The 55,690-nt window shown below is 63.8% G+C and carries 56 protein-coding genes, 1 tRNA gene and 1 pseudogene (2 of these 58 running past the window's edge); 29 read left to right on the top strand and 29 right to left on the bottom strand.

The genetic code is table 11. The annotated features are described in order from the left end of the window. Nucleotides 1-18, top strand: partial view of an MOSC domain-containing protein gene (locus EB231_RS06045; RefSeq protein WP_172348026.1) — the 3' portion only. It extends 732 nt beyond the left edge of the window; only the last 18 of its 750 coding nucleotides appear in the window; its start codon lies beyond the left edge, outside the window; it ends in the stop codon at nt 16-18. Here EB231_RS06045 and EB231_RS06040 read toward each other — a convergent pair whose 3' ends face one another. The 3 genes from EB231_RS06040 to EB231_RS06030 form a co-directional block, all read right to left on the bottom strand. Then, nucleotides 19-1,281 carry an SAM-dependent methyltransferase gene (locus EB231_RS06040; protein WP_172348025.1) on the bottom strand — a complete coding sequence of 421 codons (1,263 nt, stop codon included), beginning with the start codon at nt 1,279-1,281 and terminating at the stop codon, nt 19-21. A gap of 374 nt (nt 1,282-1,655) precedes the next feature. Then, nucleotides 1,656-3,134: a TadE/TadG family type IV pilus assembly protein gene (locus EB231_RS06035; protein ID WP_172348024.1), complete on the bottom strand. Its 1,479-nt coding sequence runs from the start codon at nt 3,132-3,134 to the stop codon at nt 1,656-1,658. A gap of 376 nt (nt 3,135-3,510) precedes the next feature. Next, the gene (locus tag EB231_RS06030; RefSeq protein ID WP_172348023.1) at nt 3,511-4,380 is read right to left on the bottom strand and encodes a transglutaminase-like domain-containing protein; all 870 of its coding nucleotides are present in this window, start codon (nt 4,378-4,380) and stop codon (nt 3,511-3,513) included. Nucleotides 4,381-4,546: 166 nt separating this feature from the next. Here EB231_RS06030 and EB231_RS06025 point away from each other — a divergent pair, with 166 nt between their 5' ends. Beyond that, nucleotides 4,547-5,212 carry an HAD-IA family hydrolase gene (locus tag EB231_RS06025; protein ID WP_172348022.1) on the top strand — a complete coding sequence of 222 codons (666 nt, stop codon included), beginning with the start codon at nt 4,547-4,549 and terminating at the stop codon, nt 5,210-5,212. A 154-nt stretch (nt 5,213-5,366) separates the two neighbouring features. Here EB231_RS06025 and EB231_RS06020 read toward each other — a convergent pair whose 3' ends face one another. Continuing rightward, nucleotides 5,367-5,588, bottom strand: a complete 222-nt coding sequence (locus EB231_RS06020) for a DUF1674 domain-containing protein (RefSeq protein ID WP_056575042.1) — start codon at nt 5,586-5,588, stop codon at nt 5,367-5,369. 105 nt (nt 5,589-5,693) lie between these two features. Between EB231_RS06020 and htpX the strand changes: the two genes are divergently transcribed. From htpX to purH, 4 genes are all read left to right on the top strand, one after another. Then, nucleotides 5,694-6,716, top strand: a complete 1,023-nt coding sequence (gene htpX, locus EB231_RS06015) for a zinc metalloprotease HtpX (protein WP_172348021.1) — start codon at nt 5,694-5,696, stop codon at nt 6,714-6,716. Beyond that, the gene (locus tag EB231_RS06010) at nt 6,713-8,101 is read left to right on the top strand and encodes an RsmB/NOP family class I SAM-dependent RNA methyltransferase (protein WP_172348020.1); all 1,389 of its coding nucleotides are present in this window, start codon (nt 6,713-6,715) and stop codon (nt 8,099-8,101) included. Before htpX ends, EB231_RS06010 begins: the two co-directional genes overlap by 4 nt. Nucleotides 8,102-8,249: 148 nt before the next feature. Beyond that, nucleotides 8,250-9,974 (top strand): heparinase II/III family protein, encoded by a 1,725-nt coding sequence (locus tag EB231_RS06005; protein WP_172348019.1) that lies wholly within the window; start codon nt 8,250-8,252, stop codon nt 9,972-9,974. Between the two features lie 123 nt (nt 9,975-10,097). Next, on the top strand, nt 10,098-11,714 hold the full coding sequence (gene purH / locus EB231_RS06000; RefSeq protein WP_172348018.1) for a bifunctional phosphoribosylaminoimidazolecarboxamide formyltransferase/IMP cyclohydrolase: 1,617 nt from the start codon (nt 10,098-10,100) through the stop codon (nt 11,712-11,714). Between the two features lie 123 nt (nt 11,715-11,837). Here purH and EB231_RS05995 read toward each other — a convergent pair whose 3' ends face one another. Together EB231_RS05995 and EB231_RS05990 are read right to left on the bottom strand one after the other, a co-directional pair. Continuing rightward, nucleotides 11,838-13,214: an MFS transporter gene (locus tag EB231_RS05995; protein ID WP_172348017.1), complete on the bottom strand. Its 1,377-nt coding sequence runs from the start codon at nt 13,212-13,214 to the stop codon at nt 11,838-11,840. Nucleotides 13,215-13,489: 275 nt separating this feature from the next. Beyond that, on the bottom strand, nt 13,490-18,280 hold the full coding sequence (locus tag EB231_RS05990) for an NAD-glutamate dehydrogenase (protein ID WP_172348016.1): 4,791 nt from the start codon (nt 18,278-18,280) through the stop codon (nt 13,490-13,492). Nucleotides 18,281-18,415: 135 nt separating this feature from the next. Between EB231_RS05990 and EB231_RS05985 the strand changes: the two genes are divergently transcribed. Together EB231_RS05985 and EB231_RS05980 are read left to right on the top strand one after the other, a co-directional pair. After that, entirely contained in the window at nt 18,416-18,979 is a 564-nt protein-coding gene (locus EB231_RS05985; RefSeq protein WP_172348015.1) for a peroxidase-related enzyme, read from the top strand. Between the two features lie 124 nt (nt 18,980-19,103). Beyond that, a complete protein-coding gene (locus EB231_RS05980; RefSeq protein ID WP_056575027.1) occupies nt 19,104-19,430 on the top strand; it encodes a YciI family protein in 327 nt (108 codons plus the stop codon). A gap of 9 nt (nt 19,431-19,439) precedes the next feature. Here EB231_RS05980 and EB231_RS05975 read toward each other — a convergent pair whose 3' ends face one another. Further along, nucleotides 19,440-20,054, bottom strand: coding sequence for a LysE family translocator (locus EB231_RS05975; protein ID WP_172348014.1), 615 nt, complete (start codon nt 20,052-20,054; stop codon nt 19,440-19,442). A 399-nt stretch (nt 20,055-20,453) separates the two neighbouring features. Here EB231_RS05975 and EB231_RS05970 point away from each other — a divergent pair, with 399 nt between their 5' ends. Then, nucleotides 20,454-21,080 carry a DUF1062 domain-containing protein gene (locus tag EB231_RS05970; protein WP_172348013.1) on the top strand — a complete coding sequence of 209 codons (627 nt, stop codon included), beginning with the start codon at nt 20,454-20,456 and terminating at the stop codon, nt 21,078-21,080. A 59-nt stretch (nt 21,081-21,139) separates the two neighbouring features. Here the strand turns inward: EB231_RS05970 and typA are convergent, their stop codons facing one another. Then, nucleotides 21,140-22,969 (bottom strand): translational GTPase TypA, encoded by a 1,830-nt coding sequence (gene typA, locus EB231_RS05965; RefSeq protein WP_056575012.1) that lies wholly within the window; start codon nt 22,967-22,969, stop codon nt 21,140-21,142. 197 nt (nt 22,970-23,166) lie between these two features. On the opposite strand from typA, the gene EB231_RS05960 reads away from it, so the two are divergent. Continuing rightward, nucleotides 23,167-23,448: a hypothetical protein gene (locus EB231_RS05960; RefSeq protein ID WP_172348012.1), complete on the top strand. Its 282-nt coding sequence runs from the start codon at nt 23,167-23,169 to the stop codon at nt 23,446-23,448. A gap of 113 nt (nt 23,449-23,561) precedes the next feature. On the opposite strand, the gene EB231_RS05955 is transcribed toward EB231_RS05960, so the two are convergent. Further along, nucleotides 23,562-24,845, bottom strand: a complete 1,284-nt coding sequence (locus tag EB231_RS05955; protein ID WP_172348011.1) for an MFS transporter — start codon at nt 24,843-24,845, stop codon at nt 23,562-23,564. 73 nt (nt 24,846-24,918) lie between these two features. On the opposite strand from EB231_RS05955, the gene EB231_RS05950 reads away from it, so the two are divergent. Together EB231_RS05950 and EB231_RS05945 are read left to right on the top strand one after the other, a co-directional pair. Then, nucleotides 24,919-25,536 carry a TetR/AcrR family transcriptional regulator gene (locus tag EB231_RS05950; RefSeq protein ID WP_172348010.1) on the top strand — a complete coding sequence of 206 codons (618 nt, stop codon included), beginning with the start codon at nt 24,919-24,921 and terminating at the stop codon, nt 25,534-25,536. A gap of 44 nt (nt 25,537-25,580) precedes the next feature. Then, nucleotides 25,581-26,174: a hypothetical protein gene (locus EB231_RS05945; RefSeq protein WP_172348009.1), complete on the top strand. Its 594-nt coding sequence runs from the start codon at nt 25,581-25,583 to the stop codon at nt 26,172-26,174. Nucleotides 26,175-26,438: 264 nt separating this feature from the next. Here EB231_RS05945 and ppa read toward each other — a convergent pair whose 3' ends face one another. The 6 genes from ppa to EB231_RS05915 all read right to left on the bottom strand — a co-directional run bounded on the left by ppa (nt 26,439) and on the right by EB231_RS05915 (nt 30,857). Next, on the bottom strand, nt 26,439-26,972 hold the full coding sequence (ppa, locus tag EB231_RS05940; RefSeq protein ID WP_056575002.1) for an inorganic diphosphatase: 534 nt from the start codon (nt 26,970-26,972) through the stop codon (nt 26,439-26,441). Nucleotides 26,973-27,173: 201 nt separating this feature from the next. Further along, complete coding sequence (locus EB231_RS05935) at nt 27,174-27,680, bottom strand: GNAT family N-acetyltransferase (RefSeq protein WP_172348008.1); 507 nt, start codon at nt 27,678-27,680, stop codon at nt 27,174-27,176. A 151-nt stretch (nt 27,681-27,831) separates the two neighbouring features. Beyond that, nucleotides 27,832-28,470 carry a TPM domain-containing protein gene (locus tag EB231_RS05930; RefSeq protein WP_172348007.1) on the bottom strand — a complete coding sequence of 213 codons (639 nt, stop codon included), beginning with the start codon at nt 28,468-28,470 and terminating at the stop codon, nt 27,832-27,834. Between the two features lie 4 nt (nt 28,471-28,474). Beyond that, a complete protein-coding gene (locus EB231_RS05925) occupies nt 28,475-29,368 on the bottom strand; it encodes a TPM domain-containing protein (RefSeq protein WP_172348006.1) in 894 nt (297 codons plus the stop codon). 4 nt (nt 29,369-29,372) lie between these two features. After that, nucleotides 29,373-30,149 (bottom strand): TPM domain-containing protein, encoded by a 777-nt coding sequence (locus EB231_RS05920; protein ID WP_172352824.1) that lies wholly within the window; start codon nt 30,147-30,149, stop codon nt 29,373-29,375. A 69-nt stretch (nt 30,150-30,218) separates the two neighbouring features. After that, the gene (locus EB231_RS05915) at nt 30,219-30,857 is read right to left on the bottom strand and encodes a LemA family protein (protein ID WP_172348005.1); all 639 of its coding nucleotides are present in this window, start codon (nt 30,855-30,857) and stop codon (nt 30,219-30,221) included. 162 nt (nt 30,858-31,019) lie between these two features. Here EB231_RS05915 and EB231_RS05910 point away from each other — a divergent pair, with 162 nt between their 5' ends. The 6 genes from EB231_RS05910 (at nt 31,020) to EB231_RS05885 (ending at nt 36,343) form a co-directional block, all read left to right on the top strand. Continuing rightward, nucleotides 31,020-31,271, top strand: coding sequence for a hypothetical protein (locus tag EB231_RS05910; RefSeq protein WP_172348004.1), 252 nt, complete (start codon nt 31,020-31,022; stop codon nt 31,269-31,271). A 12-nt stretch (nt 31,272-31,283) separates the two neighbouring features. After that, nucleotides 31,284-32,168 carry a pyridoxal kinase PdxY gene (gene pdxY, locus EB231_RS05905; protein WP_172348003.1) on the top strand — a complete coding sequence of 295 codons (885 nt, stop codon included), beginning with the start codon at nt 31,284-31,286 and terminating at the stop codon, nt 32,166-32,168. Continuing rightward, nucleotides 32,165-32,977, top strand: a complete 813-nt coding sequence (locus tag EB231_RS05900) for a DUF429 domain-containing protein (RefSeq protein WP_172348002.1) — start codon at nt 32,165-32,167, stop codon at nt 32,975-32,977. Before pdxY ends, EB231_RS05900 begins: the two co-directional genes overlap by 4 nt. A 145-nt stretch (nt 32,978-33,122) precedes the next feature. Beyond that, the gene (locus EB231_RS05895) at nt 33,123-33,767 is read left to right on the top strand and encodes a carbonic anhydrase (protein WP_140775970.1); all 645 of its coding nucleotides are present in this window, start codon (nt 33,123-33,125) and stop codon (nt 33,765-33,767) included. Beyond that, the gene (locus EB231_RS05890) at nt 33,764-34,198 is read left to right on the top strand and encodes a nuclear transport factor 2 family protein (RefSeq protein WP_172348001.1); all 435 of its coding nucleotides are present in this window, start codon (nt 33,764-33,766) and stop codon (nt 34,196-34,198) included. The genes EB231_RS05895 and EB231_RS05890 overlap by 4 nt, the downstream gene beginning before the upstream one ends. Before the next feature lie 90 nt (nt 34,199-34,288). Then, nucleotides 34,289-36,343: a M3 family metallopeptidase gene (locus EB231_RS05885; protein WP_172348000.1), complete on the top strand. Its 2,055-nt coding sequence runs from the start codon at nt 34,289-34,291 to the stop codon at nt 36,341-36,343. Nucleotides 36,344-36,381: 38 nt separating this feature from the next. Here EB231_RS05885 and EB231_RS05880 read toward each other — a convergent pair whose 3' ends face one another. The 4 genes from EB231_RS05880 to EB231_RS05865 all read right to left on the bottom strand — a co-directional run bounded on the left by EB231_RS05880 (nt 36,382) and on the right by EB231_RS05865 (nt 40,953). Further along, nucleotides 36,382-37,857: a M81 family metallopeptidase gene (locus EB231_RS05880; protein ID WP_172347999.1), complete on the bottom strand. Its 1,476-nt coding sequence runs from the start codon at nt 37,855-37,857 to the stop codon at nt 36,382-36,384. Nucleotides 37,858-37,880: 23 nt separating this feature from the next. After that, nucleotides 37,881-38,705, bottom strand: coding sequence for a carbohydrate ABC transporter permease (locus tag EB231_RS05875; RefSeq protein WP_172347998.1), 825 nt, complete (start codon nt 38,703-38,705; stop codon nt 37,881-37,883). Next, nucleotides 38,702-39,571 carry a carbohydrate ABC transporter permease gene (locus EB231_RS05870; RefSeq protein ID WP_056574965.1) on the bottom strand — a complete coding sequence of 290 codons (870 nt, stop codon included), beginning with the start codon at nt 39,569-39,571 and terminating at the stop codon, nt 38,702-38,704. Before EB231_RS05870 ends, EB231_RS05875 begins: the two co-directional genes overlap by 4 nt. Before the next feature lie 149 nt (nt 39,572-39,720). After that, nucleotides 39,721-40,953 carry an ABC transporter substrate-binding protein gene (locus tag EB231_RS05865; protein ID WP_172347997.1) on the bottom strand — a complete coding sequence of 411 codons (1,233 nt, stop codon included), beginning with the start codon at nt 40,951-40,953 and terminating at the stop codon, nt 39,721-39,723. Nucleotides 40,954-41,133: 180 nt separating this feature from the next. Between EB231_RS05865 and EB231_RS05860 the strand changes: the two genes are divergently transcribed. From EB231_RS05860 to EB231_RS05850, 3 genes are read left to right on the top strand one after another with little or no spacing between them, the layout of a single operon-like run. After that, nucleotides 41,134-41,904 (top strand): SDR family NAD(P)-dependent oxidoreductase, encoded by a 771-nt coding sequence (locus tag EB231_RS05860; RefSeq protein WP_172347996.1) that lies wholly within the window; start codon nt 41,134-41,136, stop codon nt 41,902-41,904. 2 nt (nt 41,905-41,906) lie between these two features. Continuing rightward, the gene (locus EB231_RS05855; protein WP_172347995.1) at nt 41,907-42,974 is read left to right on the top strand and encodes an ABC transporter ATP-binding protein; all 1,068 of its coding nucleotides are present in this window, start codon (nt 41,907-41,909) and stop codon (nt 42,972-42,974) included. A gap of 36 nt (nt 42,975-43,010) precedes the next feature. Further along, nucleotides 43,011-43,892, top strand: coding sequence for a MurR/RpiR family transcriptional regulator (locus EB231_RS05850; protein ID WP_172347994.1), 882 nt, complete (start codon nt 43,011-43,013; stop codon nt 43,890-43,892). A 114-nt stretch (nt 43,893-44,006) separates the two neighbouring features. Here EB231_RS05850 and EB231_RS05845 read toward each other — a convergent pair whose 3' ends face one another. Further along, nucleotides 44,007-44,315: a DUF167 domain-containing protein gene (locus EB231_RS05845; RefSeq protein WP_172347993.1), complete on the bottom strand. Its 309-nt coding sequence runs from the start codon at nt 44,313-44,315 to the stop codon at nt 44,007-44,009. A gap of 13 nt (nt 44,316-44,328) precedes the next feature. Further along, a complete protein-coding gene (locus EB231_RS05840; protein ID WP_027047523.1) occupies nt 44,329-44,619 on the bottom strand; it encodes a YggT family protein in 291 nt (96 codons plus the stop codon). Nucleotides 44,620-44,765: 146 nt separating this feature from the next. Between EB231_RS05840 and EB231_RS05835 the strand changes: the two genes are divergently transcribed. The 6 genes from EB231_RS05835 (at nt 44,766) to EB231_RS05810 (ending at nt 48,302) form a co-directional block, all read left to right on the top strand. Then, nucleotides 44,766-44,841 (top strand) — tRNA-Ala (locus tag EB231_RS05835). A 325-nt stretch (nt 44,842-45,166) separates the two neighbouring features. After that, nucleotides 45,167-45,916, top strand: coding sequence for a helix-turn-helix domain-containing protein (locus tag EB231_RS05830; protein ID WP_172352823.1), 750 nt, complete (start codon nt 45,167-45,169; stop codon nt 45,914-45,916). A gap of 421 nt (nt 45,917-46,337) precedes the next feature. Then, nucleotides 46,338-47,396, top strand: coding sequence for a SagB/ThcOx family dehydrogenase (locus EB231_RS05825; protein WP_246740883.1), 1,059 nt, complete (start codon nt 46,338-46,340; stop codon nt 47,394-47,396). Nucleotides 47,397-47,459: 63 nt separating this feature from the next. Then, nucleotides 47,460-47,708: a hypothetical protein gene (locus EB231_RS05820; protein ID WP_172347991.1), complete on the top strand. Its 249-nt coding sequence runs from the start codon at nt 47,460-47,462 to the stop codon at nt 47,706-47,708. A 3-nt stretch (nt 47,709-47,711) separates the two neighbouring features. Continuing rightward, on the top strand, nt 47,712-47,945 hold the full coding sequence (locus EB231_RS05815; protein ID WP_172347990.1) for a hypothetical protein: 234 nt from the start codon (nt 47,712-47,714) through the stop codon (nt 47,943-47,945). A gap of 33 nt (nt 47,946-47,978) precedes the next feature. Then, nucleotides 47,979-48,302, top strand: coding sequence for a hypothetical protein (locus EB231_RS05810; RefSeq protein WP_172347989.1), 324 nt, complete (start codon nt 47,979-47,981; stop codon nt 48,300-48,302). A gap of 62 nt (nt 48,303-48,364) precedes the next feature. On the opposite strand, the gene EB231_RS05805 is transcribed toward EB231_RS05810, so the two are convergent. The 4 genes and pseudogenes from EB231_RS05805 to EB231_RS35070 all read right to left on the bottom strand — a co-directional run. After that, complete coding sequence (locus tag EB231_RS05805) at nt 48,365-49,213, bottom strand: energy transducer TonB (RefSeq protein WP_340163202.1); 849 nt, start codon at nt 49,211-49,213, stop codon at nt 48,365-48,367. Nucleotides 49,214-49,296: 83 nt separating this feature from the next. After that, entirely contained in the window at nt 49,297-49,761 is a 465-nt protein-coding gene (gene exbD / locus EB231_RS05800; RefSeq protein ID WP_172347987.1) for a TonB system transport protein ExbD, read from the bottom strand. 12 nt (nt 49,762-49,773) lie between these two features. Then, complete coding sequence (gene exbB, locus EB231_RS05795; protein WP_172347986.1) at nt 49,774-50,670, bottom strand: tonB-system energizer ExbB; 897 nt, start codon at nt 50,668-50,670, stop codon at nt 49,774-49,776. Nucleotides 50,671-50,835: 165 nt separating this feature from the next. Then, a pseudogene (locus EB231_RS35070) lies at nt 50,836-51,015 on the bottom strand (ATP-binding cassette domain-containing protein); the annotation flags it as partial. 251 nt (nt 51,016-51,266) lie between these two features. On the opposite strand from EB231_RS35070, the gene EB231_RS05785 reads away from it, so the two are divergent. Further along, nucleotides 51,267-51,947 carry a cysteine hydrolase family protein gene (locus tag EB231_RS05785; RefSeq protein ID WP_172347984.1) on the top strand — a complete coding sequence of 227 codons (681 nt, stop codon included), beginning with the start codon at nt 51,267-51,269 and terminating at the stop codon, nt 51,945-51,947. A gap of 6 nt (nt 51,948-51,953) precedes the next feature. Here the strand turns inward: EB231_RS05785 and EB231_RS05780 are convergent, their stop codons facing one another. Both EB231_RS05780 and EB231_RS05775 read right to left on the bottom strand, forming a co-directional pair. Next, nucleotides 51,954-52,898: an LLM class flavin-dependent oxidoreductase gene (locus EB231_RS05780; RefSeq protein ID WP_172347983.1), complete on the bottom strand. Its 945-nt coding sequence runs from the start codon at nt 52,896-52,898 to the stop codon at nt 51,954-51,956. Between the two features lie 138 nt (nt 52,899-53,036). After that, nucleotides 53,037-53,192 carry a hypothetical protein gene (locus EB231_RS05775; RefSeq protein ID WP_172347982.1) on the bottom strand — a complete coding sequence of 52 codons (156 nt, stop codon included), beginning with the start codon at nt 53,190-53,192 and terminating at the stop codon, nt 53,037-53,039. A 292-nt stretch (nt 53,193-53,484) separates the two neighbouring features. Between EB231_RS05775 and EB231_RS05770 the strand changes: the two genes are divergently transcribed. Then, nucleotides 53,485-54,252 carry an SDR family NAD(P)-dependent oxidoreductase gene (locus EB231_RS05770; protein WP_172347981.1) on the top strand — a complete coding sequence of 256 codons (768 nt, stop codon included), beginning with the start codon at nt 53,485-53,487 and terminating at the stop codon, nt 54,250-54,252. Nucleotides 54,253-54,442: 190 nt separating this feature from the next. Here the strand turns inward: EB231_RS05770 and EB231_RS05765 are convergent, their stop codons facing one another. Beyond that, nucleotides 54,443-55,387, bottom strand: a complete 945-nt coding sequence (locus tag EB231_RS05765; protein WP_172347980.1) for an ABC transporter permease — start codon at nt 55,385-55,387, stop codon at nt 54,443-54,445. Beyond that, a protein-coding gene (locus EB231_RS05760; RefSeq protein ID WP_172347979.1) for an ABC transporter permease crosses the window boundary here: on the bottom strand, nt 55,384-55,690 show its end. 749 nt of this gene lie beyond the right edge of the window; the window shows 307 of its 1,056 coding nt (coding positions 750-1,056); its start codon lies beyond the right edge, outside the window — the gene reads right to left on this strand; the stop codon is at nt 55,384-55,386. Before EB231_RS05760 ends, EB231_RS05765 begins: the two co-directional genes overlap by 4 nt.

Raw genomic sequence — 55,690 nt, 5'->3', positions numbered from 1 at the left:
GCGATGCGTTTCCTGTAACTACCGATACAGATCGGCTCGCGTCGGCGGCAGGCCGCTCGGCTCCCGCGCGCGCTTGGTGACGACAGTCTGGAAGATTTGCGCCGAGCCGCGATCGAAAGTGATCGAACAGCCGGTCAGGTAAAGCAGCCATAGCCGCGCCTTGGGCTCGCCGACCTCGGCGATCGCTTCGTCGAAACGGGCATGCAGGCGCTCCGCCCACAGCCTGCAGGTGCGGGCATAGTGCTCGCGCAAATTCTCGACATCGGCGACGAGAAAGCCGTGCGCCTCGAGATTGCCGAGCGTCATGCCGATCGTGTCGACCTCCCCGCCGGGGAAGATGTATTTGATCAGCGCCTTGTATTCCGCGCCCTTGCGCAGCGTCTTCCTCGTGCCGCCCTTGCCACGACGTGTGATGGCGTGGTGCAGGTAGATGCCGCCCGGCTTCAGCAGCCGGTGGACGGTCGAGAAATAAGTGGCGTGGTTGGCGAGACCGACGGCCTCGAACATGCCGATCGACGAGATCTTGTCATAGCTGCCGTCGAGTTCGGTATAGGACTTGATGTCGATGGTGATCTTGTCCTCCAGCCCTTCGGCGCGGATACGTTCTCGCGCCAGCCGGGTCTGTTCCTCGGACAGGGAGACACCATGGCCGATGGCGCCATAGTGCTTCGCGGCATGGATCAGCATCGCGCCCCAGCCGCATCCGATGTCGAGCAGGCGGTCGCCCGGCTTCAGCCTGAGCTTGCGGCAGATATGGTCGAGCTTGTCCTTCTGTGCCTGGTCGATCCCATTGGCGAAATCGGTGAAATAGGCGCAGGTGTAGACCATGCGCTCGTCGAGGAAGAGCCGATAGAAGGCGTTCGAAATATCGTAGTGATGCTCGATCGCCTGCTTGTTGGAACCGCTCACGAAGGGATTGCGGCCGGCCAGATCGGCCCGTTTCGTCATTTGCCGTCGCGAGAACAGGACTGCGGGCAGGTCGCGCAGGATCGCCAGCTTCGGCAGTGCCTTCAACCTCAGCTTTCCTTGTGACGGCAAGGCGTAGAGATCGAACAGCGACCCGTCCTCGACGTCGATCGTCCGGGAAATCCACATCTCCAGCAGCGTCGAGAAATTTGGCCGGCGGGCCAACTGCCAGACAATGTCCTGATCGTTGATGGCAAGCACCGGTCCCCCGGCGGGACCGATCCGTTCCCCGGTCCACAGGCGGACGGCAAAGCCCGGCTTCAGGGCCTCGATTACCGTTCGAACGATGCGCGCGGCTCTTTCGGTGGCGTCCATGCTCGTCCCCCCACGGCCCGATTGCGCAATCTTGTCCGTTTGGGACGTGGATCGCAAGCCGAAGCACGCGGGTCGGGCTTGGGCGGGGTTTTCCGACAGGCGCCTTTTTCAGCATGGCACCTTGTCATTTGCTGCAACGCACCCCATCATGAGCATGTGTTCAACAAATCGAAAGGAGGTGATCCGATGTCGAGTGATTTCGTTTTCCAGAACGTGGCCTCAGCGGATTGCACTTTCGGGAAGCAGTCTTCCCGTTAAGGCGCGAGATGCGCGGCAGGTAGCCCGAAGGGGTTGCCGCCACAGGCCGCGCCATGGACGGAAACACGGAAGGCCGCCGGCTTCGAAAGAAGCGGCGGCCTTTTCCTTTTTGCGGGTTACTGGGTCAGTGCGACCTTTTCTGTATTGCGGATGATTTCCTGGAAGGCGGCATCCAATTCCACCCCGGTGGACACCTCGAAATAATGCCTCGCCGCGGCGGAGGCGTCTTTCGAAGAACAGCCCTTCAGCACCGCCTTTGCCTGGTCTCGCTCGGTTGGCGACATGTCCTTGTCGTTCAGATCGAAGCCGATGGTGAAAATCTCGATGCCATCATTTTTCATGTTGGCGCACAGGGCTTCGGCGTTGCCACGCGCAAGATTGCCCTGGCCATTGTAATTCCCCCCGACTCCCGCGAAGGCGGTATTGAACTGGCCATCGGTCATCAGGATCGCGACCTTGGCGATCTTCTTCGCATTGGTATCCGAGGCGCCGTTGCCGAGACCGGCATTCTTGATCGCAGCCCGCCATTGCGGAGACAGCATATAATAGGTCCACTGGATGGCGATCGCGCCGGCCGTATAACCATCGGCCCGGAAGGCGCCGATCGAATCAAGCAATGCGCCGGAATCGGCCGTCAGCGGGATCACTTCCGCGTCAGGGCATCTGTTCATGCTCCCGCCACCCAGATGATCATCCCGGTTGACCAGGGCATAGTAGTTCTTGCCGTTCTTGTCGGTGCGAACCGTGTCCGGGCCGTCGGCACTCAAATCCGCATTGCCGTTCTTGTCCTTCCTCTCCGTCGCGCAATTGTCGGTCTTTGGCATTGCCGCGCCAACAATGGATTTGTAGTCGCTGAAGGATGGCAACTTCGTCTTGCCCGTCTTTGCGACGAGAAGCGAACTGCCGGCGACCGGCGGCAGATCAGGGCTCGCCTGCTTCTCGGCGTAGACGTTTTCCGCCAGCTTGCCGACGTTCACGCCGGATGCGTAAGGCACAATCGCGACGCGGATGCGGGGGTTCTTCGGATCCTGGTTCTGGAGCATCGTCTGGACGGCGTTTTTCGCAGCTGCTTTCAGATCGCCGATCTTGTCGACGTTGCCTCGTTTCGCCATCGATCCCGTGATGTCGAGCATCATGGCGACCTCGACCTGCTTGTCGGTATAGAGTGCCGTGGTGGAAGCGCCGACGCGCCGCATGTCACTGATGCCGAACAACGGAAAATAAAGGCTGACATCGACATGCACATCCGCCTGCACGGTTCTGGCGGTCGGGTTGACGGTGAGCCTGTCCAGCACGACCTGGTCAGGCGTCAGGATGCCGGCCATGCTGTTGGCGTCGAGAAAGGCTTGCACTGCCTTGTCGGCATCGGCTTCCTTGATGGCGCCAGTCGTCAGGTCGCGCGCCGTTGACGTCACCGCGGCGTCGACCACACCCTGCAGGCTCGATCTGGCATTGTAGAGCTGCGCGACATTGACCGAGAAGCCGGCGGCCAGCGCCAGGACGGAGGCAGCAAAGCCGAACAGGACCGTGAAATTTCCACCCCTATGTCTGGCGAACCCGCCGACCGCGTGGACAAGACCCCCGTAATTTCGCATCCAACAACCTCCGCATGCCTCGGCCTCGTTGCCGCGATGAGGGCAATGCAGGATTCCAGCCGGACGGCGCCCGTTATGCTCCGGAACGGAGGCGCCGATCTCAACATGTTGTTTTTATTGGGTTTCGATCTTCGCAAAGGTGAACGATCGGTAAACAGGAACGCGCGACTTTGGTGGTGTTACGGACCGCTTACCATGGCCCGGATCGAAGCAATCGCGCAGCGCTCGACGCCGTCCTGTTGCGGCACAGCCCTTCTGTATCGAAGCGGATCACTGTCCCGAAATTGCGGGACAGAAATGATGTGGTAGAGAACCAAGGCGCGTTGAGCAGGTATCAGCCGTTTGCAGGCCGGCATCACCTGAACATCAATGCGCCTCAAGCCAGCATCTGTGCGCTGACCGTTCTGTCGATGCCGTGATAGGGGGGATTGAACAGCTTGCCTTCCTGTTCGTAGGTCCACACCTTGAACAGGGTGAGCCGGTGCGGGCCGAAGCTGTGCAGCAAGGGCACATCAGTGGCGTCGCGGCCGCGCGCGATGACGACGCGGCCGGTCCTGGGCCGGTTATGGCGTGGATCGAACGTGTACCACTTGCCGTCGAGGAACACCTCCATCCAGGCCGAGAAATCCATCGGCGCCGGATCGGTCGGCACGCCGATGTCACCAAGATAGCCGTTCACATAACGCGCCGGAATGTTCATGCAGCGGCAAAGCGTGATCGCCAGATGGGCAAAGTCACGGCAGACCCCGACCCGTTCCTCATGCGCCTGCGCCGCCGTGCGGGTCGAACGCGCGTAGCCATAGCCGAACGACAGCCGGTTGTGGACATAGTCGACGATCGCCTGCACCCGCGCCCAGCCGGACGGAAGATGACCGAACAGTTGCCAGGCGAGGTTGCTGAGGTGATCTGTCTCGCAGTAGCGGCTGCCAAGGAGATAACCCAGCACCTCGTCGGGCAACTCGGCCACCGGCACTTCCCTGGCCAGCATGTTGACTTCGTCCGGCTCGCCGCTGTCCTCGACGACCGCGTCATAGAGGATGCGGAACGTACCGGCAGGCGCGGTGAAGCGGCGGCAGCCATTGCCATGCAGGTCGTGATAGAGCTTGGTCGGCACCGCAGGCGAGGTCAGTACCCGCGTCTGCCGCTTGATATCGGCTTGCCTGTCCTTGTGGATCTCCAATAGCGAAATCACAGGAGTGGCTTCCGTGCATTCAATAGCGATTTCGTAGCCGAGCCGGATCAGCATCGCACGTCCCCTTCGATCGTCATGGAAAGCAGCGTCGTTGAAACGTCGCAATGTGGCGGTGGTTCCCTGCACCGCCCCAAAATACGCCTCGTGCCTTTCCATGTCGGTGCCTTGACGTTACGGTTGGGCTTCCCTCGACACGCTCCCCCGGACTTCAAGGAAAATCATGTTTTCTGGCAGAAAATTCGCCGCCTTCCTCTTCGACATGGACGGCACCCTCATCAATTCCATCGCCTCGGCGGAGCGGGTGTGGAGCGATTGGGCAGGCCGCCATGGTCTTGACGTCGCCGCCTTCCTGCCGACGATCCATGGCGTGCGGGCGATCGAGACCATCACGAACCTTGCCCTTCCAGGCGTCGATCCGGCGCATGAGGCCGACCTGCTGCTGAAGGCCGAGGCCGACGATCTGGACGGCATTGTCCAGATCCCCGGCGCCGCGGCGTTTCTCAACGCGTTGCCAAGCGAAAGCTGGGCTATCGTGACCTCGGCGCCACGCTCCTTGGCGCTTGCGCGCATGAAGGCCGCCGGCATTCCGGTTCCCGCCGTCCTCGTCGCCGCGGAAGATGTTTCCCGCGGCAAGCCAGCGCCCGACTGCTTCCGGCTTGGAGCGGAACGGCTCGGCGTCGATGCGCGCGACTGCCTTGTGTTCGAGGATGCTCCGGCCGGCATCTCGGCAGCCGAGGCCGCGGAAGCCGCGGTCATGGTGATCAGCGCCACACACGCGCATCCGTTGCCGACGCACCATGCAGCCATCTCTGGCTACGACGATGTCGGCATCACTATCGACGAGCGCGGTTGGCTGGTGCTTGAGCGGCAGCGCAACGCTGCCTAAGCAGCACTGCCAGGGTGTGTTGGGATTCAGGTCAGGCCGAGCCGAAAATGGTGGCTTCCGAGAACCGGAGCGGAGCGTACTTTTGGGTACGTGAGCACCGGAAGCGCAGGAAGCCGCCGTTTGCAGGTCGGCCTCACCTGAATATCAACGCACCCTAGAAGTCGCTGGTCAGGCCCTTGACCTCCCAGTCGCCATAGCGGCCGGGTTCCTTGCCGCCACGACCGCCGATCTCCTTCGGCAGGGCGGCTTCCTTCTCGCGATATTCGGTGCGCCGGGCCTCGGCCTCGGCCAGCGCCCGCCTTGCGGCCGGCGTCAGTTCCTTCGGCAAGGCGTCGCCATCGGTTTCGGCGGGCGTTTTACTGGTTTCATCGGTCATGCGATATTCCCCGCGGATTGAAACAGCGGCAGGTCTTTCCCATCATATAGCCATGAAACCAAGACGATCGACCTCTTTTTGCCACCACCACGACGGGAGCAGACGATGAACACCATCCGCACCGCCATGCTTCTTGCCGCGATGACCGCGCTGTTCATGGGCGTCGGCTTCCTGATCGGCGGTTCGGGCGGCATGATGATCGCGCTGCTGATCGCCGCCGGCACCAATCTGTTCAGCTACTGGAACGCCGACAAGATGGTGCTGTCGATGAACCATGCCGTCGAGGTCGACGAGAAGAACGCACCGGAATACTACGCCATCGTCCAGGCACTGGCCAAGCAGGCCGGGCTGCCGATGCCGAAAACCTATCTGATCGACAATCCGCAGCCGAATGCCTTCGCCACCGGCCGCAACCCGCAGAACGCGGCGGTCGCCGCTTCCACCGGCCTGTTGCAGCGGTTGAGCCATGAGGAGGTCGCGGCGGTCATGGCGCACGAGCTCGCCCATGTCCAGCACCGCGACACGCTGACCATGACCATCGTCGCCACCTTTGCCGGCGCCATCTCGATGCTGGGCAATTTCGCGTTTTTCCTCGGCGGCAATCGCGACAACAACAACCCGTTCGGCTTTGTCGGTGTGCTGGCGGCTATGATCGTGGCGCCCTTCGCCGCCATGATCGTGCAGATGGCGGTCAGCCGCACGCGCGAATACGAGGCCGACCGGCGCGGCGCCGAAATCTGTGGACACCCGCTCTGGCTGGCATCCGCGCTTGACAAGATCGCCCGCGGCGCCGAACGCATTCCAAACCCCGATGCGGAGCGCAATCCGGCGATGGCGCATCTCTTCATCATCAATCCCCTGCATGGCGAGCGCATGGACAGTCTGTTCTCCACCCACCCGAGCACCGAGAACCGCATCGCCGCGTTGCGGGAGATGGCGCGCGGGATGAGTGACGGTGCGGCACGCACCACCCAACGCCAGGCGCCGGTTCCATTGCAGGCCGACGAACAGCAGTCGGCCGGCCCCTGGGGCAAGCCGGCCGCTGCCGAACCGCCGACCGAACCGGCCAAGCCGAAACCCAATCCGTGGGGTCGCAACCCGACCGGGCCCAAAGGCCGGTGGTCGTGAGCGTGGTAGGCAGAACACCTCGGCGCACAGGCTCAGGCGATCAGGACCACAAGGACGGCGGCGAATTCGTCGCCGGTCTCGCTGCCCGCAAGGCGGCGGCGCGGCTGCTTGCCGCCGTCATCGACGCAAGGACGCCGCTCGACGGCTTGACCGACCACGAAAACGGCCACCCGCAATACAGGGCGCTCGACCTGCGTGACCGTGGCTTGGTGCGCGCCATCCTGGTCACCGCGCTGCGCTATCGCATGACCATTACCGGGCTGCTGGCAAAGCGCCTGGAAAAGCCGCTGCCGCCCAATGCCACCGCTTTGTCGCACATACTGCATGTGGCGGCGGCGCAGATCCTGTTCCTCGACATTCCCGACAGCGCCGCCGTCGACCTCGCGGTTACCCACGCCAAGTCCGATCCGCGCACACAGCGTTTTTCCGGCCTGGTCAATGGCGTGCTGCGCACGCTGGCTCGAGCCAAGGAAACCGAACTGCCGGCCGCCCTTGCCGCCACCGACGAAGCGCCGAAATGGTTTTCCGACCGGCTGAAGGCCGCCTATGGCGTGGACAAGACCCGACAGATCCTGGCGGCGCATCGCCATGAGGCGCCCGTCGATTTCTCGGTCAAGGCCGATCCCGAACTGTGGGCCGAAAGGCTTGGTGGGACCGTGCTGCCGACCGGCACGGTGCGCGTGGAAAATCTTGTCGGCGCGGTCACCGACCTGCCGGGCTTCGCCGAAGGCGCTTGGTGGGTACAGGATGCGGCGGCCAGTCTGCCGGCAAAACTGTTCGGCGATGCCAGGGGATTGCGTGTGGCCGATCTCTGCGCGGCGCCCGGCGGCAAAACCGCCCAGCTGATCCTGGCCGGCGCCAGGGTCACCGCCGTCGACACCTCGAAGAACCGGTTGGCGCGGCTGGCGCAGAATCTCGACCGCCTCGGCCTCTCGGCCGACATCGTCCAGGCCGACCTGCTCGAATACGAGCCGGCGGAGCTGTTCGACGCCGTGCTCCTCGACGCGCCCTGCTCGTCGACCGGCACGGTGCGCCGCCATCCCGACGTGCCGTGGACCAAGACCATGGCCGACGTCGAAAAGCTCGCCGACCTGCAACGCAGGCTACTCACCCGCGCCGTCACCCTGGTCAAGCCCGGTGGCAGGATCGTCTTTTCCAACTGTTCGCTCGACCCGCTTGAAGGCGAGGATCTTTATCGCGCTTTCCTCAGGCAATCGCCTGATGTCGTCGACGATCCGCTGCATCGGGGCGAGATCGCCAGCATCGATTCGTTCCTGACGAAACAAGGCACGCTGCGCACCACGCCAGCCGATCTCGATCTCGGCGCCCCGGAGCGCTCCGGCCTGGACGGCTTCTTCGCCGCCCGCATGCGGCGCGCCGGCTGAATATGTAAGCATCCGGATTTGCTGACTTTTTTAGGGAGGGGATGGGACAAAACCCGGTGAAACGGACCCGATCCCAGGAATTCGCCTTCGCACGAGTCGTTCAATCATGTAAACTTGGTGCCGGGGTAGAGGACGACCAGGAGGGCTTTTGGCACTTGCTGCCGGCAACACGACGCGTCTGTGGACGCTGGTCGCGAAGGAGTTCTGGCGCAAAACGCGCCGGCGCCTGCGTGCCGGGCCGATTTATCGCTGGCGCTATTCCGGCCGCACGCCCGAACGCGTCCTGATCGCGCCACCGGATCTGCGCCTCGCCGACCCGCAGATCGCGCTTGAGATCTATTACGGCCGTTATCCCTTGTCGGGGCATCTGGTCGAGACCGGCGGCAAATCGCCGTTCCAGATCAACGTGCCCAACCGCGGCTGGCAAAAGACGCTGCATGGGTTTCGCTGGCTGCGCCACATGCGCGCCGCCGGTACCGAGCTTGCCGCCGCCAATGCGCGTGCCCTGGTGTCCGACTGGATCGCCATGCACGGCAACAACATTGCCGGTGTCGCCTGGGAGCCCGGCACCACGGCCAAGCGCATCATCGCCTGGCTGCAGCATTCCTCCGTCGTGTTGCAGGGAGCCGAATTTCCCTTCTACCGCGCTTTCCTGAAATCGCTGGCCGTCCAGATCCGCTATCTCAGGTCGATGGCGCGCGAAATGCCCGATGGCAAGGATCGGCTGCGTGCCCGCATCGCGCTCGCCTTCGCCGCTCTTTCGCTGCCGGCGCCGGCTTCGGCGCTGCGCGGCGCAACCCGCAACCTCGCCGAGGAGCTTAATCGCCAGATCCTCGCCGATGGCGGCCATATCTCGCGCAATCCGATGGCGGTGCTGGAAATTCTCGCCGACCTTTTGCCGTTGCGCCAGACCTACGCCAACCAGGCCGAAACCCCGCCGCAGGCACTGATCGGCGCCATCGACCGCATGCTGCCGGCGCTGCGCTTCTTCCGCCACCAGGATGGCAGCCTCGCCCGCTTCAACGGCATGGGCGCCACCATCCATGACCGCATCGCCACCATCCTGCGCCATGACGACACCGCCGGCGCACCACTGCTGCACGCGCCGCATTCGGGCTATGAGCGGCTGTCGATGGGCGGCGTCACGGTCATTGCCGACACTGGCCTGCCGCCGCCGGTCGACGTCTCCAACGCCGCGCACGCAGGCTGCCTCGCCTTCGAACTGTCGTCCGGCCGCCAGCACTATATCGTCAATGCCGGCATCGACACCTATGGCGCCGCTGAATTCCGGCCGCTGGCGCGCGCCACGGCCGCGCACTCGACCGCCACCATCAATGACACCTCGTCGGCTCGCTTCAGCCATTCGTTGCGCGTCAACGACCTGCTCGGTTCGCCGCTGATCGGCGGCCCGCAGCATGTGCCGTGCAAGCGCATCGACCAGAAGGGCGTCCAGGGCTTCATCGCCCGCCATGACGGCTATGTCCAGCGGTTCGGCTTCCTGCATGAGCGCGAGCTGAAGCTGTCGACGAACGGCAATGTGCTGGCCGGCAGGGACCGGTTCCAGAGGCCCGGCAATGCCTCGATCCGCAACAATGGCCGCGATTTCATCACCGTGCGCTTCCATGTCCATCCCGACATCAACCTGCTGCAGGACGAGCACGACCGCCTCGTGCTGACCGCCGACCAGGCCGACAGCTGGGTGTTCACGTCAAGCGAAGTGGTGCCGGAGGTCGAGGAATCGATCTATTTCGCCGGTCTTGGCGGTCCGCGCCGCAGCCGCCAGATCGTGCTTGCCTTCAAGGCCTCCGAGGTGGCCGAAGTCCACTGGCAGCTGACGCGCACCAGCATCGCCGGCTATCCGGAAAACAATTGATGGTGCCGGCCACCGCTGGAGCATGATGCCGAAAAGTGTGCAGCGCTGCCTTGCCGCTTGATTTCCTGATGTCATGTGCTACGGCGCGGGCTTGCCCCTCCAGCCGTGAAAGGCCGCCAGCCCATGGCCGTCGCCGCCAAGAACATTCCCGCCCCGGATCTCGTCCCCGTGCGCCGCGCCCTGCTTTCGGTTTTCGACAAGACCGGCCTCATCGACTTCGCCAGGGCATTGGCCGCGGCCGGTGTCGAGCTGGTCTCGACCGGCGGCACGGCCAAGGCGATCGCCGAAGCCGGCATGGCAGTGCGCGACGTCTCCGAGCTCACGGGGTTTCCCGAGATCATGGACGGCCGCGTCAAGACCTTGCACCCGTCGGTGCATGGCGCGCTGCTTGGCGTGCGCGACGACCCCGAGCATGCCATGGCGATGCGCAAATACGGCATCGAACCGATCGACCTCGTCGTCTCCAATCTCTATCCCTTCGAGGAAGTCCGCCGCTCCGGCGCCGACTATGCCGCGATCGTCGAGAACATCGACATTGGCGGCCCGGCAATGATCCGCGCCTCGGCCAAGAACCATGCCTATGTCGCCATCGTCACCGATCCCGGCGATTACGCTTCGGTGCTGAACGCGCTGGAGATGAACATCGGCTCGCTGTCGCTGGATTTTCGCAAGAAGCTGGCGGCCAAGGCCTTTGCCCGCACCGCCAGCTATGACGCGGCGATTTCCGGCTGGTTCGCCGAGGCGCTGGAGATCGAGCATCCCACTTGGCGCGCCTTCGGGGGCAGGCTGGCGGAGGTGATGCGCTACGGCGAAAACCCGCACCAGGGCGCCGGTTTCTATGTCAATGGCGACAAGCGTCCGGGCGTCGCCACGGCACGACAGCTGCAGGGCAAGCAGCTGTCCTACAACAACATCAACGACACCGACGCCGCCTTCGAACTCGCCGGCGAGTTCGATCCCGCCCGCTCCGCCGCTGTCGCCATCATCAAGCACGCCAACCCTTGCGGCGTCGCCGAGGGCGCCTCGCTGAAGGCGGCCTACGCCAAGGCGCTTGCCTGCGATCCGGTCTCTGCCTTCGGCGGCATCGTCGCCGTGAACCGCACCCTCGACGCCGAGGCGGCGGAGGAAATCGTGAAAACCTTCACCGAAGTGATCATCGCGCCCGACGCCACCGAAGAAGCGGCGGCAATCGTCGCGGCGAAGAAAAACCTGCGCCTGCTGGTCACCGGCGGCCTGCCCGACCCGCGCTCGCCCGGCACAACGGTCAAGTCCGTCTCCGGCGGCCTGCTCGTTCAGGGTCGGGACAATGCCGTGGTCGACGACCTCGAGCTGAAGGTGGTGACGAAGCGGGCGCCGACGCCGGCCGAAATGGCCGATCTCAAATTCGCCTTCCGCGTCGCCAAGCACGTCAAGTCGAACGCCATCGTCTATGCCAAGGACGGAGCCACCGTCGGCATCGGCGCGGGCCAGATGAGCCGGGTCGATTCCTCCCGCATCGCCGCCCGCAAGGCGCTCGACGCGGCCGAGGCCGCAGGCTCGGCCGAACCGCTGACCAAGGGCTCGGTAGTCGCCTCCGACGCGTTCTTCCCCTTCGCCGACGGCCTGCTCTCGGCGATCGAAGCCGGAGCTACGGCGGTGATCCAGCCAGGCGGCTCGATGCGCGATGACGACGTCATCGCCGCGGCCGATGAACATGGCATCGCCATGGTGTTCACCGGGGTCAGGCATTTCAGGCACTGAGCGCGTTTACCCCCCTTGTGGGGAGGGTCGGCGAATGATCTTTGCGAAGCAAAGTTCGTGAGACTGGGTGGGGGCAGCGCCGCCCCCGCTTCGCGGATCGACCCTTCGACAAGGAGGGTAAGCTCACTCCGCCGGCCGGTCCGCCGGATATGGCGTGCGAACCAGTATCGCCATGCCGATGCCGAGGAACAGGATGATCACGGCCATGCCAAGCCGTGCCGAATCGCTCAGCGCGGTGATGGTGGCAACCATGAACGGCGCCAGGAAACTGGTCGCCCGGCCGGCCAGCGCGTAGATGCCGAAATAGCGCCCGGATTCCGCCGCCGTGACGCTGCGCGCCATGTAGGAACGCGACGACGCCTGCACCGGACCGAAGGCCAGCCCGATCAGCAGGCCATACATGATGTAGGCCTTTTCGGCGGCCGTGCCGAACAGGCCACCTGAGTCGGTGGTCGGGAGTTGGATCAGGCCGAGCAAGGTGAAGCCGGGACCGGTCGAGACGACGCCGATGGTGGCGACGGACAGCATGACCAGCGAAATCATCACCACCGCCTTGGAGCCGAGCGCGGTGTCGAGCCGGGCCGCGATCCAGCAGCCGAAGATGGCGACGACATTGAGGATGATGCCGAACATGCCGATCTCGGTGATCGACCAGTGGAACATGCCCGCCGCGAAGGTACCGCCAAGTGCCAGCAGCGCGTTGACGCCGTCCTGGTAGATCATGCGGGCGACGAGGAAGCGGAAGATGCCGCCGCGCCTGCGTACCTCGGCCAGCGTCGATTTCAGCTCCGACAGGCCTTCACGCACCGCCGGCCCGATCGGAATGCCCTTGATGGCATCCGGCGTGAAGAAGAACATTGGCAGGATGAACAGGAAGTACCAGCCGGCAGAAAGCGGCCCGGTGGCGCGCGCATCCTCGCCAAGCTTCGGGTCGAGCCCGAACAGCGGGTTGATGCCGATGATCGTCTTGCCGGTCTCCGGCGAGCCCGCCAGACAGGTGACGACGAAGATCAGCGCGATCATGCCGCCGAGATAGCCGAGGCCCCAGGCCGTGTTGGAGATGCGGCCGATCTCGCTCTTCGGCACCAGCCGCGGCATCATCGAATCGTTGAACACGGTGGAGAATTCCGCCGCCACCGATGCCAGCGAGAACAGCGCCACGATCAGGAACAGGTTCGAGCCCGGGGCGGCGAACCAGAGCAAGATGAGACTGATGATCTTGATCGCCGCGAAAAACCCGATCCACGGCTTGCGCGGCCCGGTCTGGTCGGCGATCGAGCCGAGGATCGGCGACAGCACGGCGATGACCAGCCCGGCGGCGGCGATGCCGTAGCCCCAGACAGCCTGGCCGGTGGTTGGATCGCCCGCCATGCGCGAAACGAAATAGGGGCCGAAGATAAAGGTGGTGACGACCGTGAAGAACGGCTGCGCCGCCCAGTCGAATAACATCCATCCCCAGATGCCGCGCCCCGACGCACGCTGCACTGTTTCTACCGCCATGATGATTCCTTTGGCCCCGCCCGCGTCGGGCGCCATGTCTGCATGTTTCCGATGCTCATGCAAATGACAAGCGTCGCGCCGCCCCTCATTGTCCTGCCGGACATTTCCCCCCGTATTGTGACGGGGAGAAAGACGCTCCCGGGAAGATTCTCGTCACTTGTCGACGTCGCAGAATGGGCGCCGGCCTTGCGGCCAGTTCCTTTCTCCCCGTCACTATACGGGGAGAAGGTGGCGGCAGCCGGATGAGGAGCGGCGCCAACCTCTGCGAGAGTTCCTCACATCCCCGTCAGGTCGCTCATCAGCCCTGACGCGACCGACAGCCGCGACACGGTGATGTCGCCGCCTTCGGTCAGCGCCTGCAGTCGCTCGCGGATGCGCGACACGCGCTCGCCACCGGCTTCCAGCCAGGCCGCGACCGGATCGGCGGCCTTGGCATGGCCGGTGAGTGCCGCGACCGCAATGCCGCGACGCGACGCACCAATCGTGTCGGTGGCGCGCGAAAGAGCGAGCTGATCATAGTAGTCCGACGGCGTGATCGAGCGCGCCGCGTCCTCGACGCGCGGGATGCGGAAGGCATCGCTGACCGCGAAGAACGCCTTGGCAGCGGCGACGATGTCGGCATTTGCCATCCGCGCGGTCAGCGCGATGTCGGGGATGAGTTCCGCCACCTCGCTCAGCGCCAGCTGCTCGGCCAGTCTTTCCGGTGCGCCGGCCTTGAACAGCCCGTGCCGCTTCTCCTCGATCCGCTCGCGCGAGAAGGCCGGCAGCAGCGAAACGAGCTTCGGCTCCAGCGCCTTGCGCGCCTCCTGCAGTTCCGCGATGCGCTGGCCGAGCGGCGCCATGCCGGTATCGTTCTTGAGATACCAGCCGCTGGTCACGTAGATCAGCCGGCTAACCATCTGATAGAGATCGAGCTGCACCTGACCGTCGATCTGGTTGTCGAGCGCGTCGATCTCGCGATAGAGCGCCGGCAGCGCGAAGCCGTCACGCACCACGGCGAAGGTGCGCACCACGTCGGCGGCGGTACGCCCCGTGGCCTCCTGGAGCCGGTTGACGAAGGAAGGGCCGCCGCGATTGACGAGGTCGTTGGCGACGACGCGGGCGATGATTTCGCGGCGCAGTCGGTGGCCATGGATTTCGGCGGCGTATTTCTTCGCCATCCGGTCCGGGAAATAGCCCATCAGATCGCGGTCGAAATGCGCGTCATCAGGCACGTCACTGGCGACGATGTCGGAAAACAGCACGATCTTGGCATAGGCGAGCAGCACGCCGAGCTCGGCCCTGGTCAGCGGCTCGCCACGTGCCTCACGCTCGGCAAGGGCCGCCGGTGACGGCAATGTTTCCACGGCACGGTCGAGCAGGCCGCGCGCTTCGAGCGCCGACATGAACCGGGCCTGGTGCGCGATGTCGGCGAGGCCGCGCTTGCGGGCGATCGAAAGCGCCAGCGTCTGCTGATAGTTGTTTGACAGCACCAGCCCGCCCACCTCGTCGGTCATCTCGGCCAGCAGCTTGTTGCGTGCGGGGCGCGTCAGCGATCCCTTGCGCATGGCCGACGCCAGCGCGATCTTGATGTTGACCTCGACGTCGGAGCAATTGACGCCGCCCGAATTGTCGATGGCGTCGGAATTGCAGCGGCCGCCATTCATGCCGAACTCGATGCGCGCCCGCTGCGTGACGCCGAGATTGGCGCCCTCGCCGATCACCTTGGCACGCACGTCGAGCGCCGTGATGCGGATGGCGTCGTTGGCGCGGTCGCCGACCTCGGCGTTGGTTTCGGCGGATGCCCTCAAGTATGTGCCGATACCGCCGAACCACAGAAGATCGACCGGCGCCTTGAGGATGGCGGTCATGATCTCGACCGGCGTGGCGGTCGTCTTGCCGAGGCCGATTGCCGCCGCGGCCGCGGCCGGCAAGGTGATCGACTTCTGATTGCGCGAGACGATGATGCCGCCTTCCGACAGCTTGCTCTTGTCATAGTCCTGCCAGCTCGAACGCGGCAGCGCGAACATGCGCTCGCGCTCAGCCATCGAGGCCGCCATGTCCGGATCGGGATCGATGAAGATATCGCGATGATCGAAGGCGGCGATCAGCCTGGTTTTCGGCGACAGAAGCATGCCGTTGCCGAACACGTCGCCCGACATGTCGCCGACACCGACGGCGGTGAAAGGCGATGTCTGGATGTCGCGGTTCATCTCGCGGAAATGCCGCTTGACCGCTTCCCATGCGCCTTTGGCGGTGATGCCCATCTTCTTGTGGTCATAGCCGGCCGAGCCACCGCTGGCGAAGGCATCGTCGAGCCAGAAGCCATGCTTCTCGGAGATGGCGTTGGCGGTGTCGGAGAAGGTCGCCGTGCCCTTGTCGGCGGCGACGACGAAATAGGGATCGTCCTGGTCGCGGCGCACGACACCCGCTGGCGGAATGACACCGTCCAGTCCGATATTGTCGGTGATCGACAGCAGGCTGGAGACGAAATTCTTGTAGGCAGAGGTGCCCGCCTCGAAGATCGCGTCGCGGCTGCCGCCGACCGGCAGGCGCTTGGGGAAGAACCCCCCCTTGGCGCCGACCGGCACGATCACGGCATTCTTGACCTGTTGCGCCTTGACCAGACCGAGCACCTCGGTGCGGTAGTCCTGGGCACGGTCCGACCAGCGCAGGCCACCACGCGCCACCGGGCCGAAGCGCAGATGCAGGCCCTCGACCTCGGAACCGTAGACGAAGATCTCGCGCCACGGCCGTGGCGCCGGTAGCCCTTCGACCGCCTGCGACTCAAGCTTGATCGCCAGGGACTGGCCTTTCTGCTTCGTATCGGCAACGAAATGATTGGTGCGCAGCGAGGCTTCGATCAGGTTGAGGTAGCGGCGGATGATGGTGTCGTCATCGATGTTGGGCACATCCTCCAGCGCATCCTTGATCTTGGCCTTGAGATGCTTTGCCGCCACCACCCCATCGCCCTCGGCCGTGGGGCCAAGCCGGGCAATGAACAGCGCGTGCAGGCCGCGCGCGATCTCGGGATAGCGGTTGAGAGCCGCCGCGATGAAATCCTGGCTTTGCGGAATGCCGACCTGCTGCAGATAGCGGCCATAGGCGCGCAGGATGGTGATTTCACCGGACCACAGGCCGGCTGTCTGGGCCAGGCCGTTATAGCCGTCATTGTCGACATCGCCGCGCCACACCGACAGGAACGCGTCCTCGAACAGCGCGCCGCCGTCGGTAAGGTCGATCGGCTTGCCGTAGCTGTTCTCCAGTTCCATGTCGTGGATGAAGACCAGCCCGGATTGCACGCCACCGACCTCGAAGGTGCGCTCGCTGATGACGCGGAAGCCGATGTTTTCCAGCACCGGCACGCGCCGCGACAGCGCCACCGGGCTGCCGTGGTGATAGATCTTCAGCGCCGCCTGATGCGGCTTCTGCTCGGCATGGCGGTAGTAGTCGATGGCGATCGGATTATCGGCGCTGATCCTGGCGATGCGCCCGGCATCGACCAGCGCCACCGCCGCGCTGAAGGAGTCGCGATAACTTTCCGGCAGTCTCGCGGCGATGGCCTTCAACGCCTGGTCGCCGCCATCGGCTTCCGCCGCGTCGGAAAGGGCATCCTCCCAGGTGCGCACGATGTCGCGGATCGCCGCCTCGATCGTCGCCTGCTCGACTTTCGGCGTCTTGCCGCCGGAGCGTCCGATGATGAAGTGCACGCGCGCCAGCCCGCCTTCGGGGAAGGCCGGGTAATAGGCCGACAGTCGGCCCTCGAACACGGTCTTGAGATAGGCGCCGATCTTCTCGCGCACGACGCTGTCGTAGCGGTCGCGCGGCACGAAGACGAGGATCGAGACGAAGCGGTCGAACTGGTCGGCGCGCACCAGCGCCCGCACGCGCGGCCGCTCGACCAGGCCGAGAATGGCCGCGGCATGCTTGCGCAGGATCGGCACCGGCACCTGGAACAGTTCGTCGCGCGGATAGCTTTCCAGCACGTTGATCAGTGCCTTGCCGGAGTGGTCGTGCCGGTCGAAGCCCGACTTGGCGATGATGGTCTCGGCCTTGGACCTGAGATACGGGATCTTCATCACCGAGCGCGTGTAGGCGGTCGAGGTGAACAGCCCGACGATACGCAGTTCGCCGGCAAGCGCGCCCTTCGGGGTATAGGTCTTGACGCCGATGTAATCGAGATAGATGCGCCGGTGCACGGAAGACTTGGCATTGGCCTTGGTGACGATCAGCGGCTCCGGCCCGTGCAGGAAGGCGCGGATCTCCGGCGTTGTCGTCACCGCCTCGGTGCCGCGCCTCAGCACCAGTACGTCGGGATCGCTGAGGATGCCGAGGCCGGGCTTGTCGGCGCGCTCCAGATTGCCGCTTTCCTCGCCGCCGGTGTATTTGAACTCACGCATGCCGAGGAAGGTGAAATTGTCGTCGCGCAGCCATTCCAGGAAGGCGATCGCCTCGGCCACGCTCTTCTTGTCGAGCGGCACCGGCGAATAGCGGAACTCGGAGATCGCCTGGTCGAGCCGGGCCAGCATCGGCTTCCAGTCGTTGACGGCGGCGTGAACCTGCCCAAGCATCTTGCGCAGCCGCTCGGTCAAGGCGTTTGCCGCGTCCGCCGTCAGCCGCGGGATATGGACGTGGATGACGCTCAGCCGGTCGTGATTGCCGTCGTCCTTGGCGAAATTGCCGTCGCCCAGGATCTCCTCGACACCGCGTTTGCCGTGCCGCACGGTGATGACCGGGTGGGTGACCAATGTCGGTTCACCTGATGTCTCGGTAACCTCGCCGAGGATGGAATCGAACAGGAACGGCATGTTGTCGTTGACGACGGTGATGACCGTCACCGGGCGGCCTTCGCGAACGACGCCCGAATCGGTCTCGACGGCAACGACGCACGCGCCCTTCTTGTGCCTGGATACCGCCCGGCCGGCGAGGTCGGCGGCGCGTTCGAGGTCGGCCACCTCATAGGCGGCGATGTCTTCGGCCGGCGCGCGAGCGAGCAGGTAATCAGCGAGCCGGGCTGGCCTTTCCTCGGTCTTTGTCGCTGATGTGGGTTTTTTCTTCGGCTTCGCTGCGGATTTCACGCGGGCCATGACGCTATTCCCTCCCGTCGAATGCTTTTACGACTATCGTAGCAGATGACCGCTGTTTGGCGACAAAGGTTTGACGGCTTGCCAAGAATTATCCGAATTCGGCGGCAAGGCGGCGCCCGAAGAGGAGAAATGACCATGACCGGCAAAATCACCGCGCTTGATCTCGATTCAAGGGAACTGAGCGAACCGACAAAGGCCTATTTCGCCAAATGCGAGGAGAAGCTCGGCCTGGTTCCGAACGTGCTCAAGGCCTACGCCTTCGACGACAAGAAGCTGCGCGCCTTCACCGACATGTACAACGATCTGATGTTGGGTGATTCGGGCCTGTCGAAGCTGGAGCGCGAGATGATCGCGGTCGCGGTCTCCTCGATCAACCATTGCTATTACTGTCTGACCGCGCATGGCGCGGCGGTGCGCCAGTTGTCCGGGAACCCGGCGCTCGGCGAAATGATGGTGATGAACTTCCGCGCCGCCGATCTCTCGCCGAAGCAAGCCGCCATGCTCGAATTCGCGGTCAAACTGACCGAGGAGCCGGCAAAAATCGTCGAGGCCGATCGGGCGGCATTGCGCCAGGCCGGCTTCAGCGACCGCGACATCTGGGACATCGCCTCGACTTCAGCCTTCTTCAACATGTCAAACCGCGTGGCTGCTGCGATCGACATGCGGCCGAACGACGAATACCACGCCATGGCACGGTGAGGCTCCAACCTCGCCTTACATTAGGCATTCCTCATTCTCGTTGCTTGTTTGCCGGTTTGGTCCGATGATCGGCAGGCGGCATGACCGCATGCCGGTTCGATGCCGCTCATCAAGGGAGGAGAACATGGCGAAGTTTCTCTATGTCTATCACGGTTCCGGCAAGATGCCGACGAGCGAAGCCGAGCGAAAGGCGATGACCGACGCCTGGACAGGCTGGTTTGGAAAGCTTGGTTCGGCTGTCGTCGACCCGGGCAATCCGGTCGGCATGTCGAAGACCGTCATGCCCGGTGGCAAGATAGAGAACAACGGCGGCAGCAACCCGACCGGCGGCTACTCGATCATCGAGGCCAGGGATATCGACGATGCCGCCGAGAAGGCCAAGGGTTGCCCCATGCTGGCCATGCCGAACTGCAACGTCGAGATCGCACCCATCATCAATATGATGGGCTGACGCTTCGCCTCAGGATCGTGACGCAATGGCCGCCGCGGCACCGGCCATCGTGGTGGCGCTGACGCGGTTGGCGATCTTCATGGCGCGCTTGCTCTTCAAGAGCTTGCGCGCCTGCGAGGCGGCAAGCACCCATGCGAGATCGATGGCGATCAGCACCACAGCCATGGTCGCCGTCAGCTCGACCCAGCCGACAATGCTGACCGACGCCAGGTCGATGATGGTCGGCAGCAGCGCCAGGTAGAACATCATGATCTTGGGGTTGCCGAGCGTCACCGCCATGCCCGCGAAAAACAGCTTCGCCGGCGAATCCTCGCGCGGCATCTCGCCCTCTTTCGCGTCGACAGGCGCCGTCCACATCTTCCAGGCGAGGTAAGCGAGATAGGCGACACCGACCCATTTCACCACGACAAAGGCGAAGTGGAAGGTCTGTGCCACCACGGCCAGCCCGAACACCGCCAGCGACAGCCAGATGCCCTCGCCGATCCACATGGCGAGCAGGAACGGAAACACGTCGCGAAAGCCCTTCGAGATGACGCGCGCGACGAGTGCGGCGATCGACGGGCCAGGCGAACCGGCGGCGACGAACAAGGCGGCGGCAAAAATCAGCAGCGAGGTAAGATGCATGGCCGATATCTCTGTCTGACAGACTCCGAAGCCTGACAGTAGCGCAAGCGGTCGACCTGCGGTAGCGCCGACAAAAAAGACGCTTGTCGGCGCGGCGTCACGCCGCTAGAAGACCCGCCGCGAAACAATTTCGAGCTTCACTTTGCCTCAGTAACCGCCGGTCTCGTCAACTCCCCCGACACACTCGCACGGCACCGCATCCGCGGTGCCTGTTTCATGTTCACGTGTTCTTCTGGGCGGCGGTTCGAGACCGGTTTGGCACTGCTGAACCGCTGTCGCGCGCTTTCCGCCGACGACACCTGACTTCACCATCTCCGCAGCCTACCGCCACGCCGCGCCCGCAAGGGCATCTCGACATTGCCGACCTGATGAACTTCCCGACGGGAAGGGCTTATCGGCATGTTTTCGACTCTACGCATCCACTGGGCGATCACGCCCGAAATCGCACCTCAACCCCTGATCAACTGCAATCGCTGTGGCGGTATCAGGGCCTATCGCTGCAGCGGCAAATTCCGCGTCAACGCCAACGGCAAGCGCATCGACGTGTGGCTGATCTACCGCTGCGTCGATTGCGACAATTCCTGGAATTTCGGCATTTTCGAACGCTGCAATCGCCGCGACATCGAACCCGCGCTGCTGCAGGCACTCGAAAGCAACGACCCGGGGCTTGCGCGGCGCCATGCCTTCGATGTCGTCGCCTTGCGCAACCAGGTGGGGCGTGTCGAGGAGTTTGCCGATGTTGCGGTGCGCAAGCGGTTGCTCTGCGGTACCAGGGAAAGCGCGGCGCCCCTGGAACTGCGGCTCGGGCTGGAAATGCCGACATCGCTCCGGCTCGATCGTCTGCTTGCCAATGAACTCGGAATCTCGCGCTCGCGGCTTCAGGCGCTGGTGGAGCGGCGCCGGCTGGTCGTTGAGCCGGACGGAGCCAAAGCCTTGCGCAAGCCGGCCCGCCAGGGAATGACGATCCGCGTCGACCTGGCCGGCGAGCCGGATCACGAAGCGATCATCAGCGCGGCCGGCGGATGAACGAGAGAGGGGCGGAGCACGTGATGCTCCGCCCCTCTCAGAAATCGTCGGAAGAAAAATTACGCCGCGCCGACCGCCTTGGCCGACTTCTCGAAACGCTTGCGTTCGTTCGGATCGAGATAGAGCTTGCGCAGGCGGATGGTCTTCGGCGTCACCTCGACCAGTTCGTCGTCCTGGATCCAGGCCAGCGCGCGTTCAAGCGTCATGCGGATCGGCGGGGTGAGCTTGACCGCCTCATCCTTGCCGGCGGCGCGGATGTTGGTCAGCTTCTTGCCCTTCAGCACGTTCACTTCGAGGTCGTTGTCGCGGGAATGGATGCCGATGATCATGCCCTGATAGACCTTGACGCCCGGGTCGATGACCATCGGGCCACGGTCTTCCAGGTTCCACATGGCGTAGGCGACCGATTCGCCCTGCTCGTTGGAAATCAGCACGCCGTTGGTACGGCCCGGCAGTTCGCCCTTGTAGGGCTCGTAGGCATGGAACAGCCGGTTCATCACGGCGGTGCCGCGCGTATCGGTCAACAGTTCCGACTGGTAGCCGATCAGGCCGCGCGTCGGCGCGTGGAACACGATGCGCTGGCGGTTGCCGCCCGACGGGCGCAACTCGACCATCTCGGCCTTGCGCTCCGACATCTTCTGCACGACGACGCCGGCATGCTCCTCGTCGACGTCGATGACGACTTCCTCGACCGGCTCCAGCAATTCGCCGTTCTCGCCCTTCTGCATGACGACGCGCGGACGCGACACGGCGATCTCGAAGCCTTCGCGGCGCATGGTCTCGATCAGCACGGCGAGCTGCAATTCGCCACGGCCGGAGACGAAGAACGAATCCTTGTCGGGCGATTCCTCGATCTTGAGCGCGACATTGCCTTCCGCCTCGCGCAGCAGGCGATCGCGGATGACGCGGCTGGTCACCTTGTCGCCTTCGGTGCCCGCGAGCGGGCTGTCATTGACCAGGAACGACATGGTCACGGTCGGCGGATCGATCGGCTGCGCATGCAGCGCCTCGGTCACCGCCAGGTCGCAGAACGTGTCGGCGACGGTGCCCTTCGACAGGCCGGCGATGGCGACGATGTCGCCCGCCTGGGCCTCCTCGATCGGCTGGCGCTCGAGGCCGCGGAAAGCCAGGATCTTCGAGATACGGCCGGTTTCGATCTGGGTGCCGTCATGGTGGAGCACCTTGACCGCCTGGTTGGCCTTCAGCGTGCCGGATTCGATACGGCCGGTGATGATGCGGCCGAGGAAAGGGTTGGCTTCCAGGATGGTGCCGATCATGCGGAACGGGCCGGGATGAACGGTCGGCGCCGGCACATGCTTGACGATGAGGTCGAACAGCGGCGCCAGCTGCTGGTCCTTCGGGCCCTCCGGATTTTCCGAAACCCAGCCGTCACGGCCAGAACCATAGAGAATCGGGAAATCGAGCTGCTCATCGGTGGCGTCGAGCGCGGCGAACAGGTCGAACACCTCGTTGACCACCTCGACATGACGAGCGTCCGGGCGGTCGATCTTGTTGATGACGACGATCGGCTTCAGCCCGACCTTCAGCGCCTTGCCGACGACGAACTTGGTCTGCGGCATCGGACCCTCGGCGGCATCGACCAGCACGATGGCCGAATCCACCATCGACAGGATGCGCTCGACCTCGCCGCCGAAATCGGCGTGGCCGGGGGTGTCGACGATGTTGATGCGAGTGTCCTTCCAGTCGACCGAGGTCGCCTTGGCCAGGATGGTGATGCCGCGTTCCTTTTCGAGGTCGTTGGAATCCATGGCGCGCTCGGCGACGCGCTGATTGTCGCGGAAGGAGCCGGACTGCTTCAAAAGCTGGTCGACAAGGGTTGTCTTTCCATGGTCGACGTGCGCGATAATCGCGATATTACGGAGTTTCATGTTCTGGTCTCGGGAGCGTTGCAGGCAGCAGGCCAAAGGCGCCGCCTCTTTCGGTTGCGCGGCTCATACAGGGTTTTTCGCATTTGCGAAAGAGGACGCGCGACACCAAATACTCATCAAATCTTAAGCATCTGCGTGTGAGATGATTTTGTTAACCAAGGCGGGAACCTTTTCAGGGCCCGGACAGTTCGACCATCATGACCGATAAACTCAATCGTTTTTGGCCGCTCATCGCATCCGCGGCCTTTGCCATGCTGCTGGCGGCCAATGCCGCGCAGTCGGCCGCGACGCAGAAGGGTGCGCGCGCTGTTACACAGTCCGACACCCAGACGGCCGAGCAGATCTTTGCCGATGCGCCTGATGGCGTTGACCCGGTGGTGACGGGACCGGTCAGCACCGCCTTCAAGCAGAGACAAGCCAGCGCCAACTGCGACAGTGCCGTGTGGCCGAATATTCCGATGGTCTGCTACCCGGACTGATTCTCTTCGGCCCGCTTGCCGTTTAACGGCAGCAATCGTTGACGCTCCCTCAAACGGAAAGGCGACCTGACTCCCGTTAGATCGCCTTCGATCGTAATTTCATCTAGCCCGCCTCAAGCGGCCTGCGGTTCCGGATCGAACGCCGGTCGGCTGGTGTTGATCAGCAGCGAGATACAGGCGGCGGCTATTGCCGTCATGCCGGCGATCAGGAAGGCCAGTTCGTAATTGCCCTGAAGCTCGCGCATGGTGCCACCGAAGGCGGCCGCCGTGGCCGCACCCACCTGGTGGCCGGCAACGATCCAGCCGAACACGATCGGCCCGCTGCGGTCGCCGAACGCCTCGTTGGCGAGCCTAAGCGTCGGCGGCACGGTGGCGATCCAGTCGAGGCCGTAGAGCACCGCGAAGATGATCAGGCTGGTCGCCGAGAAGCCGGAATAGGGCAGATAGATCAGCGACAGGCCGCGAATGGCATAGTAGACGCCGAGCAGCTTGCGCGGGTCGAAACGGTCGGTGAGCCAGCCCGACAGCGTCGTACCGATCAGGTCGAAAATGCCCATCATCGACAACAGACCGGCCGCCTGCACCTCGCCGATGCCCATGTCGCCACAGAAGGCGATCAGATGCGTGCCGACTAGGCCGTTGGTGGTGAAGCCGCAGACGAAAAAGGTGGCGAACAGATACCAGAACACCCTTGTGCCAGCGGCGCGGCGCAGCGTGTTCAGCGTATGCGCCAGGAAATTGCCTTGCGATGCCAGCGATGTCGGCGGCACGTCATCGGCCTCGGCGCCATAACGCACCATGCCGATCGAGGCTGGCCGCTCCGGCACCAGCAGCCAGACCAGCGGTATCATGGCCGCCGTGGCGATCGCGACCGCAATGGCAACCGGCTGCCAGCCACCCGATTGCGCTAACGCAGCGATCAGCGGCAGGAACACCAGCATGCCCGACGCGCTGGAGGCCGACATCAACCCCATGACGAGACCGCGATTGGTCTTAAACCAGCGATTGACGATGGTGGCGCCAAGCACGCTGGCGACGGCGCCGGAGCCAATGCCGGAGAAGACGCCCCACGTGATGAAGAGATGCCAGGGCTTGGTCATCAGCAGGCTGAGTGCCGTCGAGCCCGACATGATCACCAGCGAGGCAAGCAGCGTGCGGCGCAACCCGATCCTTTCCATGAGCGCGGCGGCGAACGGACCGGTCAGACCATAGAGCAGGATGCCGACGCCTGCGGCCAGCGAGATGACGTCGCGCCGCCAGCCGAAGCTGTTCTCGAGCGGCAGCATCATGACCGACGGTGCCGAACGAAGCCCTGCGGCGACCAGCAGGCAGAGGAAGATGACGCCGACCACGACGAAAGCGTAGCGCTGGCCAAAGGGACGGGATTGAGCTACCATGTTACTGACCGGTACGTTGCAGGACGGGAGCATGTATACGTACCGATCGGTAACACGTCAATCGAGTCACATGATGCCAACCGACAAAAATATTGAACTGACCATCAGCGAAGGTCATGCATCGGCGCCACCCAAGGCCGCCAAGAAGATCCTCGACGTCGCCTATGACCTGTTCTACCGGCGCGGCATCCGCGCGATCGGCGTCGACGAGATCGTCAAGCGCGCCGGCGTCACCAAGCCCAGCCTCTACCGCAGCTTTCCTTCCAAGGACGAATTGGCCGCTTCCTATCTCCGGCAATACGATCTTGAATACTGGGAGCGCTGGGACGAGGCGGTGAACGCCCATCCCGGTGATCCGCGCGCGCAGATCAAGGCGTTCCTGACCCGCATCGGCAAGCGCACGCAAGTGGCCGACTATCGCGGCTGCGGCATGACCAATGCTGCGGTCGAATATCCCGAACACAGCCATCCGGCCCGCGTCGTCAGCGAGGCCAACAAGCAGGAACTGCGTCGCCGGCTGCGTGCCATGGCCGCCGCGATGGGGGCGGAAGATGCCGACACGCTGGGTGACGGCCTGCTGCTGTTGATCGAGGGCGCCTATATCAGCGGCCAGCTGTTCGGGCTCGGCGGTCCCGCACAGTCGGTTGCCCGCAACGCCGATCTGCTGATCGAAGCGAGCTTGAAGAAATAGCGATTGGCGGTACGCTGCTCCGGCCCGAACCGGAGATGTCCGTCATGCGTGCCGTTCTGATCCCGCTTGCCCTCGCCGGTCTCTGCCAGGCGGCCCATGCCGGCGACATTTCCAGCGCCTACACCGACCTCGACTGGAAGAAAGACTGCGTGACCTACGCACAGGCCGAGGAAGGCGATGGCGACTGGGCCGATCTCGCCTGCTCGGGCTACCGCGGCTATCCCGTGCTGATCGCCTATGACGACGCCCGCGAATCGCTGTTTTACGGTTTTCCGCCGGGCGGCGACATGACGTCCGCCTGGGAGAGTTTTTCTGGCTTCAATTCATCTGGAGCCAAGATCGAATGGCGCATCGAAACCAATGGCGACAAGGCCGTGCCCTTCGCGGTCATCCACCGCCGCACAATCAGCAATGGCGAGGACGAGAACAAGTCGATCGAGGTGCTGCTCGTCGCCAAGGTCGGCCAGATGGACGCGCGAGAAAGCTGCACGGTCGGCCTTGTCCTGGCCAGCGGTAACCCGCAAGCCAACGATCAGGCGCGAAAACTCGCCGACGAGAAGGCGCGCACCTTTGCCTGCGGCAAGGACCGGCACACCGCCATCGGCAATGTGCCGCCCTTCGGCCGAGTGGATAATTAGGCACGTTGGAGATTGGCTGCAGCGCCCGTCACTTCGTCATCCTGGGGCGGAGCAAGGAGCGCAGCGACGCGGCGCAGATCCCGGGATCCATGCCGCGACATCAACACCGCCGCAACGGTGCGGAATTCTGTTCCGCCCCGCACTTCACCCGGTGTCACGGCATGGATACAGGGTCTCCGCGACGCCGCTTCGCGGCTGCTCCCCCCTGGTATGACGAAGCTGAGAGGCTTCGCCAAATCTACCTAGGCCGTGCGAGGTTCGGCATTACTTGCTCTTCTTCGCCCGTTCGATCGCCTCGACGATCATCTTCTTGGCATATTTGGAATCGTGCCAGCCTTCGATCTTGACCCATTTGCCGGGCTCGAGATCCTTGTAGTGTTCGAAGAAGTGCTGCACCTGCTGGCGCGTGATGTCGGGCAGATGCGTGTACTCGGTAACGTTCTCGTAGCGCAGCGTCAGCTTCGGCGACGGTACGGCGATGACCTTTTCGTCCTGACCGGCATTGTCTTCCATCACCAGCACGCCGATCGGCCTGACATTGATGACGCAGCCCGGCACCAGCGCGCGCGTGTTGCAGACCAGTACGTCGATCGGATCGCCGTCACCCGATAGCGTGTGTGGTACGAAGCCGTAATTGCCGGGGTAGCGCATCGAGGTGTGCAGGAAGCGGTCGACGAACAACGTGCCGGCCTCCTTGTCCATCTCATACTTGATCGGCTCGCCGCCGATCGGCACTTCTATGATGACGTTGATATCCTCAGGCGGATTCTTTCCGATGGCTATGGCTTCAATGCGCATGGCTTTGTCCCTCTCTCGATTGGGAGGAGATAGCGGGCGGCGCGGAATGGTGCAATGCGGCGAATGGTGCTCACCAAGGTCGGGCGGGACGCGCCGGCATCCGGCACGTTCAATCATCGGCACAAGATGTTTCAGCGCCGTGATTTGGCATGGGATACGAACCATGCACCGGCTTGGCTTGCCGCAATCATCCCTGGGCGGTCACTCCCAGACGAAGGCGACCTTCTTCAGCGCCTTCTGCTCGAAGATTTCGACACCCTCGGCGATATCGCGGCCGCCGGCGCCGGCATAGAAGGCCAACGCGTTCTGGTTATCTTCCAGCGCCCATACCACCATGCCTTTCAGGCCATGGTCGGCAAGACGCGCCCTGGCTGCCGCGAACAGGCGACGGCCGAGACCGATGCCCTGATATTCCGGGCGCAGGTACAATTCGTAGATCTCGCCTTGCTGCTTGAGCTCCCGGGCGCGGTTCTTGCCGATCGTCGCATAGCCGGCGATCGTGCCGCCGATTTCAACCACCAGAACGGTGGCGGCGCGGCGAATCGCATTCGCCCACCAGTCGGCGCCCCGGCGGTTGATCATCGATGTCAGCGTGCGGTGTGGAATAATGCCGGAATAGGCGCCGCGCCAGGCTTCCAGATGCACCTCGGCGATGGCGCCAGCGTCGCGCGGTTCGGCTTTGCGGATGTCGATCGTCAGCGTATTCATGATTTGTTAACCATAAACCCGCATGGCCCGATTGCAAAGAGTCCGGGCGGCTCGCCGGCCGCTTTCTCACAACCGCCGCTGACACTGCTGACATTGGCAAAACCCGCCCTGAAACAGCCCCGATCGGTGAGGAGCGGCTGCCGGCAGGCTCTCAGATTTCGACCAGATGGTCGTCCAGCTCATTGGTATCGAGCGAAGTGACCGGGAAATGCTCGGCCAGCACCGCGCCCACCTGTTCTATCGACTTGACAAAACCGTCGGCAAGCCGGTCGTCGCCGGCGTGCGCCGTGAGATCGCGCACCACACCATCCCAGACATGCTGGCCGACCTTGGCGTCGATGCCCGAATCGGCGACCACCTCGGCATAACGTTCGGCGATCGAGACGAAGATCAGCACGCCGGTGCGCGCCGTGGTGCGGTGGACGTTGCGGGCGAGGAACTGCTTGATCGCATTGTCGTGCGCCGCGCGATAGCGCAGCCGCCGCGGCACCATATGGATGCGCAGGCCGGGCAATGCCCACAGCAGGGCCAGCACGCAGACAAGCGCCAAAAGCTCGGCGATGACGAAATGCGGCAGGCGGATGGTCAGCCACCATGCCTCGAGGCCATAGGCGACAGCAAGGCTGACGACCAGCATGCCAAGCGTCGCCATCAGGGCGGCGGGGGCGAAATAGCCGTCGCTGGCGCGCGCGATGACGCAGTAGATCTCGCCATCGGTTCTGGCCTCGGCGGCGCGGATCGCATCGGCAATGCGCTCATGATCCTGCGGGCTGATCGGTCGTGTTGCCATTGTCTCACCAGCTTCCTGAAGAACCGCCACCACCGGACGAGCCACCGCCGCCCGAAAACCCGCCGCCGCTGCTCGACCCGGACGACCAGCCACTGCTGGAGCTTCCCGACGACCAGCCGCCGCCTGACGAACCCGTTGTCCAGCCCCTGGAGCCCGAGGATGATCCGCTTGGCCCCCGGCCGTAACGAAACGTCATGCCCAGCCATCTATACACGCCCGGCGACAGTTTCGTGCCGAACATCGGCGGCAGGAATGCCATGGCCAGGCCGCCGAAGAACAGCGTCGCCCACAGGATCAGGAACACCGCGACGATGGGATCGATGGGGGCACTGCTGTCGGCGGGATTGCGCTTGCCGCGTGCTTCGAGCTCCTCAGGATTGCCTTCCAGCACCATGACCATGTCGTCGACGGCCTTGGAGATGCCACCCGAGAAGTCGCCGGCACGGAACGCCGGCACCATGTCGTTTTCGATGATCAGCTTGGTGTGCAGGTCGGTCAGCGTGCCTTCCAGCCCGTAGCCGACCTCGATGCGCATCTTGCGATCGTTCGGCGCGACCAGCAGCAGGACGCCGTTGTTCTCCTTGGCCTGGCCGAGCTTCCAGAAGCGGAACAGCCGGTTGGCGTAGGGTTCGATCTCCTCGCCGTCCAGGCTGGGAATGGTTGCGACGACGATCTGGTCGGAACCCTTTGTCTCGAAGTCGGCGAGTTTTTGCGTCAGCGCCGCCTTGGTCGAGGCATCGATGATGCCCGCATTGTCGACAACGCGGCCCGTGAGCGCCGGCAGGTCCGCCGCGAAGGCCGCCAAGCAGGACAGCAGCAACGCCAGAGCCGTCAGGACAGCGTGGATCGCCGGGCTAAGGAAACCAGGCCTCGGCGTGCCGATGGTGCGTGTCGTCATGCGCTCACCAGCTTCCCGAGGAGCCACCACCGCCGGACGAACCGCCGCCGCCGGAAAAGCCACCGCCACCCGAAGACCAGCCGCCGCCGGAACTTCCCGAGGACCAGCCGCCCCGGGATGAGGAGCGCCGTCCGGGTTCGAAGGTCATGCCAAGCCAGCGATAGCGTCCTGGCCCGAGCTTCTGGCCAAAGATCGGCGGCAGGATGGAGGCGGCGATACTGCCGAAGAAGATGATCGCCCAGATGCTGATGAAGATAGCGAAGAACAGGTCGTCGGAATTGAACGGCGCCTCCTGGTTGCGCTTGCCGCGTGCTTCGAGCTCCTCAGGATTGCCTTCCAGCACCATGACCATGTCGTCGACGGCCTTGGAGATGCCACCCGAGAAGTCGCCGGCACGGAACGCCGGCACCATGTCGTTTTCGATGATCAGCTTGGTGTGCAGGTCGGTCAGCGTGCCTTCCAGCCCGTAGCCGACCTCGATGCGCATCTTGCGATCGTTCGGCGCGACCAGCAGCAGGACGCCGTTGTTCTCCTTGGCCTGGCCGAGCTTCCAGAAGCGGAACAGCCGGTTGGCGTAGGGTTCGATCTCCTCGCCGTCCAGGCTGGGAATGGTGGCGACGACGATCTGGTCGGAACCCTTTGTCTCGAAGTCGGCGAGTTTTTGCGTCAGCGCCGCCTTGGTCGAGGCATCGATGATGCCCGCATTGTCGACAACGCGGCCCGTGAGCGCCGGCAGGTCCGCCGCGAAGGCCGCGAACGGAAGCACCAGGATGAAGAGCATGGCTGCGACAAGGCGAGCCAGGCGTCGTCCCTCATCGGCCTGCAAGATCACCACGTTTGGCCCCGGCTATCACCCGCCCTGCTTCGTGCCGAAATCGACCTTCGGCGGCTGCATCTTGTCTTCGTCGACGGTGAAATTGGCGAAGGGCTCGTTGCCGCGGAACCAGAAGGTGGCCCAGAGCACGGACGGGAAGGTCTTCAGCGTCAGATTATAGTCCCTGACCGCCTGGATGTAGTCGCGCCGCGCCACTGCGATGCGATTCTCCGTACCTTCGAGCTGTGCCTGCAGCGCCAGGAAATTCTGGTTGGCCTTGAGGTCGGGGTAGGCCTCCGACACCGCGATCAGCCGCGACAGCGCGCTGGTCAGCCCGGCCTGGGCATCCTGGAATTTCTTGAGGGCTTCGGGATCCTTCAGCGTATCCGGCGTCACCGTGATCTGCGTCGCCTTGGCGCGGGCCTCGACGACAGCGTCGAGCGTGTCCTTCTCATGCGAGGCATAGCCTTTGACCGTCTCGACCAGATTGGGGATGAGATCGGCGCGGCGCTGATACTGGTTCAGCACCTCGCTCCATGCCGCCTTGGCGTTTTCCTCCGCCGTCGGGATCGTGTTGTAGCCGCAGCCGGCAAGCAGCGGCAGCACGATTGCCATCATCAGGAAGGCGGGCAGCGTGCGGAATGTCGATGGTCGGGCAAGGCGCTGGGCAAGCATGATGGGGTCCCTCGGTAGAAGTTGCATGCGAAGCATTACCACAATCGGCGCGCAAGAAAACGGCCTCGACCTCACGAACAAGCCGGCATGCGTCGTCCTCTCGCAAGGCCCTGTGATTGGCCGCGCGAACGCGATAAGGTCCGGGCAAAACGGGACATCATCATGGCGGAACGTCCGGACAGCGACAGGGAATCGCGCCGTATCCTAGAGCGCGTTGCGCAAGAAACCGACCCGGCCGGCGCCTCCTTCGTGGCGCGGACGACGAAAGGCATGCGCGACCACGTCGCCGCCGCCGACGCCGACCGCGCGGACCCGATCGAAGTCTGGGGCACACGCATTGGCAGGATACTCGGCCTGCTTCTGGCGCTGGGCCTGATGGTCTGGCTCGTGCTTTTCCTCACCCGGGGCAGCTAGGAATCACAAACAATGAGTGCCGAGAAACCCGACGCGCCGCGCGCGGTCATCGTCATTTCCAGCCATGTCGCACGCGGTTCGGTCGGCAATCGTGCCGCCGTCTTCGCACTGGAGACGCTGGGCTTTCCGGTCTGGGCGGTGCCGACGGTCATCCTGCCCTGGCATCCCGGCCATGGGCGGGCGACGCGCATCGTGCCGCCACTCGACCAGTTCAAGGCACTGATGGCCGATCTCGAGCGCGCGCCATGGCTGGGAGAGGTCGGCGCCGTGCTGTCGGGCTATCTGGGCGAGGCCGGCCAGGCCGAGGCCGTCGCCTCGCTGGTTGCCGCGGTCAAGGCCAGGACGCCGGACGCCGTCTATATCTGCGATCCGGTGATGGGCGATTCCGGCGGCCTCTATGTGCCCGAGTCCACCGCTGCCGCCATGCGCGACCGGCTGATGCCGATCGCCAACATCGCCACGCCCAATCGCTATGAGCTCGAATGGATGGCCGGCGTTCCCTTGCCCGATCTGAAATCGGTGATTTCGGCGGCACTCCATGCCGGACCGTCGACCATGCTGGTCACCTCGGCACAGTCGATGATGTCAGGCGGTACCGGCAATCTGCTGCTCGACGGCACCCAGGCCCTGCTTGCCGAGCACCGCCTGATCGACAAGCCGCCGAACGGCCTGGGCGACCTGACGGCGGCCGTCTACCTCGCCCGCATCCTTTCCGGCCAGCCGCCGATCAAGGCGCTGCAGTCGACCACGGCGGCGGTCTACGAGATCCTGGCGCGCACCGCCAAACGGGGCGGCGACGAGCTGCAGCTCGAGACCGACGCCCAGAGCCTGTCGCACCCGATGGCCATGGTGCAGCTGCGTCACCTCACGCATCCGGGGCGGGACCGCCGGGCGTGACTTCGACCGGGGTCGTGCTCGTCGGCGCCGATGGCTGCAAGGCCGGCTGGATCGCCGTGCGGCGCGAGCACGGTTCGACACCTCGTAACCCTGGTTCGACACCTCGTAACCCCGGTTCGGCGCCCCAAGTCGAGGTGTTCGCCAGCTTCGCCGCATTGCTCAAGGCAAGCCCGGACAATGCGATTGTCGCCGTCGACATGCCGATCGGCCTGCCCGAATTTTCCAGCAAAGGCGGGCGCGGACCGGAAGCGCTGGTCAGGCCACTGCTCGGGGCACGCCAGTCCAGCGTCTTTTCGATCCCGTCCCGCGCCGCGCTCTACGCCGACACGAGCGATTTCATCACCGTCGAAGCTTGGTATGCCGCGCATCGCAAGGCAAGCGAGGTGGCCAGGGCCACATCCGACCCGCCGCGCGGCGTTTCCATCCAGGCCTTCGGCATTTTCTCGAAAATCCGCGAGATCGATACTTTGCTGATCGCGCGGCCGGATCTGCGCGGCCGCGTCTTCGAATCGCATCCCGAAGTCGCCTTCTGCCGCTTGAATGGCGATCAGGCCATGCAATTGCCGAAGAAGATCAAGGGCAGCGTCAATCCGGCCGGCATGGCGGAGCGCAAGGCGCTGCTGTGCCGGCACGGTTATGAGATGAGCTTTCTCGACCAGCCGCCGCCGCGCGGGGCGGCCGCGGACGATTTCCTCGACGCGGCTGTCATGATGCTGATCGCCGGCCGCATCGCCAGCGGCAGCGCGAAGCCATTTCCCAACCCGCCGCTCGCTGACGGTTTTGGCATACCGGTCGCCATCTGGGCATGAATGTCGACACACGCCCCGCCTTGGCGCATGGCATTTATGCCCAGCCCCTACAATTCTGCATTGCTCGCAACAGGCTTTTGCCGTTAGAGGCTTTCTCGACCGCAACGAGCTGCCGCCTCCAACCCCGGAAAGGCCTTAGCCGCCCATGCCTCACCTTCCCGACCACCTCCTAGCCGGCTACCGCAATTTCATGAATGGCCGCTACCTCACCGAGAGCGGCCGCTATCGCGAGCTCGCCCGAGAGGGGCAGGCCCCCGAGACGATGATCGTCGCCTGCTGCGATTCCCGCTCGGCCCCCGAAGCGATCTTCGACGCCGGGCCGGGCGAACTCTTCGTGCTGCGCAATGTCGGCAATCTGGTGCCGCCCTACGAGCCGGATGGCGAGTTCCACTCGACCTCGGCCGCGCTCGAATTCGCGGTGCAGAGCCTCAAGGTCAAGAACATCGTCGTCATGGGCCACGGCCGCTGCGGCGGCATCCGCGCCGCGCTCGACCCCAATTCCGCGCCGCTGTCCCCCGGCGACTTCATCGGCAAGTGGATGAGCCTGATCGCGCCGGCCGCCGAGACCGTTTCCTCCAGCACCTTCATGACGGCGACGGAGCGTCAGACCGCGCTCGAGCGCATCTCGATCCGCTATTCCATCGCCAACCTCAGGACCTTTCCTTGCGTCTCGATCCTCGAGGGCAAGGGCCGGCTGTCGCTGCACGGGGCCTGGTTCGACATTTCGACCGGTGAGCTCTGGGTGATGAACAAGGACACCGGCGATTTCGAGCGGCCGGTGCTGGAATGAACGGGGTGGTGCGCCAGGCGATGAACGTCCGGTCGATCGTTTTCACGGCGGCCGCACTGCTGGTGGCAATTATCGCCGCCCGCGCCGATGACGGCGCCATCATCAGCCGCTGGTATGCGGCGCTGCTGGTCGCCGACCGTACCGAACTCGCCGACCTGCTTGCCGACGATGTCCGCATCAAGCTCGATGACCTCGGCATCGTTCAAAGCAAGGAGGAGTTCATCGCCTCGCTCGACGAATGGAAAGGCGCGGTAGCGGGTGCCGCGATCCGCCACCGGATCGAGAAGAACGAGGGCGGTGTCACCACGGTGATCGCCTGCTACGACTTCCCCAACAACGACATGCTGATGCAGGAGACCTTCGCGGTGACAGACAACCGCATATCCGCCAGTTCGCAAGCGGCAATCGCCGAAAACTGCGAAGGCTATTGAGGCGGATCGGCCAACTGCCATATTGCGGCCCCGCGGGCCGCGCCCTACATCGGTGACACCCTCCTCCTTGATGCCAGCGAAAGACCCTCCATGTCCTCCACGAAAGCCGTCGACCTCGCCGCCCATCCGCTGACCGCGTGGCAGGGCCCGCTCGGTCTGCCGGACTTCGCCCATATCGGCGACGGTGATTTTTCCCCCGTCTTCGACGCGGCGCTGAAGGCGCATGAGGCCGAGATCGACGCGATCGCCGCCAACAAGGATGCACCGACCATCGAGAACACGCTTGAAGCGCTGGAGCTGGGCGGCGAGGCGCTCGATCACGTCTCGTCGATCTTCTGGTGCCGGGCCGGCGCCTACACCAACGATACGATCCAGGCGCTGGAGCGCGACATCTCGCCAAAAATGTCCAGGCATTTCTCGGCGATCTCGATGAACGAGAAGCTTTTCGCCCGCATCGACGACCTCTACCAGCGCCGCGAGAGCCTCGGGCTCGACGCCGAGACCTTGCGGGTGCTGGAGAAGACCTGGAAGGGTTTTGTCCGCTCCGGCGCCAAGCTCGATGCCGAGGGCAAGAAGCGGCTGGCCAGGATCAATGAAGAACTGTCGTCCCTCGGCACGACTTTCGGCCAGAACGTGCTGGCAGACGAGCGCGACTGGGCGCTGTTCCTCGACGAGGCCGATCTTGCCGGCCTGCCGGATTTCCTGAAGAGTTCGATGGCCGAGGCCGCCGAGACGCGCGGCCAGAAAGGCCGCTACGCCGTCACTTTGTCGCGCTCGATCTACGAGCCGTTCACGACCTTCTCGGAACGCCGCGACCTGCGCGAGATCGCCTTCCGCGCCTTCACCATGCGCGGCCAGAATGGTGGCGCCAGCGACAACACATCCGTGGTGCGCGACATGCTGAAGCTGCGCGCCGAAAAGGCGAAACTGCTCGGCTACGCCTCCTTCGCCGCACTGAAGCTAGACGACACCATGGCCAAGACGCCGAAGGCGGTGCACGCGCTGCTCGATCCGGTATGGGAAAAGGCGCTGGAAAAGGCCGCCGCCGACCAGAAGGAACTGGAACGGCTGGCGGCGGAAGCCGGCAGCAATGAAAAATTCGCCGCCTGGGACTGGCGTTTCTACCAGGAGAAGCTGCGCGCGGAAAAATTCGCTTTCGACGAGGCGGAACTGAAGCCCTACCTCCAGCTCGACCGCGTCATCGACGCCTGCTTCGACGTGGCGACCAAACTGTTCGGCATCAGCTTCGAGGAGAAGAAAGGCATTGCCGCCTGGCATCCCGATGCACGCGTCTTCGTGGTGAAGAATGCCGATGGCAGCGAGCGTGCCCTGTTCCTTGCCGACTATTTCGCGCGGCCCTCGAAGCGGTCCGGCGCCTGGATGAGCGCGCTGAAGTCCGGCTACAAGCTTGGCCAAGGCTCGAAGCCGGTGATCTACAACATCATGAACTTCGCAAAGCCGCCGGCCGGCGAACCGGCACTGCTGTCGGTCGACGAGGCGAAGACGCTGTTCCATGAATTCGGCCATGCGCTGCATGGCATGCTGACCGACGTCACCTGGCCGTCGGTCGCGGGCACTTCGGTCAGCCGCGATTTCGTAGAGCTGCCTTCGCAGCTCTACGAGCATTGGCTGACGGTGCCGGCGGTGCTGGAAAAGCACGCCCTGCATGTCAAGACAGGCAAGCCGATGCCGAAGGCACTGCTCGACAAGATGCTGGCCACGCGCACGTTCGGGGCCGGCTTCGCCACGGTCGAATTCACGTCTTCCGCCTTGATGGACATGGCCTATCACGCCCGGCCCGATGCCCCGGCGGAGCCGCTTCGTTTCGAAGCCGAAACGCTCGCCAGGCTTGACATGCCCGACACCATTGCCATGCGCCACCGCACCCCGCATTTCGGCCATGTCTTCTCGGGCGACGGCTATTCGGCCGGCTACTATTCCTACATGTGGTCGGAAGTGCTGGACGCCGATGCCTTCGCCGCCTTCGAGGAGACCGGCGATCCCTTCAACCCGGCGCTGGCCGAGCGGCTGAGGAAGAACATCTACGCCGCCGGCGGTTCCAAGGACCCGGAAGAGCTCTACACGGCCTTCCGCGGCAAGATGCCTTCGCCCGAGGCGATGATGGTGAAGCGGGGGCTGGTGTAACGCCAGCCAATCCCCCCTCGAGGGGGAGATCAGCAGCGTCACGCCTTCCACGGATCCTTCACCCTCGGCCACACCGGCCGTGTCAGCTTCTTGTAATCCGTCACCGCAGGATTGCTCGGATAGGAACTCGGCGCAGAGACATAGATGATCTCGGCGGCTATCGGTTCGAATCCGGCATAGAAATGGTTGGTCGACTTGATCAGCAGCATGTCCTTGGCCAGCGGATCGACGCCGATGTTGGAGAAAATGTCCGGCTCGAAAGTCTGCGTGCGGTTGGTGTTGAGGATGATGTCGACCTCGGTACCCTCGATGCGGACCAAAGCGGCCGGCCCAAGTGTCACCCGGCTTGGCCCGAAACTCTGCCACCCCTCGTTAACGGCCTTCAGCACCTTGACGCGCGCATCGATCGGCTCGCCCGCCTGAGGTCCGGCCTTGCCGCCGAAACGCAGGTCGATGACGGCGCCCTCGCCGGCCGCCAGGCAGAAGGTCACGGCAATCGGATCCCAGATCGTCGCCACGCCGAACTTGTCCAGGCCGCGCGCCAGCATCTGGCGCAACACGAAGGTGCCGTCGCCGGGAACGCCGCCGCCGGGATTGTCCCAGATGTCGGCGATGACCACCGGCTTGCCGGGATTCCGGGCACGTACGGCCAGCGCCCGGTCGATGCCGTCGGCGGTATCAAGCATCGTCATCGCCGTATTTTCACGCATGGCATAGAGTTCGCGTCCAAGCTGTTGCGCCAGCGCATCGCCCCTGGCCTTGTCATTGTCGGTGACGACGAGGATGCGCGTGCCCATTTCCGGCACGTCGGCGGCCATGAAGCCGTGGATGACCGATACCGACAGCACACCGTCCTTGCCATGCATCGCCTTGATACGGTCCACGAAGGAGCGCATCGGCTCGCGGCTGGTCGGCAGCACCTGGATCATGCGGCAGTCGAAGGTCGAAATCGCCGGCTTGATCTCGCCGCGCGCGGCAGCCAGGCCAAGCTCGACGACATGTTCGCCGCGTTCATAGAAGTCGGTGTGCGGGAATTCGAGGAAATAGGCCATGATATCGGAGGCGGCCACGCGCTTCGGCGTCAAATGGCTGTGCGGATCGAACTCGGAGGCGATCACCACCTTGGGTCCGACAATTGCCCGCACGCGCTCAAGCAGGTCGCCTTCGCAGTCGTCATAGCCTTGCGCCACCATGGCGCCATGCAGGCCGAGGATGACCGCGTCGACCGGCAGTGCCGCCTCGAGCTGCCCGAGAATCTCGTCGCGCAGCGCCTCGAAGGTCTGCCGCTGCACCAGGCCGCCGGGCTCGGCCCATGTGGCGGTGCCTTCGATCACGGTCAGTCCTTCGGCGGCTGCGCGCCGGCGCAAGGCCACGATCGGCGAGGAACACAATGTCGGCGTCTCGGGATGCTTGCCCGGCCCGGCATAGAACGCCATCTCGAACGAGGCCCGGTCGGTCGGCACCGGCGAGAAGGTGTTGGTTTCGGTCGCCAGCGAGGCGGTGAAGATACGCATGAAGACTCCGTGGTGATTGCCGGCTACTTGACCGCCCCGAGCGCCAGTCCCCTGACAAGATATCGCTGCAGCCAGATGAACAGGATCGCCACCGGCAGCGTCGCCAGCAAAGTCGCGGCCATGACGTGATGCCACTCGATCGTGTAGCGGCCGGCGACGAGAGAAAAGACCTGAATCGGCAGCGTGTAGCTCTCCTGGCTGCGCAGCATGGTCAGCGCCACGACGAATTCGTTCCAGGCGTTGATGAAGGTGAAGATCGCCGTGACCGCGATCGCCGGCAGGCAGAGCGGCAGGAACACTTTGCGCAGGGTCAGCCAGCGGCCGGCGCCTTCCATCCAGGCGGCTTCCTCGAGATCGCGCGGAATGGTGTCGAAATAGCTCTGCAGCATCCACACGGTAAAGGCGACGTTGAAGGCCATGTAGATGAAGCCCAGCGCCGTCGTCGATTCGACCAGCCCCCAGGCGGCCATCAGCCGGAACAGGCCGAGCACCAGCACGATCGGCGAGATCATCTGCGAGATCAGCAGGAACTGGCGAAAGGCCCCATAGCCGGCAAAGCGAAAGCGCGACATCGCATAGGCGGCGGGTACGGAGATCAGGATGGCGCCGACCGTGGCGATGACCGACACATAGAGCGAGTTGGCCAGCGCCTGGCCGAAACCGGTCGCCACCCACATGTCGGAGAAGTTCGACCAGCGGAACTCGCTCGGCCACCATGTCGGTGACAGCACTTCCTGCCGTGGCTTGACCGCGGTCAGGAACATCACCGCGAAGGGAAAGATCGTCACCACGATCAAAGGCGCCAAAAGCAGCCAGGCGATGATGGTGCGTTTGAGCTTGGGCGTCATGCGCGTTGCTCCCGCATGGCGAGGCGCACATAGATCATGGTGAAGACCAGCAATATGGCGAACATCACCAGCGACACCGCCGAGGCCTCACCCAGTTTGCCGATGCGGAAAGCCAGCTTGTAAAGGTGGGTGACCAGGATGTCGGTCGAGTTGGCCGGCCCGCCCTGCGTCATCACCCAGATGATCGGGAACGAATTGAAGACATAGATGGTGTTGAGCACGATGGCGATGTTGATGAACGGTTTCAACAACGGAAAGGTGATCTCGCGGAACTGCTGCAGCGGCGTGGCACCCTCAAGGGCGGCCGCCTCGTAGAGATCGTCCGGGATCGACGACAGGCCGCCGAGGAAGATCGTCGTGGTGAACGGCACCGTCACCAATATGCCGATCAGCACCTGCATCGGAAACGCCGTCTCGGCGCTGGCCAGCCACTGGATGTTGTGGTCGATCAGGCCAAGCCCGAGCAGCGCCGAGTTCAGCATGCCGCTTTCACCGCTCAGCGCCCAGCGCCAGACCACCGCCGTCATGGTTAGCGACACCGCCCAGGGCAGCATGATGATGACACGGGCAAGACCGCGGCCATAAAAATCGGTGTTGAGGATCATCGCCACCGGCACCGACAGCAGCAGTGCGCCGCCGACCACCAGCACGGTCCATAGACCGGTGCGCCAGAGTGCCGCGACGAAGTCGGGATCGGCGGCAAGCGCCGCGAAATTGGCAAGGCCGCTGAATTCGCGCAACTGGCCGAAGCGGTTGACGTCATGCGTCGAGATCTGGATCAGGTCCCAGACCGGCCAGAAGATGACGACCGCCGCCAGGAACAGGCTGGGCAAGGTCAGAAGATAGGGTAAGAAACGATTTTGCATCGGTTGGCCTGCAACCTCGGCGCACAGGATCAGAAGGTTCTGCTTATGCGAATTTCGGATCGGGAAACCAAGGGGAGTGGCGCGCCCCGCCTGAATCTGAGGCGCGCCACGGGCGCAGGGAGATACGCCCTATTTCTTGAGCACGGCCGCTATTTCTTCAACACTGCATTGGCCTTGGCCGCCGCGTCCTTCAGGCCTGCCTCGGGGTCGCCACCGAGATAGATCTTCTGCATGGCATCGGACGTGATCTGGGCAACCTCTTCCCAGCCCGGGATGACCGGCGCGAAGCGGGCGTCGGGCAAAAGCGCTGTGAAGGCGGCGAGGTCGGCATTGTTGACGTAGTAATCCATCTTGGCCTCGTCCTTGTTCACCGGCAGGAAGCCCTCGCCCTGCGTGAACTTGGCGCGTTGCTCCGTGGTGAACAGGAAGTCCATCAGCTTCCAGGCCTCATCCTTGTTCTTGGAGTTCTTGAACATGATCATCGAGTCGGTGACGCCATAAGTGCCGCGCGCCCCGGTCGGGCCGGCCGGAATGGCGGCGACGCCGTATTTCAGGGTCGGTGCCTCGTCCTTGATCTGGTTGGACAGGAAGGGCGCGGTGATCATCATGCCGACCTTGCCCTGCTTGAACAGGTTCTGCACATCCTCGCGGTTGTTGGAGGTGACGCCCGGCTCGGTCAGGCCTTCGTCGATCATCGACTTGTAGAGCTTGGCGGCTTCGAGCGCGCCCGGCGTGCCGAGGCCCGACGTGCCATCCTTGTTGAGGATCTCGGTGCCCTGCGACCACATGGCGTAGTAGTAATAGACGTCGGTCTCGATCTCCTTGCCCTGCAGGCCGAACCCGAAAGTACCGGACCCCAGCGCCTTGATCTTGCGGGCATCGTCCTGCAACTCGGTCCAGGTTGCCGGCGGCTTGGCGATGCCGGCCTTCTCGAACAGCTCCTTGTTGTAATACATGGCCCGGGCAGACGCCGCGATCGGCAGGCCGTAGGTCTTGCCGTTCATGATCGAGGGCGACAGGAAGGTATCGATGAAACGGCCCTTGAATTCGGGCGTGATGTAGCCGTCGAGCGGCTCGGCGACATCCTGCTGGACGAAGTCGATCAGCCAGCGCGTGCCGATGATCGACAGATCCGCATTGGTGCCGGCGGTGATGTCGGTGGTCAGCTTCTGCAGGAGCACATCCCACGGCACGACTTCGAACTTGACGGTGATGCCGGGGTTCTTTGCCTCGAACTCCTTCTTCACCTCCTCGAAATAGGGGCCGGTCTTGGCACTGTATTCGGCGACGGTGACGCGCACCTCACCCGCAGTCGCCTGCGCCGCGAAGGCCAGCATGCTCATTCCGGCCATCAGGCCGGCAGTCCATTTGGCTAGGCTCATCCGATCTCTCCCATTGTTTCGCGCATTTGCGCTGCCTGTGCCGATAGCTGGCACAAGATTATGTGACTTTCCTACATTATCGATGAATACGCGCCATGCAAGCGGATTATCATGTTGCTTAATTACATTCCTTTCTTTAGCCTGCCGGCATCTGCCTGACCTGCGGGAGGAGCAAGCGCCGTGGTTTCGAAAGCCGAATTCGCAGGCCGCACTGTTGTCGTCACCGGTGCCGGCGGCGGCCTTGGCTCGGCCATCGTCGCACTGCTGGCCGGGAGGGGGGCGCGGGTGGTCGGCTGTGACCAGTCCGAGGAGGCGCTGGCAAGCCCGCGGCTTGCCTCGCGCCATGTCTTCAACCTTCTCGACCGGGCTTCGATCGAGGCGGGGATCGCCGCTGTGCTGGACAAGGACGGCGTGCCCGACATCCTGATCAACAATGCCGGCTGGACGCGTGCCGAGACGATCTCCGCACTCAACGCCGACAATATCGAGCATGAACTCGACCTCAATCTGACCGGGGTCATGACCTTCGCCGATCCTATTGCCAAGGCGATGGCCGCGCGCGGCTCAGGCAGCGTCGTCTTCATCTCTTCCGTCAACGCCATCGCGCATTTCGGCAATCCGGCCTATGCGGCCGCCAAGGCCGGCATCAACGCCTATGCCAAATCGATCGCGGTCGAGCTTGGCCGCAGCGGCGTGCGCGCCAATGTCGTCTGCCCGGGATCGATCCGCACCGCCGCCTGGGATCATCGCCTGGCCAAGGATCCGGAAATCCTGGGCAAGTTACAGCGGCTTTACCCGCTCGGCCGCATCGTCAATGCCTCGGAAGTGGCCGAAGCCGTGGCTTTCCTTGCGTCGGACCGCGCCTCGGGCGTAACAGGCGTGGTGATGCCCGTGGATGCGGGGCTGACCGCCGGCTGCCTGCCGTTCATCGACGACATATTGGGAGCGTGACCATGACCGACGTCCTGTTTCGCAACCTGTCGAAATCCTTCGGCCAGCACAGGATCCTCGAGGACATCGGCCTCGACATCAAGAGCGGCGAATTCGTGGTGCTGGTCGGCCCGTCCGGCTGCGGCAAGTCGACCTTGCTGCGCATGCTGGCCGGGCTGGAGACGATCACGTCAGGCGATCTCCTGATCGGCGGCGTGCGCGCCAACGACCTGCCGCCACAGCAGCGCAACATCGCCATGGTGTTTCAGTCCTATGCGCTGTTCCCGCATCTGAAAGCCTCGGACAATATCGGCTTCGGCCCGAAGATCCGCGGCGAGACCCGCGCGGCCGTCGACCAGAAGGTCAAGAAGGCCTCGGGCGTCCTCAACCTGTTCTCCTATCTCGATCGCTATCCCCGGCAATTGTCGGGCGGCCAGCGCCAGCGCGTCGCCATGGGCCGCGCCATCGTGCGCGAACCGTCGGTGTTCCTGTTCGACGAACCCCTGTCCAACCTCGACGCCCAATTGCGCGTGCAGATGCGCACCGAGATCAAGGCGCTGCACCAGCGGCTGAAGTCGACGATCGTCTACGTCACGCATGACCAGATCGAGGCCATGACCATGGCCGACCGCATCGTGGTGATGGACCGTGGCCGGATCCAGCAGGTCGGAGCGCCGCTCGAGCTCTATGACAGGCCGGCCAACAAGTTCGTCGCCGGCTTCCTCGGCTCGCCGTCGATGAGCTTTGTGTCGGGGGCACTGAAGGCGACGCCTGAGAAGACATGGTTCGAATCGGCCGGCGGCGGCCGGCTGGCGCTTGCCGGCAAGGCGGTGCCGGCGGGCAGCGCCGTGGAGGCCGGCATCCGACCCGAGCATTTCATCATCGGTGAAGCCGCCGACGCCATGGCGCTCAAGGTGGATGTCGTCGAGCCGACCGGCTCTGAAACCCACGTCTATGGCGTCATCGGCGCCGATACGGTGCGCGCCGTGTTCCGCGACAGGGTGCCGGTCAGTCCGGGCGACCTGCTGCCGGTCTCGGTCGATCCTGGCAACATCCATCTGTTCGACAAGGCGACAGGCCTGCCGCTGTAAAACGAGAAGTACCAACATGAAGACGAAAACACGGGCATGAAGACGCCGGCCGACATCATCACGCGGCTGCAGCTGATGTCGCAGGACGGCACCAAGTCGGATCGCCGGCTGGCTGGCCTCGTGCTGTCCGATCTCGATTTCGCCTCCAAGGCCGCGATCTCCGAGATTGCCGCACGCGTCGGCGTCAGCGAGCCTACGGTAACCCGCTTCTGCCGCAATCTCGGCTGCGAGGGGCTGCGCGACTTCAAATTCTACCTGGCGCAGGCCATAGCCATCGGCGGCCAGTATCTGTCGCCCGAGCCGCTGAGCCGCGACGCCCGCGAGCAGCGCATCGCCTCCGCCATCACCGAGGCCGCGATATCGGCCATCCAGCGCGCCAGCGAGAACCTCGACATGACGACGCTGGTCGCTGTCGCCGAGCGCATCGCGACGTCAGGCAATGTGCTGTGCATCGGCTCCGGCGGCATCTCCTCGATGATGGCGACCGAGATGCAGAACCGGCTGTTCCGGCTCGGCCTGCCGGTGCTGGCCCAGATCGACGGCCAGTTGCAGCGCATGTACGCCGCCGTTGCCACGCCGGAAACCACGCTGGTCGCCTTTTCAGTGTCCGGCTATGCCCGCTCGGTCATCGAGGCGGTGCAGGTCGCGCAGCAATATGGTGCCACCACGGTGGCCGTCACGGCGCCCGATTCAACGCTGGCCAAGGCGGCCGACACGGTCATCCACCTGCAGCCGCTCGAGGATGGCAACATCTACAAGCCCACATCGTCGCGCTACGCGCTGCTGGCGATCGTGGACATGATCGTGACATCGGTTGCGGAGACGCGCGGCCCCAAGGTGCTGGAGAATTTGCGCCGCATCAAGCAAAGCGTGAACACGCTGAAGGTCGACGACCCTAGGCTGCCGCTTGGCGATTGAGGGCAGGCGCCGAAGCGGCCAATCTCCTCCCTTGCGGGGGAGATGTCCGGCAGGACGAAGGGGGCGCTGTCCCGCCGACAGTCAGTTCGGAAGTGCCACAGCACTGATTGCGGATCAGCCGAGCGCCTCGACACGCTGCGCCAGCGCCCCTGGATCACCCGCTATGCGCAGCGTCTTGAGCCGTGCCGTGCCGCCGGCGACGACCGAAACGGCCGATGTCGGCACTCCCAGCGTCTTGGCGACCAGCTTTTCCAGCGCCTGATTGGCGGCGCCGTTTTCCGGCACGGCGCGGACCCGCGCCTTCAAATGGCTTCGCCCGTCCGCCGATGTTTCGACGCCTTCCAACCTGTCCATGGAAGATTTTGGCGTCAGCCGGACGAACAGTTCGATGCCGTTCTCGCGGATGCGCAGCGGCGCGCTCATGCGATTGTCGGGATCACAGCACCAGCGGGGCTACCGTGGTGAGAATGAACTGCCTGACGAAGAACAGGATCAACAGCAGGATGATCGGCGAGATGTCGATGCCGCCAAGGTCGGGCATGAAGCGGCGGATCGGCCGCAGGGCCGGCTCGGTCAGCCGATAGAGCATGTTGCCGATGCTGCCGACGAACTGGTTGCGCGAATTGACGACGTTGAAGGCATAGAGCCAGGAAAAGATCGCCGAGGCGATGATGATCCACCAGTAGAGGTCGAGCGCCATGACGATGGTTTGAATGAGGGCGAGCATGCCGGTCTCCAATTGTTGCCGACATGTAGCCATTGCACGCGAAACCGGCAAGGGCCGGCAGCCGCTGCGCCGGCCAACGAGGATTTCGGCAAAACGCCGCCTTGACAGAAATCCGCCGCGCCCGATAAATGCGCCATCCGTTGGACGGGGCTGTAGCTCAGCTGGGAGAGCGCGTCGTTCGCAATGACGAGGTCAGGAGTTCGATCCTCCTCAGCTCCACCATCGGAATAATCGCTTCTCCGGTTTTTGGCGCGCCGCCAGGGCGCAAGCCCATGCGATGCAAGGCGATGCGACGTTCCGCGCGCCAAAGCCCCCGAAAAAAGCCATAGGCGATTTGGCTGGGTTCGAGGCAAGACAGATTGTCAATTGGACTTATGGCGATGACCGTTGTCGGATTGCGCTATTTTTTTTGAAAGCCTCCCCATTAGACTGCTGTTCTCAAATCAGTTTTTTCTGTGAGTTGCGACAAGGCGTTTCGGCGGGGGCGACCGAAGGCGCTATATGGATTCCGAGTCGGAATGAAGAATTCGCCCGCGAAAGCAAAGACGTGTCCATTCGCGAGAATCTCGCTGCAAATCTCAGACGGCTCTGCAAGGACCATGCCTCCGTAAGCGCGGTTTGCCGCGAGTTGGGTATCAACCGCACGCAGTTCGAACGTTACCTGCAAGGGCAGACCGTTCCGAACAAGGCCACTGCCAAACTGATCTGCGACTACTTCCGCATCGATGAAGCCGAACTGTATCGCGACCCGGGCATTCCCGAGCCCATGGCCACCGGCCTGCCGCCGATTTCGGAAAGCCTGTTCAAGCAGATGATCCGCCCGCCCGCCCCATCGATCGCGGGAGGCACCTATTTCACCTATTTTTCGATCCCGACCCGTTCCGACCTGTTGGTGCGGTCGGTAACCTTCGTGCGTCGCGAGGCCGAACTGGTCACATTCCGCCGGGTCACCGGGTGGTCGGAGCGCCGTGGCTCGATATGGGCGCGGGCGCGCGGCAATCACTATGGCGTGGCGATCTCTCGCCTGAACTGGATCTATTTCAGCGGCATCAACCGTCGCCAGACCGGCGAGCCCTCACTGATCTCCGTGCAATGGGCGCCGATCTCCGAACCGGTTCTGATCGGCAAGGCCATGCTCCTGACCGAGGCCGGGCCGGCATTCGTATCGGTCATCATGCGGCAGGACATGTCCGGCATCCGGCCACGGCATGCGATCCGCATGGCGCATGTCGTCAAGCTTGACGATCCGGGCATCGATCCGTTGGTCGTCAGCCTCGCCCGGGACGGGCAGGGCTGATCTCGCGCACCCAATTTACGCTAAATAAGAATAAGAATACCTCGAAAGAGCGTATGCTAGCGTAGCCCTACTCTTTATCCGAGAAAAATCGATTTTTTAAACTTTAACACGAAGAAAGATATTTTAGATCGCGCGCCTTTTACTACGGTTTTAACAAACCATTAACTCTTTCGACCTTACCTTTCTTCTCGCGGATCCCACGGTGGGGATCTTTCAACAGATCCCATTTGGGGGTCGGGAAAGGGACGAAAAATGGCCAAGAAAGTGAGCAATGCCCCGAAGCTGACGGTTGCCGCGGGCACGCAGACCGTCTTCTTCTCGCAGGGCATGCACTACAACAAGCGCTGAAGTCGTTCGGCGCCGACGGGATGTTCGCCCGTCGGCGCGTCACATTCACAAAACGGCATTCAGCATCATGAAAATGCGCTCTTCAAAAACGCTTGTTTTCTATCCCGGGACCAACAAGGTCACGGCCTGCAATTTCCTGACCAGAAGCGTCTTCGAATGCAGCCCCGAGGTGATCGGTCTTCTTGCGTCCTGGGACGAATGGGCCTCCACGACGGAGATTGCACGCGCCCACGGATGGTCGAAATCCGACCTCAATGCCGTCGTGCCGCAATTGCTTGATTTTTCCGCCCTGGTCACCGCCGGCTCGCCACTGGCCGAACAGGAAACACAGTTCTCCGGACAGTGGAGCTGGGGCATTCCGACCGCGCTGATGCATTTCTGCGTCCAGGACTCAGAATTCATGACCATCGAACAGGCCGAGGCCCGCCAGATCGAACGCGCCGGTCATGTCGCGCAGCCCGACCTCATGCTCAAGAACGCCGTCGGCGCCATCCGGCTGCCGAACGCACTCGAAGACAATGAACTGCTGAGCCTGATGGCGCGGCGCCGCACCAACCGCACCGCTGCCGCGCCCACCATCACCGCGCAGCAGCTCTCCGATTGCCTGTTCGCGGGCATGGGCATTACCGGCGAGACCAGCAACTGCGTTGGCGCCCTGCCGCTGGGCATGACCCCTTCTGGCGGCGCGCGGAATCCTTATGAGGCCTATGTGGTCGCACGTGGTGTCGAGGGTCTGGAACCCGGCGTCTATCATTATTCCGCCGCCGATCACGACCTCGGCAGGATCCCTGCCAACCATCTGCCGAAGATCTCCGAACTGGTCGGCAGGCAGGAATGGGCTGATACCATGCCATGCCTGATCCTGCTCTGCGCCAGGCTCGACCGCACCATGTGGAAATATGAGGATCCCAACGCCTATCGTGTCGTGCTGATCGAGGCCGGCCATATCGGCCAGAACATGATGTTGGCGGCAACCAGACATGGCTTGTCGGCCTGCCCTACGGCAGCGCTGAGCCATTCGGCGATCAAGCGTCTCCTTGGCCTCGACCGCCTCACGGACGCACCTGTTTATGCGTTGACCCTCTCGATCCCGGAACCAAGCCCGTATCCGGCGGGCCAGTCTATTAATTAGCCGACTTATTATATTTAACCAGTATGCGTTCCCCGAGTTCTTATCCGATAACAGGAGCAACACGTGGCAAATCATTCCCTACGGCAGTCAGAGATCGATAGCCTTCAATATATCGCGTCGATGACCAACGAGCTGGTGCAGATGGCCGAAGCAAGCCGTTTTCCCATGATCTCCTATCTGCTGGGCATGGCCTATGCCGAAGCCTTCGACGTCCTGCGCGGCGCGCGGCCGGCAAGGCATGCGCAGCTCAGCGGCAACCCGATGCATTCCAGGCCGAATGTAAAGGAACACGCTCAGCCACGGAGAGCGTAGGGGATGCAACCGTCAACCCTGTGCTCGCCGGTGGGCTCTCAGCCGAACCGGTGGGAGACACTGTGTGCGCTGCAAACCCTGCTGCCGCTCCTGAAGAAGGCAGCTGGCGGCCTTGAGCGTCCCGACATGGTCTACTGGTTCGAGCAGGCCGACGCGGAGCTTGCCAAGATCATCAGGGGTCGGCCGTCCGATACCGCCGCGATCCCCGCCTTGATCGCCCGCAGCCCGCAGAATTGACATCATGCCTAGAGAATCGAGGGGCGCCCGCCAATGAACATGATCGCACCCATCAGGAGCGCCGACGCCAGGGAAAGCGTCTTCGGCCGGCTCCATGTCCTGATCGCCAGTCGACCGGCATCACCGGATGCCGCGCGCGCCGAGGCCCGGCAACTGATCTCGATGGCGATGGCCGACACCTGGCAGGCCGACAGCCTCTGGGGCGCGGCGGACGCCTTTCACATCCATTTCGATTTCATGATGCAAACCATCGAGATCAACGGCGCCGACGATCCGAACCTCCGGCTCCTGCGCACGAAATGCCGCTTCTACCTGGAGCAGGTCGAAGCGCTCTGCCAGTCGATGAGCTGCCAGTAGCCAAAACGGCCGACCCCGCATCGTCGGGCCATGGCCAGTTGTGACTGTGCCATGGCCCGCGCTTAATCGCGCAAATTATACTGCAGAGGGACTCTGACCAGAGAACTGACCCCTTCCGGCGGCGGGGGCACTTTGGCGCCCCGCAACATATCGAGCGTAGCTCTATCGAGATCGGGGTCCCCGGAGGAGCCGGCAATGCGAACCGAGGTTACTTGCCCAGAAGGATCTACCGCGAAGGCTACGCTCACCGTACCCGTTGCGCGACGGGCCCTCGCCGCGCTCGGATAGCGCTTGTGCCTATTGATCCACGCCGTCAACTGCGAATTCCATCTCTTGGAATCGCCTGATCGCGAAACCGCTCCAGCCGACTTCGGCGCTGCCGTTTTGGCCGCCGCCTTGGCATCAGCGCTAGTTACGGCTGTTGTCTTTGGTGGCGCGGCCTTCTCCTTCTTTGGCTTCAACTTCCGCTTGTCGACGGGCTTCTTCGTCTTGGCCTGGACCGGCTTCTTGTCCTTGGGCGCCTCGACCGGTTTTGCCTGCGGCAGCGGAACAACCACGTCCGGGGCGATGGCCTCGGCAACATCCGGAATGATCTCGTCCGGCTGTTGCTGGTCGACCTGTTCAGCCGTCTCGGCCTGGGTGGGTTCGGTTTCGTCGGGTGGCGTGGTGTCCGGCTGCTCGACAACCGGGTCCGTCTTGTCAATCTGCTCGTTGGGCGTCGGTTCAGTGGTCGGCGTCGGCTCGCTCTGATCGGGCACCACGGCGTCCAGCATTGCGGCCTGTTCCGGCACTGCCGGCGTGACCACCATCGGCGCCATCTCGATCACCGGGGCCGGCGGAGGCCCGCCATCCGTCTCGATGGGGTTGAAGCTTTGCACCGCATAGGCGACCGCGACATGGGCGCCAAGCACCAGCGCCCCCGCTCCCGCCCACAGGCCAAGATCGCGCCATCCGAAGCGCGAAAGCTCAACCGTGGGGGAATCGGCCGTTTGCGTCATGGCACGGACGTTCCCGCTGGAACCGTTACCGGTGCAGCAGCGGTCGCCGTCTCCAGGCCGACCAGCGCGATCTTCAGATAGCCGGCGCCGCGCAGCAGGTTCATGGCCTCCATCAGGTCGCCATAGGCGACCGCCTTGTCGGCGCGCAGGAAGATGCGCGTCTGCTTGTCGCCCTTGGTCCTGCTGTCCAGCGTGGCCGCGAAGGCCGGGCGCGGCACGGTGTCATTGCCGATCGCCAGCGTGAGATCGTCCTTCAAGGTCAGGAACAGCGGCGTTTCGGGCCGGGGCGCGGGCGTCGCCGTCGACCCCGGCAGGTCGACATTGACGTCCACCGTCGCCAGCGGCGCGGCGACCATGAAGATGATCAGCAGCACCAGGATGACATCGATGAAGGGCGTGACGTTGATCTCGTGGTTCTCCTCGAGATCAACGTCCATGGTCTGTCGGATTCTGCTTCCCATGGCGTCGCCCCGCTACGCCGCCGCCAGGGCTGTCGCCGGCGAGACAGCACGGAAATCCAGGTCGCGGCTGACCAGCCGTTCGACGCCCGCCGAGGCGTCGGCGAGGATCTGCCGGTAGCCGGCTATCGAGCGGGCGAAGACGTTGTATATCACCACCGCCGGAATCGCCGCGACGAGACCCATCGCGGTGGCCAGCAGCGCTTCGGCGATGCCCGGCGCGACCACGGCGAGATTGGTGGTCTGCGCCTGCGAGATGCCGATGAAGGCATTCATGATGCCCCAGACGGTGCCGAACAGGCCGACGAACGGCGCGGTGGAGCCGATCGTCGCCAGCACACCGGTGCCGCGCGACATGCGCCGCGACGCCGCCGCCTCGATGCGCGACAGGCGCGAGGTGACGCGTTCCTTCAATCCGTCGCCGCCGACATGGTCGAGCGCCCCGGCCGAAAGCGCGGTCTCTTCTTCCGCCGCCTTGACCAGAAGCGCGCCGGGGCCGCCGCTGCGGTCGAGCGCGCGGCTGGCTTGCTTCAGCGTCGCGGCATCGCCGATCGCTCGAACTGCCCGGCGGATGCGCAGCTTGCCACCGAAAATCTCCAGCGATTTGGCCAGCCATATCGTCCAGGTGACGAGCGAGGCGAAGGCCAGCCCGATCATCACCGCCTTCACGATGATGTCGGCGGCCATGAACATGCCCCATGGCGACAAATCGTGCGGCAGGTTCAGCTCCATGGCCCCCGTTGGCGCGGCCCCGGCAGGCGCCGACGTAGCCGGCTGGCCAACTTGCTGCGCGGGTGCGGCGGGAGAGGCAGCCGCGGGAGCAGTACCGGCCGGTTGCTCCTGGGCCACGGCGCCGCCGCCTGCCAGGATCACCGATGCGACCAACGCCGCCAACAAACGCGTTCTAGACAAAAGCTTCTTCCTTGTTCTCGCAGCGACCAGCCGCTTCCTATTGCGCCACCGCATCAAATCTCGTCACTGCACATAGCCGGCGGGTTGTCCGGTGACCGGGTGCGCGAACACGCCCATCTCCACGCGGAAAATGCCTCTCAGCACATCGCCCCGCGTGATTTCGCCTGGCGTGCAGCGCGCCAGCAGCTTGATCAGCGTCGACTTGCCCGAACCGTTGTGACCGATCAGCCCGTGGACGCGCGAGCGTTGCAGTTCGAGCGAGACAGGGCCGAGCAGCGTCCGCTCGCCGACGGCAAACCGCACCGCGTCGATATGAAAGGCGGTCTCAGCTCCAGCCACGGTCATGGTGTCTCCAGTGCGGCCACCCGCATTTCCAATTTCTGGCCTCGGCAGTCCAACGTCCGGTTGACTATGAAACATGACCTTACTAGTCAACATTTAAGATGACTGCAACAGGTCGTGGCAGCGATACATACCCAGCGGCAGCATGACCGCCCCAACATCCTGCCACTTCGCGTCAGAGCGGCGAGCTGAGTGGACGACTTGAACTTCGCCAGTCAGGATGGCTCTCACGATCGGTAAGGAGGCACCTTCGGATGATCAAGGCAACGCCCTTCGACTTCCCTTATGACGGCAGGCTGGTGGCCGAAAACACAGCGCTTGTCGTCATCGACCTGCAGCGGGATTTCCTGTCGACGACGGGCTATTTCGCCAAGCAGGGATATGACCCCTCGCCGCTGCGGGCGATCCTGCCGGCCGTGAATCGGCTGATATCGGCCGCGCGCAAAGCCGGCGTCAGGGTCATCCACACCAGGCAGGGTTATCGGGCTGATATGGCCGACATGACGCCCTACGAGAAATGGCGCCGCAAGCGCTCCGGTCTCGACGGAACCGACATCCTGCTGCGCTCGGGCGCGGGATTCCAGATCGTTCCGGAGATCGATGTCGCGCCTGATGACATCATCGTCGACAAGACCTGCAACAGCGCCTTCACCTATACGGATTTCGAACTTGTGCTGCGCGCGCAGGGCATCACGCATCTGATGTTTTCCGGATGCACGACCGATGTCTGCGTCCACACCACGCTGCGCGAAGCCTGCGACCGCAATTTTCAGTGCCTGACGATCCCGGACGCCTGCGCCAGCGGCGACAGGCAAGCCCATGAGGCAGCGCTTCACATGGTGACGGTCGAGGACGGCGTCTTCGGGGTGTTGGCCGATTCAGCCGCCGTCATCGAGGGCCTGTCGCGGCTTGGCGACAGGCGGGCCGCAACATGATCGGCTTCAGCCGGCAGCCCGCGTCTCCAGCCCTGCGCGTGGCGCATAGGCCCCCGGCTGGAAAGCATCATGTTCTTCGCGGCGCGCCAGGGAATTGCGCAGCAAGGCGATGGTCTCCCTGCCAACCGTCGCGATCTCACGCGGCGTGTCGACGCCAACGATCATGAATTCGTCGATCCCGAGCCCGGCATAGGCAAGCAGCGACAGGGCGGCTTGAGCAGGCGGGCCGGACAGGTCGACCGCCTTGTAGCCGGCGGTGAAAGCGCCTTGGTGGATCCTGACCGGAAGCGCGAAGCGCAGCTTGCCGGCCCGGCCGTGTTCGGCGGCGGCACCGCGCACCCGCTCCATCAACTGCCGGACCTCATCAATCGAGCCCGGCGCCAGTTCGAAGACATCGGCATGTCGCCCGGCCACCTTCAGTGCCGTTCCCGATTGCCCGCCCATGCGGATGACAAGGTCGGCGCCATGCGGCCCCTTGCGCTCGATATAGCCGCCCTTGATGCTGTAGAAGGCGCCTTCATGGTCGAAGGGCCGGTCGTTCGACCACAGCCGCTTCAAGAGCACCAGATATTCGTCGATGCGCTGCCAGATCACGCCATGTCCGACCGGCCGCGTCTCGGCGTCATCGTCGTTCAACGGCTCGCTGATCATCCGAAGCGCCAGCCGTCCGCCGCTCTCCCTGTCGATCGATGCCAGTTGGCGGGCCGCCACCGTCGGTTCGATCACGCCGGCCCAATGGGTCAGCACCACTTCCAGCGACGCGGTGCGATTGAGCACCTGGGCACCAAGATCCATATTGGTCAGCAGTCCGGCCGGATCATCGACGACGATCTTCTGGAAACCGCTATCCTCGATCAGCCCGAGCTTGGTCGCGGTCTCGGCGAAATCGTAGAAGAAGGGAACGGCGGCGTCAGCGGGCTTGCCGGGGACATGGGTGAATTCGATCGGCATTGTCATCTCCTCCATCGCTGGAATCATGGATGCTGTGAAATGCGAACCACGGCCGCGCGCAAACGCACCGGGATCCGGTTCATTCAACTCCGATTGCCTGAAGACAGTGGGGAAACTAACCCCTGTCGGTCCGACGCCTTAGGGAATGAGGCCCAGAACGACGGCCCCGGTGAACACGAACGCAAGGGCAAAGACGAGATAGGCGAAAGCTCCGGCATAGGCCGGGCGAAAGGTCTGGGCATTGGCCAGCCTCTGGCCGCTGCCGTCAGTCTGAGCGTTCTGGATATAGGACATATCGACCTCCGTCTCGCCCGTTAATCTATAAAACTTGTAGACTTTGTCGATTGCTATTTTTATGCCTTAGGCAGAATAATTTTCTCATTTCAGGCCGTAGGTTGGTTATGAATTTCTGGGATCAACCTGTCATGCGATCGATTGGCGGCCATTGCAATTGCTCCCAGGCACGCTCGAATGGAACTATGTCCTTGTTTCCGCTGCACCCAATTCGTCCATTGGCCGACCGATGCGGGCGCGGTAGCATCACTCAACAGGCAAGCGCAAAATGGGTCGAACAGGGGAGTAGACAATGGGCACAAGACTGGCCGGCAAGGTCGCCATCATCTCGGGCGGGGCGACGGGAATGGGTGGGGCAGCCTCGGAGCTGTTCGCGGCGGAAGGCGCCAAGGTGGCGATCATCGACCGCAATGGCGAGGCGGCCGCGGCAACGGCGGCGACGATTCGTGCTCGCGGACACATAGCCGAGCATTTTGTCGCCGACGTATCCGACGAAGCCCAGGTCGAAGCGGCGGTGAAGGGCGCGACGGAGAAACTCGGGCCGGTCACGGTGCTGTTCAACCATGCCGGCACCATCGTGATAAAGCCGTTCCTGGAGACGACCGTGCAGGAATGGGACTGGCTGCATGCCGTCAATGTCCGCTCCATGTTCCTGATGACCCGCGCCGTGCTGCCCGGCATGATCGCTGCGGGCGGCGGCTCGATCGTCTGCACCTCGTCGATCTCGGCGGTGGCGGCGACGCCGATGGAGGTGCTCTACGACACCACCAAGGGCGCCTGCCACATGTTCGCCCGCGCCATTGCCGTCGAGTTCCGTGACCGCAACATCCGCTGCAACGCCGTCTGCCCTGGCTTCATCAGGACGCCGCACGGCCTGCGCGAGGTCGCCGACCTCGGCAAGCTTGGCGTCGACGTTTCCGATGCGGCACTCGCCGCGCAGCAGGGCCGCATCGGCGAGCCTGAGGAAGTGGCGAAGGCAGCGCTGTATCTCGCCAGTGACGAGGCCAGCTTCGTCAACGGCGCGCATCTGTTCGTCGACAACGGTTTTACCGCGATGTGAGGCTTCTCAGGGACAAGCGCAGCTCAACGGAGTTGGGGGCAACCCTTGGCGCGGTGCAGGAAATTCTCGCGCCTTGATGCTTTTTCAGTATCCTTCGCGACGGTTGCCAGGTGGTTCCCCCACTCCGTCGCTGCTTCGCAGCGCCACCTCCCCCCTCCGGAGGGAGGAAAGGGCACCAAAGTCCTGCTTGCTACCGCTCTTCCCTTCGAAACGGCTTGAGCAGCGCCGACGGCGCCACCGCGTTGCGCGACATGAAGGCCATCGCGACGATGGTGAAGATGAAGGGAAGCATCAGGAACGCCTCGTAGGGGATGTGCCCGAGCCCGCTCGCCTGCATGCGCAGCTGCAGCGCATCGACGAAGGCGAACAGCAGCGCGGCACCCGCTGAGCGCCACGGGTCCCAGCGGCCGAACACGACCAGCGCGATCGCCACCCAGCCACGCCCGGAGACGACGCCGAAGGTGAAGGCGTTGAACTGCGCCATCGACAGGAAGGCGCCCGCCAGCCCCATCAGCGCACCGCCGATGATGACGGCCTGGAAACGCGTCGCAATGACGCTGACGCCGGCCGAATCGGCCGCGCGCGGGTTCTCGCCGACCATGCGCACCGACAGGCCCCAGGGCGTGCGATAGAGCACGAAGGCGGCAAGCGGTATGGCAATGATCGCCATGTAGACCAGCGCGAACTGGTTGAACACCGCCGGTCCGAGCACCGGAATGTCGGAGAGAACAGGGATCGGCAATGTCTGGAAACCCTTGATGCTTGGCGGCACCGATTGCTGGCCGAAGATCAGCCGGTAGAGGAAATAGGCGAGGCCCGATGAGAACAGCGTCACGCCAATGCCGCAGACATGCTGGCTCAGGCCAAGCGCCACCGTGAACAGCGCATGCAGCGCGCCCATCAGCATGCCGGTCAGCACCGCCGCAAGCACGCCCAGCCACAGGCTGCCGCTCAGGCTGGTGGCGGTGAAGCCCGTCATCGCGCAGAGCAGCATGATGCCTTCGATGCCGAGATTGAGCACGCCGGCCCGCTCGGAAAACATCTCGCCCAGCGTGGCAAAGGCCAGCGGCGTGGCGATGCGGATGATGGCGGCCAGGAAGCCGACCTGGAAGATCTGTTCGAACACCGCGCTCATGAGGCTGTTCCCACGCGGCGGATGCGATAGGCGGTGAACAGCAGCGCCACCAGCATGGCGAGCAGCGCTGTCCCCTGGATGACGTCGCTGAGGAAGGCCGGCACGCCGGTTGCCCGCGACATCGCCTCGGCGCCGGTCATCACCGCGGCCAGGAAGATCGCCGCCGGCACCACGCCCAGCGGGTTGAGCCGCGCCAGCATGGCGACGACGATGCCGGAATAGCCGTAGCCCGGTGAGATGTCGCTCATCACCTGGAAATGCACGCCGCCGACTTCGCCGACGCCGGCAAGCCCGGCCAGCGCA

The sequence above is a fragment of the Mesorhizobium sp. NZP2298 genome, assembly GCF_013170825.1.
GTDB lineage: Bacteria > Pseudomonadota > Alphaproteobacteria > Rhizobiales > Rhizobiaceae > Mesorhizobium.
This window is presented reverse-complemented; position numbering and strand designations above follow the sequence as displayed.

Bases quoted from the DNA above. Each gene is read 5' to 3' on its own strand.
- EB231_RS06040 (WP_172348025.1), bottom strand. From the start codon at position 1,281: ATGGACGCCACCGAAAGAGCCGCGCGCATCGTTCGAACGGTAATCGAG.
- EB231_RS06035 (WP_172348024.1), bottom strand. From the start codon at position 3,134: ATGCGAAATTACGGGGGTCTTGTCCACGCGGTCGGCGGGTTCGCCAGA.
- EB231_RS06030 (WP_172348023.1), bottom strand. From the start codon at position 4,380: ATGCTGATCCGGCTCGGCTACGAAATCGCTATTGAATGCACGGAAGCC.
- EB231_RS06025 (WP_172348022.1), top strand. From the start codon at position 4,547: ATGTTTTCTGGCAGAAAATTCGCCGCCTTCCTCTTCGACATGGACGGC.
- EB231_RS06020 (WP_056575042.1), bottom strand. From the start codon at position 5,588: ATGACCGATGAAACCAGTAAAACGCCCGCCGAAACCGATGGCGACGCC.
- htpX (WP_172348021.1), top strand. From the start codon at position 5,694: ATGAACACCATCCGCACCGCCATGCTTCTTGCCGCGATGACCGCGCTG.
- purH (WP_172348018.1), top strand. From the start codon at position 10,098: ATGGCCGTCGCCGCCAAGAACATTCCCGCCCCGGATCTCGTCCCCGTG.
- EB231_RS05995 (WP_172348017.1), bottom strand. From the start codon at position 13,214: ATGGCGGTAGAAACAGTGCAGCGTGCGTCGGGGCGCGGCATCTGGGGA.
- EB231_RS05990 (WP_172348016.1), bottom strand. From the start codon at position 18,280: ATGGCCCGCGTGAAATCCGCAGCGAAGCCGAAGAAAAAACCCACATCA.
- EB231_RS05985 (WP_172348015.1), top strand. From the start codon at position 18,416: ATGACCGGCAAAATCACCGCGCTTGATCTCGATTCAAGGGAACTGAGC.
- EB231_RS05980 (WP_056575027.1), top strand. From the start codon at position 19,104: ATGGCGAAGTTTCTCTATGTCTATCACGGTTCCGGCAAGATGCCGACG.
- EB231_RS05975 (WP_172348014.1), bottom strand. From the start codon at position 20,054: ATGCATCTTACCTCGCTGCTGATTTTTGCCGCCGCCTTGTTCGTCGCC.
- EB231_RS05970 (WP_172348013.1), top strand. From the start codon at position 20,454: ATGTTTTCGACTCTACGCATCCACTGGGCGATCACGCCCGAAATCGCA.
- typA (WP_056575012.1), bottom strand. From the start codon at position 22,969: ATGAAACTCCGTAATATCGCGATTATCGCGCACGTCGACCATGGAAAG.
- EB231_RS05960 (WP_172348012.1), top strand. From the start codon at position 23,167: ATGACCGATAAACTCAATCGTTTTTGGCCGCTCATCGCATCCGCGGCC.
- EB231_RS05955 (WP_172348011.1), bottom strand. From the start codon at position 24,845: ATGGTAGCTCAATCCCGTCCCTTTGGCCAGCGCTACGCTTTCGTCGTG.
- EB231_RS05950 (WP_172348010.1), top strand. From the start codon at position 24,919: ATGCCAACCGACAAAAATATTGAACTGACCATCAGCGAAGGTCATGCA.
- EB231_RS05945 (WP_172348009.1), top strand. From the start codon at position 25,581: ATGCGTGCCGTTCTGATCCCGCTTGCCCTCGCCGGTCTCTGCCAGGCG.
- ppa (WP_056575002.1), bottom strand. From the start codon at position 26,972: ATGCGCATTGAAGCCATAGCCATCGGAAAGAATCCGCCTGAGGATATC.
- EB231_RS05935 (WP_172348008.1), bottom strand. From the start codon at position 27,680: ATGAATACGCTGACGATCGACATCCGCAAAGCCGAACCGCGCGACGCT.
- EB231_RS05930 (WP_172348007.1), bottom strand. From the start codon at position 28,470: ATGGCAACACGACCGATCAGCCCGCAGGATCATGAGCGCATTGCCGAT.
- EB231_RS05925 (WP_172348006.1), bottom strand. From the start codon at position 29,368: ATGACGACACGCACCATCGGCACGCCGAGGCCTGGTTTCCTTAGCCCG.
- EB231_RS05920 (WP_172352824.1), bottom strand. From the start codon at position 30,149: ATGCTCTTCATCCTGGTGCTTCCGTTCGCGGCCTTCGCGGCGGACCTG.
- EB231_RS05915 (WP_172348005.1), bottom strand. From the start codon at position 30,857: ATGCTTGCCCAGCGCCTTGCCCGACCATCGACATTCCGCACGCTGCCC.
- EB231_RS05910 (WP_172348004.1), top strand. From the start codon at position 31,020: ATGGCGGAACGTCCGGACAGCGACAGGGAATCGCGCCGTATCCTAGAG.
- pdxY (WP_172348003.1), top strand. From the start codon at position 31,284: ATGAGTGCCGAGAAACCCGACGCGCCGCGCGCGGTCATCGTCATTTCC.
- EB231_RS05895 (WP_140775970.1), top strand. From the start codon at position 33,123: ATGCCTCACCTTCCCGACCACCTCCTAGCCGGCTACCGCAATTTCATG.
- EB231_RS05890 (WP_172348001.1), top strand. From the start codon at position 33,764: ATGAACGGGGTGGTGCGCCAGGCGATGAACGTCCGGTCGATCGTTTTC.
- EB231_RS05885 (WP_172348000.1), top strand. From the start codon at position 34,289: ATGTCCTCCACGAAAGCCGTCGACCTCGCCGCCCATCCGCTGACCGCG.
- EB231_RS05880 (WP_172347999.1), bottom strand. From the start codon at position 37,857: ATGCGTATCTTCACCGCCTCGCTGGCGACCGAAACCAACACCTTCTCG.
- EB231_RS05875 (WP_172347998.1), bottom strand. From the start codon at position 38,705: ATGACGCCCAAGCTCAAACGCACCATCATCGCCTGGCTGCTTTTGGCG.
- EB231_RS05870 (WP_056574965.1), bottom strand. From the start codon at position 39,571: ATGCAAAATCGTTTCTTACCCTATCTTCTGACCTTGCCCAGCCTGTTC.
- EB231_RS05865 (WP_172347997.1), bottom strand. From the start codon at position 40,953: ATGAGCCTAGCCAAATGGACTGCCGGCCTGATGGCCGGAATGAGCATG.
- EB231_RS05855 (WP_172347995.1), top strand. From the start codon at position 41,907: ATGACCGACGTCCTGTTTCGCAACCTGTCGAAATCCTTCGGCCAGCAC.
- EB231_RS05850 (WP_172347994.1), top strand. From the start codon at position 43,011: ATGAAGACGCCGGCCGACATCATCACGCGGCTGCAGCTGATGTCGCAG.
- EB231_RS05845 (WP_172347993.1), bottom strand. From the start codon at position 44,315: ATGAGCGCGCCGCTGCGCATCCGCGAGAACGGCATCGAACTGTTCGTC.
- EB231_RS05840 (WP_027047523.1), bottom strand. From the start codon at position 44,619: ATGCTCGCCCTCATTCAAACCATCGTCATGGCGCTCGACCTCTACTGG.
- EB231_RS05825 (WP_246740883.1), top strand. From the start codon at position 46,338: ATGCGCTCTTCAAAAACGCTTGTTTTCTATCCCGGGACCAACAAGGTC.
- EB231_RS05815 (WP_172347990.1), top strand. From the start codon at position 47,712: ATGCAACCGTCAACCCTGTGCTCGCCGGTGGGCTCTCAGCCGAACCGG.
- EB231_RS05810 (WP_172347989.1), top strand. From the start codon at position 47,979: ATGAACATGATCGCACCCATCAGGAGCGCCGACGCCAGGGAAAGCGTC.
- exbD (WP_172347987.1), bottom strand. From the start codon at position 49,761: ATGGGAAGCAGAATCCGACAGACCATGGACGTTGATCTCGAGGAGAAC.
- EB231_RS05785 (WP_172347984.1), top strand. From the start codon at position 51,267: ATGATCAAGGCAACGCCCTTCGACTTCCCTTATGACGGCAGGCTGGTG.
- EB231_RS05780 (WP_172347983.1), bottom strand. From the start codon at position 52,898: ATGCCGATCGAATTCACCCATGTCCCCGGCAAGCCCGCTGACGCCGCC.
- EB231_RS05775 (WP_172347982.1), bottom strand. From the start codon at position 53,192: ATGTCCTATATCCAGAACGCTCAGACTGACGGCAGCGGCCAGAGGCTG.
- EB231_RS05770 (WP_172347981.1), top strand. From the start codon at position 53,485: ATGGGCACAAGACTGGCCGGCAAGGTCGCCATCATCTCGGGCGGGGCG.
- EB231_RS05765 (WP_172347980.1), bottom strand. From the start codon at position 55,387: ATGAGCGCGGTGTTCGAACAGATCTTCCAGGTCGGCTTCCTGGCCGCC.